At 47.7% G+C, this 57671-nt stretch carries 45 protein-coding genes and 1 other RNA gene (1 of these 46 running past the window's edge); 17 read left to right on the forward strand and 29 right to left on the reverse strand.

All coding sequences use genetic code 11. The features are described from left to right. Positions 1-169: 169 nt before the first annotated feature. The 3 genes from BLA28_RS21735 to BLA28_RS21745 are packed head-to-tail and all read right to left on the reverse strand — an operon-like array spanning position 170 to position 5908. Entirely contained in the window at positions 170-2680 is a 2511-nt protein-coding gene (locus BLA28_RS21735; RefSeq protein ID WP_071699451.1) for an alpha-L-rhamnosidase, read from the reverse strand. Next, positions 2677-4104, reverse strand: coding sequence for a response regulator (locus BLA28_RS21740; protein WP_071699452.1), 1428 nt, complete (start codon positions 4102-4104; stop codon positions 2677-2679). Before BLA28_RS21740 ends, BLA28_RS21735 begins: the two co-directional genes overlap by 4 nt. Then, positions 4085-5908 (reverse strand): cache domain-containing sensor histidine kinase, encoded by a 1824-nt coding sequence (locus BLA28_RS21745; RefSeq protein WP_071699453.1) that lies wholly within the window; start codon positions 5906-5908, stop codon positions 4085-4087. Before BLA28_RS21745 ends, BLA28_RS21740 begins: the two co-directional genes overlap by 20 nt. A 358-nt stretch (positions 5909-6266) precedes the next feature. Between BLA28_RS21745 and BLA28_RS21750 the strand changes: the two genes are divergently transcribed. The 3 genes from BLA28_RS21750 (at position 6267) to BLA28_RS21760 (ending at position 9457) form a co-directional block, all read left to right on the forward strand. Next, entirely contained in the window at positions 6267-7622 is a 1356-nt protein-coding gene (locus tag BLA28_RS21750) for an ABC transporter substrate-binding protein (RefSeq protein WP_071699454.1), read from the forward strand. 120 nt (positions 7623-7742) lie between these two features. Beyond that, positions 7743-8630 (forward strand): carbohydrate ABC transporter permease, encoded by an 888-nt coding sequence (locus BLA28_RS21755; protein ID WP_044965288.1) that lies wholly within the window; start codon positions 7743-7745, stop codon positions 8628-8630. Further along, positions 8627-9457, forward strand: coding sequence for a carbohydrate ABC transporter permease (locus BLA28_RS21760; RefSeq protein ID WP_069155009.1), 831 nt, complete (start codon positions 8627-8629; stop codon positions 9455-9457). Before BLA28_RS21755 ends, BLA28_RS21760 begins: the two co-directional genes overlap by 4 nt. A gap of 194 nt (positions 9458-9651) precedes the next feature. Here the strand turns inward: BLA28_RS21760 and BLA28_RS21765 are convergent, their stop codons facing one another. Further along, a complete protein-coding gene (locus BLA28_RS21765) occupies positions 9652-10599 on the reverse strand; it encodes a hypothetical protein (protein WP_071699455.1) in 948 nt (315 codons plus the stop codon). A gap of 215 nt (positions 10600-10814) precedes the next feature. On the opposite strand from BLA28_RS21765, the gene BLA28_RS21770 reads away from it, so the two are divergent. The 7 genes from BLA28_RS21770 (at position 10815) to BLA28_RS21800 (ending at position 18576) form a co-directional block, all read left to right on the forward strand. Then, entirely contained in the window at positions 10815-11645 is an 831-nt protein-coding gene (locus BLA28_RS21770; protein WP_071699456.1) for a P-loop NTPase family protein, read from the forward strand. A 211-nt stretch (positions 11646-11856) separates the two neighbouring features. Then, on the forward strand, positions 11857-14235 hold the full coding sequence (locus BLA28_RS21775; RefSeq protein WP_069423674.1) for an endonuclease MutS2: 2379 nt from the start codon (positions 11857-11859) through the stop codon (positions 14233-14235). Between the two features lie 74 nt (positions 14236-14309). Beyond that, positions 14310-15011, forward strand: a complete 702-nt coding sequence (locus tag BLA28_RS21780) for a response regulator transcription factor (protein WP_044970570.1) — start codon at positions 14310-14312, stop codon at positions 15009-15011. A gap of 14 nt (positions 15012-15025) precedes the next feature. Next, entirely contained in the window at positions 15026-16447 is a 1422-nt protein-coding gene (locus BLA28_RS21785; RefSeq protein ID WP_009254750.1) for a sensor histidine kinase, read from the forward strand. Between the two features lie 204 nt (positions 16448-16651). Further along, positions 16652-17032, forward strand: coding sequence for a GntR family transcriptional regulator (locus BLA28_RS21790; RefSeq protein WP_009254751.1), 381 nt, complete (start codon positions 16652-16654; stop codon positions 17030-17032). Between the two features lie 33 nt (positions 17033-17065). Then, positions 17066-17929, forward strand: coding sequence for an ABC transporter ATP-binding protein (locus BLA28_RS21795; RefSeq protein ID WP_071699491.1), 864 nt, complete (start codon positions 17066-17068; stop codon positions 17927-17929). Beyond that, positions 17926-18576, forward strand: coding sequence for an ABC-2 transporter permease (locus tag BLA28_RS21800; protein ID WP_044972488.1), 651 nt, complete (start codon positions 17926-17928; stop codon positions 18574-18576). Before BLA28_RS21795 ends, BLA28_RS21800 begins: the two co-directional genes overlap by 4 nt. A gap of 169 nt (positions 18577-18745) precedes the next feature. Here BLA28_RS21800 and BLA28_RS21805 read toward each other — a convergent pair whose 3' ends face one another. From BLA28_RS21805 to BLA28_RS21880, 16 genes are all read right to left on the reverse strand, one after another. After that, on the reverse strand, positions 18746-21052 hold the full coding sequence (locus tag BLA28_RS21805; RefSeq protein WP_071699457.1) for a pectate lyase-like adhesive domain-containing protein: 2307 nt from the start codon (positions 21050-21052) through the stop codon (positions 18746-18748). Between the two features lie 22 nt (positions 21053-21074). Then, the gene (locus tag BLA28_RS21810; RefSeq protein WP_071699458.1) at positions 21075-22235 is read right to left on the reverse strand and encodes a DUF916 and DUF3324 domain-containing protein; all 1161 of its coding nucleotides are present in this window, start codon (positions 22233-22235) and stop codon (positions 21075-21077) included. Positions 22236-22260: 25 nt separating this feature from the next. Then, on the reverse strand, positions 22261-22869 hold the full coding sequence (locus BLA28_RS21815) for a WxL domain-containing protein (RefSeq protein WP_071699459.1): 609 nt from the start codon (positions 22867-22869) through the stop codon (positions 22261-22263). Positions 22870-23064: 195 nt separating this feature from the next. Next, positions 23065-25581 (reverse strand): helix-turn-helix transcriptional regulator, encoded by a 2517-nt coding sequence (locus BLA28_RS21820; RefSeq protein ID WP_071699460.1) that lies wholly within the window; start codon positions 25579-25581, stop codon positions 23065-23067. A gap of 346 nt (positions 25582-25927) precedes the next feature. Beyond that, complete coding sequence (locus tag BLA28_RS21825) at positions 25928-26776, reverse strand: AraC family transcriptional regulator (protein ID WP_071699461.1); 849 nt, start codon at positions 26774-26776, stop codon at positions 25928-25930. Between the two features lie 139 nt (positions 26777-26915). Further along, positions 26916-28226: an MFS transporter gene (locus BLA28_RS21830; protein ID WP_071699462.1), complete on the reverse strand. Its 1311-nt coding sequence runs from the start codon at positions 28224-28226 to the stop codon at positions 26916-26918. A gap of 173 nt (positions 28227-28399) precedes the next feature. Further along, entirely contained in the window at positions 28400-29854 is a 1455-nt protein-coding gene (locus BLA28_RS21835; protein ID WP_071699463.1) for an IS1096 element passenger TnpR family protein, read from the reverse strand. Positions 29855-30004: 150 nt separating this feature from the next. Then, positions 30005-30928, reverse strand: coding sequence for a radical SAM protein (locus tag BLA28_RS21840; RefSeq protein ID WP_242955507.1), 924 nt, complete (start codon positions 30926-30928; stop codon positions 30005-30007). Positions 30929-31010: 82 nt separating this feature from the next. Continuing rightward, complete coding sequence (locus BLA28_RS21845; RefSeq protein ID WP_071699464.1) at positions 31011-32174, reverse strand: glycoside hydrolase family 18 protein; 1164 nt, start codon at positions 32172-32174, stop codon at positions 31011-31013. A gap of 121 nt (positions 32175-32295) precedes the next feature. Then, positions 32296-33141: a carbohydrate ABC transporter permease gene (locus BLA28_RS21850; protein ID WP_071699465.1), complete on the reverse strand. Its 846-nt coding sequence runs from the start codon at positions 33139-33141 to the stop codon at positions 32296-32298. A gap of 25 nt (positions 33142-33166) precedes the next feature. After that, complete coding sequence (locus tag BLA28_RS21855; RefSeq protein ID WP_242955509.1) at positions 33167-34048, reverse strand: carbohydrate ABC transporter permease; 882 nt, start codon at positions 34046-34048, stop codon at positions 33167-33169. Positions 34049-34153: 105 nt separating this feature from the next. Then, positions 34154-35479, reverse strand: a complete 1326-nt coding sequence (locus BLA28_RS21860) for an extracellular solute-binding protein (protein WP_071699466.1) — start codon at positions 35477-35479, stop codon at positions 34154-34156. Further along, on the reverse strand, positions 35469-37292 hold the full coding sequence (locus BLA28_RS21865) for a glycoside hydrolase family 13 protein (RefSeq protein ID WP_071699467.1): 1824 nt from the start codon (positions 37290-37292) through the stop codon (positions 35469-35471). Before BLA28_RS21865 ends, BLA28_RS21860 begins: the two co-directional genes overlap by 11 nt. Continuing rightward, positions 37285-38310, reverse strand: coding sequence for a LacI family DNA-binding transcriptional regulator (locus BLA28_RS21870; RefSeq protein WP_169897285.1), 1026 nt, complete (start codon positions 38308-38310; stop codon positions 37285-37287). The genes BLA28_RS21865 and BLA28_RS21870 overlap by 8 nt, the downstream gene beginning before the upstream one ends. 324 nt (positions 38311-38634) lie before the next feature. Further along, positions 38635-38896: signal recognition particle sRNA large type (gene ffs, locus BLA28_RS21875), an RNA gene on the reverse strand. An 89-nt stretch (positions 38897-38985) separates the two neighbouring features. Then, complete coding sequence (locus BLA28_RS21880; RefSeq protein ID WP_044972507.1) at positions 38986-39831, reverse strand: Rpn family recombination-promoting nuclease/putative transposase; 846 nt, start codon at positions 39829-39831, stop codon at positions 38986-38988. Positions 39832-40307: 476 nt separating this feature from the next. Here BLA28_RS21880 and BLA28_RS21885 point away from each other — a divergent pair, with 476 nt between their 5' ends. Next, on the forward strand, positions 40308-40604 hold the full coding sequence (locus BLA28_RS21885; RefSeq protein ID WP_069158727.1) for a DUF3795 domain-containing protein: 297 nt from the start codon (positions 40308-40310) through the stop codon (positions 40602-40604). A 1-nt stretch (position 40605) separates the two neighbouring features. Here BLA28_RS21885 and BLA28_RS21890 read toward each other — a convergent pair whose 3' ends face one another. Both BLA28_RS21890 and BLA28_RS21895 read right to left on the reverse strand, forming a co-directional pair. Beyond that, on the reverse strand, positions 40606-41415 hold the full coding sequence (locus tag BLA28_RS21890; RefSeq protein WP_081330155.1) for a polysaccharide deacetylase family protein: 810 nt from the start codon (positions 41413-41415) through the stop codon (positions 40606-40608). 87 nt (positions 41416-41502) lie between these two features. Continuing rightward, positions 41503-43287 carry a rhamnogalacturonan acetylesterase gene (locus BLA28_RS21895; RefSeq protein ID WP_069158726.1) on the reverse strand — a complete coding sequence of 595 codons (1785 nt, stop codon included), beginning with the start codon at positions 43285-43287 and terminating at the stop codon, positions 41503-41505. A gap of 200 nt (positions 43288-43487) precedes the next feature. Between BLA28_RS21895 and BLA28_RS21900 the strand changes: the two genes are divergently transcribed. Further along, entirely contained in the window at positions 43488-44321 is an 834-nt protein-coding gene (locus tag BLA28_RS21900; RefSeq protein ID WP_069155026.1) for a helix-turn-helix domain-containing protein, read from the forward strand. A gap of 6 nt (positions 44322-44327) precedes the next feature. Here BLA28_RS21900 and BLA28_RS21905 read toward each other — a convergent pair whose 3' ends face one another. The 3 genes from BLA28_RS21905 to BLA28_RS21915 form a co-directional block, all read right to left on the reverse strand. Further along, complete coding sequence (locus BLA28_RS21905; protein WP_009254776.1) at positions 44328-44801, reverse strand: methylglyoxal synthase; 474 nt, start codon at positions 44799-44801, stop codon at positions 44328-44330. A gap of 107 nt (positions 44802-44908) precedes the next feature. After that, a complete protein-coding gene (locus BLA28_RS21910) occupies positions 44909-46642 on the reverse strand; it encodes a sensor histidine kinase (protein ID WP_069158725.1) in 1734 nt (577 codons plus the stop codon). After that, complete coding sequence (locus BLA28_RS21915; protein WP_069158724.1) at positions 46639-48237, reverse strand: helix-turn-helix domain-containing protein; 1599 nt, start codon at positions 48235-48237, stop codon at positions 46639-46641. Before BLA28_RS21915 ends, BLA28_RS21910 begins: the two co-directional genes overlap by 4 nt. A 199-nt stretch (positions 48238-48436) precedes the next feature. On the opposite strand from BLA28_RS21915, the gene BLA28_RS21920 reads away from it, so the two are divergent. From BLA28_RS21920 to BLA28_RS21935, 4 genes are read left to right on the forward strand one after another with little or no spacing between them, the layout of a single operon-like run. After that, positions 48437-49405 carry an ABC transporter permease gene (locus BLA28_RS21920; RefSeq protein ID WP_143131513.1) on the forward strand — a complete coding sequence of 323 codons (969 nt, stop codon included), beginning with the start codon at positions 48437-48439 and terminating at the stop codon, positions 49403-49405. Positions 49406-49446: 41 nt separating this feature from the next. Next, a complete protein-coding gene (locus BLA28_RS21925; RefSeq protein WP_071699470.1) occupies positions 49447-50367 on the forward strand; it encodes a carbohydrate ABC transporter permease in 921 nt (306 codons plus the stop codon). A gap of 40 nt (positions 50368-50407) precedes the next feature. Then, positions 50408-51703: an alpha-glucosidase/alpha-galactosidase gene (gene melA / locus BLA28_RS21930; protein ID WP_071699471.1), complete on the forward strand. Its 1296-nt coding sequence runs from the start codon at positions 50408-50410 to the stop codon at positions 51701-51703. Between the two features lie 20 nt (positions 51704-51723). Further along, positions 51724-53370 carry an extracellular solute-binding protein gene (locus tag BLA28_RS21935; protein WP_071699472.1) on the forward strand — a complete coding sequence of 549 codons (1647 nt, stop codon included), beginning with the start codon at positions 51724-51726 and terminating at the stop codon, positions 53368-53370. A 69-nt stretch (positions 53371-53439) separates the two neighbouring features. On the opposite strand, the gene tadA is transcribed toward BLA28_RS21935, so the two are convergent. Beyond that, a complete protein-coding gene (gene tadA, locus BLA28_RS21940) occupies positions 53440-53955 on the reverse strand; it encodes a tRNA adenosine(34) deaminase TadA (RefSeq protein WP_081332511.1) in 516 nt (171 codons plus the stop codon). 271 nt (positions 53956-54226) lie between these two features. Here tadA and BLA28_RS21945 point away from each other — a divergent pair, with 271 nt between their 5' ends. Next, positions 54227-54922, forward strand: a complete 696-nt coding sequence (locus BLA28_RS21945) for an anaerobic ribonucleoside-triphosphate reductase activating protein (RefSeq protein ID WP_071699473.1) — start codon at positions 54227-54229, stop codon at positions 54920-54922. 70 nt (positions 54923-54992) lie between these two features. On the opposite strand, the gene BLA28_RS21950 is transcribed toward BLA28_RS21945, so the two are convergent. The 3 genes from BLA28_RS21950 to BLA28_RS21960 form a co-directional block, all read right to left on the reverse strand. Further along, entirely contained in the window at positions 54993-56096 is a 1104-nt protein-coding gene (locus BLA28_RS21950; RefSeq protein ID WP_143131514.1) for a DUF6128 domain-containing protein, read from the reverse strand. A 131-nt stretch (positions 56097-56227) separates the two neighbouring features. Then, entirely contained in the window at positions 56228-57316 is a 1089-nt protein-coding gene (locus tag BLA28_RS21955) for a PucR family transcriptional regulator (RefSeq protein WP_009254788.1), read from the reverse strand. Between the two features lie 103 nt (positions 57317-57419). Next, a protein-coding gene (locus tag BLA28_RS21960) for an ABC transporter ATP-binding protein (RefSeq protein ID WP_009254789.1) crosses the window boundary here: on the reverse strand, positions 57420-57671 show its end. It continues 858 nt past the right edge of the window; the window shows 252 of its 1110 coding nt (coding positions 859-1110); its start codon lies beyond the right edge, outside the window; the stop codon is at positions 57420-57422.

Below are 57671 nucleotides of genomic sequence, written 5' to 3' on the forward strand. Positions count from 1 at the left end.
CCCTTGCTTTCGGCTATATCCTTCCCACTACCGGGCGGATTCCGGACTTGCACCGGTTAGAAACGTGCGCCGCCGGGCGCACTGCAAAAGGCCATCCGGGCGTTTTGCCGTATGGCCTTAATATGGAGCCTCTGCTCATCTTATGCTATTAATCTGCTGAATGGTACATTTAGGAACGTTCTTTGTCATACTCCCACATAAACACTTTTTCCCCCGCACAAACCTCTGTTTCCTCTCCGCCGGGAAGCACCACGGTTCCACGGATTCTCTCAGGCAGCTTCACAAGATATTCCACTTTTCGGTCCTTTTTAACCCATTCCAGCCGTATCACTCCCCAATGCGTCCGGAATTCCATTCCTGCATTTTCCATGTCCTCCGGTATAAAAGGCCGGAGCTTCACTTCCGCCGTCCCGTCTTTCATTGGCCGTATCTGCCGCAGTCCGCAAAGGGACTTGAAAAACCATGCTCCCAGGGAACACAGGGCCGGATGGTTATGGGAATTCATTTCATTTCCCACCAGATACTGCCATCTTTCCCAAATGGTCGTGGCCCCATGGGAAAGCATGAAGCGCAGCGACGGGTAATCTTCTCTGTCAAGGAGCCGGTAAGCCACCTCATCATGTCCTCTGTGCGCCAGGCAGTCCACCAGAATCCCTGACGTCAGAATTCCTGTAGGAAACTGTATGCTTCCCCTGGATTTGGTCAGCTGCCACAAAAGCACATCCTCCACCTTTTCCTGAAGCTTCTCCGGAACAATCCCATATTCCAGCGCCATGGCCTCCGGAGCTGCTGCCATGGTATCACAGGTTCCGTAATATCCGGTTCCCAGAGGGCTGTCCAGGCACCAGCCATAAAATTTCTCATTCATTTTATCAACAAGCTCCTCTCTGCGTTTCTGAAACAGAGAAAGACCTTCCTCATCACCGGCCACTTCTGCAAATAAAATCATGGCGTTATAAAAATCCACAAAATAAGAGTTGGCGATCATAAGGTTATCAGCAAATTCAATGGCGAGCCAGTCATTATAAAAATCATACGGAATCAATCCGTCCACTAGCGTGGAATGCATATAAGACTCATATTTTTTCAATGCTCCGTAATTATCCGTAACCGTACGTCTGTCTCCGGTATACAAATACAGACTGCGCAGTGTCATATGGTAACCGATTTTCCAGATAAAAGTATCTCTCGGCCATCCCGGCGCACCCGCAAGGGGCAGGGAACCGTCGGACAGCTGTGTATCCCGGATATCCTGAAACCACTTCCGGTAAAAATGCTGCAAATCAAAATTCAGGACGCCGAATTCCGAAGAAACACCTGCATCCGCAAGCCATCCCTGCCGTTCATCCCTCTGACAGCAGTCGGTGGGGATGGAATGCATATTGCTGCGCATAGTCCAGACCATGGCCCGGTAAATCCTGTTAAAATCCTCATTGGAGCAGGAAAAGCCTGCAATGCGCGTGTTATCGGTATGTACTGCCCGGCCGGTCACATCCTCTGCCGTAAGCTCTGACAGACCGGAGATCTGTACAAACCGGAAACCGTGATAGGTAAAGCGCGGTTCATAGCATTCCCTTCCGTTTCCTTTACAGATATACACATCCGTCGCTTTGGCATTCCGCAGATTCTCCGTGTTCACGGTACCATCCTCATACAGCGTTTCCCCATACCGGATCCGGATTTCCCTGCCCGATTCTTCCTCTGCCCACAGCCGGATCCAGCCCGCAAAGTTCTGTCCGAAATCCAGGATATAATCCCCGTCTTTTTCACACACAGTTTTTACGGAAATCTCCTCTGTCACGCGGATGGGGGGAATATAGGAGTAACGCAGAGTTCCCGTTCCCGGACTGCATACCGAAGCCCGGCTCCAGCCGGAATCGTCGAATTCTGCCGTACACCATCCCGGCTGTTCCAGCCTGGCATCATAATGCTCTCCGTCAAACACACTGGAAAAGGTAATTGGAGAACGGGAAACCTGCCAGGATGCATCACTTCCCACAACCGTCCTGCTGCCGTCTCCCATTTCCAGATCCAGCTGACATATTCCCATACACTGACCGCGATAGAAAGCCTGACTGTATACATCCTTTGCATGAAGCTTTTCGTCCAGATCCCAATGCCCTCCCAGCATGAGGCCTATCACATTCCGTCCTTTTTTCAGCATGGCGGTAACATCCTTCACGGTATATTCCACCGTTTTTTCATAAACCGTATAGGAAGGGAACAGAACATCCCGTCCCACCCGCCTGCCGTTCACATAAGCTTCACAGTAGCCCAGACCGGTAAACGACAGGAAAGCAGAAGCAATATCCCCATCGATTTCCACTTCTTTCCTCAGTAAGGTTCCTCCGGTAATAAAGGATGCATCCCATCGTCCCCCTTCAAAGATTCCTGTAGAAAAAGCCGCCTCTTCACTGCTTTCCTCCTCCCCATTCCCTTTTTTCACGGTAACCTGCCAGCTATAGCCGCATTTTTCTTCCAGATCGGCCGAAAGCTGATACCGGGAATCCGCCGTATCCAGCCATCCGCTGTCCCAGGAGGGAATCCCCTTCTTCCACAGCCGGATTCTGCAGGCGGTCTGGCCGATTCCCTCCTCCGGGCCATACCAGCTCAGCTCCGGTGTGGGCGTGTCGATTCCAGCCGGGTTTTCAAGCCCTTCACATAACAATTTCCATTTCATGATGATTCCTCCATTTTTCTGTATTCATTGGGTGTGACGCCATAATACTTCTTAAATACATTGCTGAAATAGCTGGTTTCTTCAAAACCGGTTTTATGGGCTATTTCATATAATTTGCAGGAAGTGGCAGTCAGAAGAAGCGCCGCATTCTCCATCCTTACCTTCAGAATATAATCACTGTAGTTAATTTCAAATTTTTTCTTAAAAATACGGCTGATCTGGTATTTTCCGATAAAAAAGTGCTTTGACATGGTTTCCAGAGAAAGATCCTGATTATAATGCAGGTCAATATATTGCTTTATCCGGCAGACCACATCAGAATCCGTACTGGCCTCCTCCGGTTCAAAATCACATTGCATATTGATGATCATACGCAATAAGGCGTTTTTCAGGCTGGCAGCGTCATAATAGTTGAATTCCGAGGTAAAGGAACTCCCCTTCAGCTGCTTAAAGGTGGTAATAAAGTCCTTGTTCAGATGAAGCAGAAAGCTGTAGCAGAACTCCTGTACATACTGAGGCGGTGTCTTCGTTCTCCTGAACAAAGTGAAGAGACGTTCCACAAGAAGCTTCACGTTCTGCACATCCCCGTTCAGATAGGCATCCTGGATCCGTCCGGCAAGTTCCATCTCCAGCTGGGAAGAGGTTTGAGAAAAAACATCCGGCTCATACCGATAGGTTCCCGGTTCATAAAAGCCCTGTTTTAATGCCTCTATCGACTGCCGCATGGCTTCCGGAGCCTGTTCCGGCCTTTCCTGATAAAGACTGAAGCCAATGAAAAGCGCGTCCTCCCTGCAGAAATGTTCCCGCAGCGCATCCCAGACACCGCTGTCTTCCGTCCGGATAAGGCTCATATTCAGATCCTCTGATGAACAGGCGCATATCATTTGGGCGGGAATTTCATCAGGAAGCTTTATTCCTTCCCCGGAACGGGAGCAGAGGAAACCATAGCCTTTTATATCCAGCTTTTCAAAAGATAAAGCAAAATCCCGGGATGCTACTTTTTGCCCGTTCAGATAATCCCCGACCCTTTCCTGTATGGCAGAGACAGCATCCTCCCGGGCCTGGCAGATAAGCATCCTTAGTTTATCCGACAATTCCTCCCAGTCAATGGGCTTGAGCAGATAATCCTTCACGTGAAAAAGAAGGGCCTTTCTTGCATATTCAAACTCATTATATGCGCTGAGGATTATTGTCCTCACCTGTATTCCTGCGGCATTGATCTGCCTCAGTGTTTCCAGGCCGTCCATAACCGGCATCTTCACATCCAGCAGCATAATGTCCGGCTTCTCCCGTTCCAGCAGCACTAATGCTTCTTTGCCGTTATACGCATGAAAAACACCCGATATTCCCACCGTATGGCTTTCCAGCATTTTATCCAGAAACATATGCACGGAATTCTGGTCATCAACTATGAGCAGTTTCATCGATACTCCCCTCCCTGATCAAAGGTATTGTCATGGAAATCCGGCATCCGTTACCGTCTTCACTGCTGATCTCCACCCCATAATCCCCTCCGTAGCAGCTTCGGATCCTCTGATGGATATTCCGTATTCCAATGTCCGCATCATCAATATCCGCCTTGGACAGATTCGCTGTCACCTGGGCCATTTCCTCCGTGGTCATCCCTGCCCCGTTATCAGAAACCGTAAAGCGGATACGGTCTCCCTCCAGAACGGCGCTTATGACGATCATTCCGTCGGAGGGATTATTGGAAAAACCATGTTCGATACAATTCTCCACCACCGGCTGAAGAAGGAGCTTTGGCATATAATAATCCTCTGCCTTTTCATCCACTTCATACCGGACCGAAAGCGCTCCGTCAAATTTACGGATAAAGAGAGACAGATATTCCCTGATATATTTCAGTTCCTCCGTAACCCGTACTTCCTTTTCATAATTGTAAAGGGTATAGCGGAGCAGTCTGCTCAGGGAAACCACAATTCCATTGGATACCTCAATATTTCCATAGACGATCTCAGTCTGCAGCAGCTGCAGGGTATTCATCAGAAAATGGGGATTGATCTGGGAGCGGAGAGAATACAGCCGGAACTTATTCAGCATGATCTGGGATTTATAATCATTCTTAATCAGTTGTTCAAGCCTTATCAGCAGATCATCGAATTTTTCCGCTATCTGATTCAGTTCGGAATATTGATAATCTGTATTTGCCAGCTTCAAATCATCAAAATCCACGTTTCGCACATCATCCGTCAGTTTTTTCACCGGACGGTGGATGGAACGGGATATGCTGACAGAGATCATCACGTTCACAACAAGGCATACAATCAGCGCAATGATAAACAGCCGGGAAACCGGCCAGGTATGGGAACGGATTTCCCTCAGCGGAACATAGGAGAGCAGCTTCCAGCCTACAGAGGTTGTCTGGAAATTTATGAGGTACATTTCCTCCCCGATGTAATCTTTAAAGGAACCCATCTCGCTTTCCTCCAGGATTCTGCGGGTATCCTCCGTCAGGGGAAGGAAGGAGCCGATATCCGAGTTATCGCTCTGGCTCACAATCTGGTTTTCCTTATCCAGCAGGGCAATTTTCCCGCTCTTTTCATAATTGCTGGACATGAGAGTTTTTCCCAGCTCCTTTATATTAATATTGCAGATAACCGCGCCCACCACATTTCGTTTGGAATTGGTGATAGCCAGGGACATGGAAAAAGTATCCACCCCTGACGCATAGGGAGCGACTCTGGGATTATAATAATCCTGGGCATGAAGGCCTATGGTATGCATATAAATATTTCCGCTCACGTCTATGGCCTGTTGGTACCATTCCTGCTCCATATAGGGATAGTCGCTGATCAGATCGGAACGATCCGCTATGTTGCAGACATAGCCGTTTGTTCCGATGATGAAAACATCCTGGACAATGCTGTTAAACATATCCGTGCGCTTCAGAAGGGAGCTTAAGGTACGATCCAGTTTCAGCCTGTCCGCAATCGTCATATCCGGATTACTCAGCGCCGTCGCAATTTCTTTATTATAGGAAACAAAAGATACGATACGGGTGGTAATATCATTTATATTGGTATTCATAGATAAAGCCGCCTGCTCCAGAATCTTTTCCGTATAATGAATGACCTCCCGTTCCACAATCTGAGTGGAATACAGGGTGATGAATCCGCCGAACACCACCATGAGTACGGCATTAAAGACGAGATATAAAACAAGAATCCGGGCGGACAGGGACTTTTTTAACTTTGCAAATGTATTCATTGGTTAGCCTTCCCCTCTGGCACTTCCTGGCTTACAGACATGGAAAATCAAGTTTTCCATACCCGGGCTGTATTGGATATATCAAAGTGTAACAAAACAAATCTGTCCCATCAATGAATTTTGGTAATAGTGCAACAGATTACAATAATTTGGCAACAGATTATATTTCAGGAGTGTTTTGCTCCTGCTATGATTGAAATACAAACAGCGGGGCCAAAATATTTTCGCAGGTTATGAGAAGGAGGAAAATTCCTCTGCTCACCAGAGGGTTCACATTTTGCTCCGCAAAACAAGGAGGAAAATTCCTCTGTTCACCAGAGGGCTCACATTTTGCTCCGCAAAACAAGGAGGAAGAGGTATGAAGAAAAAATTAGTATCGCTGGTTTTGACTGCTGCCATGATGGGCAGCGTACTGGCAGGATGTGGGGGAAGTTCATCCGCAGACAATACCCCGGCAGCAGGAGATGCCGGTACGGCACAGACGGAACCGTCCGCGGCTGTTGAATCGGCAGATGCATCAGAAGCAGCCGGCGCAGATCAGGGGACAGAGGACCTTTCCGGAACCCTTTCCATTTTGTCCTGGTACGATGAGACAAAGGCGGCCCCCGTCATTGAAGCGTTTAATGCCAAGTATCCTAATGTGACCATTGATTTCCAGTATTCGCCCCCGGTTGCTGATTATGTGGAGAAGCTTTCCACACTGCTTTATTCCGGCGCAGGCCCGGATATTTTTTACATGGCTCTGGAAAACAGAGAAGATTTGATTAAGGGAATTTATGTGGAAGATCTTTCCAATGAACCTTACATGACGGACGGCACCATTCCCGATTCCGTAAAAACCACCTATGGTGCGGATGGAAAAGCCTATTCCCTCGCTGTTGACTGCTGGGTAGGCGGTATTTTCTATAATAAAGATCTGTTCGACCAGGCCGGTATCACGGAAGAACCCAAAACCTGGGAAGAGCTTCTGGAAGTATGCCAGACCCTGAAGGATGCCGGCATCCAGCCCATCATGGACAACTGCCAGGATGCGGCTGTCAACTTCACGGCTCCTCTTTACGGTTCCGAAGTGAAATCCAAGAACCCGAATATTGTACAGGATATTTTTGACGGAAAGGCAACCTTCAAGGATACCTGGACCACTCCTATTGCCATGTGGAAAGAAGGCCTCATCGATAACGGTTATCTGACGGCGGACATGGTAGGGGCTACCAGCGATGAAATAGTTACCGCCTTCGCTACCGGCCAGGTGGCTATGATTCTCAGCGGCTCCTGGAACCTGAATACCATTGATACCATCAATCCGGATATGAATTATAAATGTATGGGTGTTCCCGGCACGGAAGAAACCTATTACTGCGGCGCTGTTAACGTAGGGCTTTGTATCAATTCCGCCAGCCAGAATAAAGAACTGGCAAAGGCATTCCTGGAATTTGCCGCTTCTCCCGAAGGACTGGAAGCACAGTACAAAGGCTACGGCGGATTTACCATCGCCAATGGCTACAGCCCTGAATTCCCGGAAGAAATCGCGGAAGCCGTTACCCAGGTAAAGGACGGCAAATATTATATCCCTATGGCCGACTGGCTTTCCTATACGGAATCCCTGAGACTTACCTATATCCAGTCTCTTCAGGACTGCATGGTGGGCACCATCACACCTGAAGAAGCCGCATCCAAACTGGACGCCAAGCTGGCCGAGGTTTCCGCAGAATAAAGTGCTATAAATTGTTCATCGCCGGGTCAAAAGCCCGGCGATAAAATAAGGCGCTCCCTTTTGCGGAAATGTGAGCATGTTTTAACCATGCTCAGGAAGAACAGGAGAACCGAGACGGATATGAAAAAGAAAAAACTGGTCAGACAATTCCAATATGAAATATTTTTTTTACCTGCACTGATAGCCTTCACCACGTTTACCATCATTCCGCTGCTGAAAACAATCATGTACAGCGTGACGGATTTCAATGGTGTCAATCACGAATACCGCTTCGTGGGACTCAAAAATTTTATCGGTGTCTTTCAGGATGAAGTAATGCGGCAGGCTCTGTTCAACACCCTGTTTTATACCTTCTGCACCATGATCCTCATTAACGTGCTTTCCATACCGCTTGCCGTTTTTCTGGACAAAAAAACCAAGCTGAAATCTGCAGAAAGAGCCATTTTTTTCTTTCCATCCATCGTCAGCGCTCTTCTGCTGGGTTATATCTGGGGCTATATCCTGTCTCCTCTGCCTACCGGGGCGGCCAATTCCCTTCTGGGAAGCCTGGGCCTGTCGCCCATTGGCTGGACCTCCACAAGCTGGGGTGCGCGGCTGTGTATTATTGCCGTAGCTGTCTGGACCAGCACCGGCTGGCATGCCACCGTCTATCTTGCCTATCTGCAGGCTATATCCCAGGAATATTACGAAGCGGCAAGTATCGACGGAGCGAGCAAATGGAAACAGTTTACCAAAATCACCATTCCCATGCTGGCGCCGGGCTTTACCGTGAATACCCTGCTGCTTCTCACCAACGGCCTTAAGGTCTATGATCTGCCCTATGCCCTTACAAAAGGCGGGCCGGGCTTTTCCAATTATACGGTAACCCAGGTTATCATACAGCGCGGAATATCGGAAAAACAATACGGCGCATCCACGGCGCTTGCAACCATTTTTATCATTCTCGTTATGATTATTTCCTGCATACAGTTTATGGCCATGCGCAAAAGGGAGGAGGATCTTTCATGAAAAAGAAAAAAGAGGGAAAAAAACTGTTTCTTTCGGATCTTGTATTGATCCCGATATGCCTGATTTTCCTGTATCCCTTTTACTACCTGGTCATTAATACCTTTAAGCCCATGACCGAAATGAGCTTTAATCCCGTAGCCTTTCCCAAAACCTTGTTTCTCGATAACTATAAAGATATTTTTTCCCAGGCTCAGATTTACCGGGCATTTGGCAACACCTTAATCATTACGGTCTGCTCCGTACTCCTTATTGTAGTGATCGGAGAAATGGCGGCTTATCCCATTGTTTTTAATGCCAACAAGCTCAATAATGCTTTTATGGTCTATCTGATGATAGGCTTTCTGGTGCCTTTCCAGGCGATTTTGCTGTCCCTGTTTGAGGTAATGCAGGCCCTGAAACTGATCGACACCATCCATGGCATGATTTTATTTTACTGCAATGGCTCGGCACTGACGGTCTTCCTCGCGGTGGGTTATATGCGAACCATACCCAAAGAGCTGACGGAAGCGGCCATTGTGGACGGCTGCAGCGTAGGCGGGGTATTTTTCCGCATCGTATTCCCCCTGATGAAGCCCATCACCGCCACATCCATCATTTTCAACACCATGTGGATATGGAATGACTTCATTGCCCCCAACATTTTCCTGAATTCCAGAATGAAAGGTACCGTAGTGCTTGAGGTATTCCGGGCGAAAGGCCAATTCAGCGTGGACTGGCCCCGGTTCATGACATTATCCGTGGTTTCCATTTTGCCTATTGTCATCTTTTATTTGTGTATGCAGAAGCATATCATAAAAGGACTTACTGCAGGCGCGGTAAAAGGCTGACGTTCCCAGACCTTCGAAAAGCACCTGACGTAATCCACATAATATGCTTTCCGATGCGGACAGCCGTCTTATAACATAAGATGGCTGTTTTATGCATAAAAAAGCCGGAAAGCGGGAAATTCTCCCCCCCAAAATCATGTTACTTCGGCAAAGGAACGGCAGAAGGAAGAGCTGGAATATAAGCTTTCAAAGGTTTATTCAGTATAAGTATCACTCAGAAGTCTCTGCGTAAAAAACACACTGCCCTTATAAATATCCCCGTCTATTCCTGCTTTTCTGATACAAATAGCCGTAATTTCGTGTGGATTACTATCTTTACTTATACATTCCAAATACTTATCCAAAGATATCATTATTTCTTTTCCGTGCTCCAGACTCACAAGATCATAGGGATAGCTCTGTGTATTCAGAAGGTTTATCTGCTCAAAATTATCCATAAAAATAATAGCACTGCTCTCCGTCTCTCCATCGAGATTTCCTGCTTCTATGAAGTATTCATTTCCGTTAAATTTGTTAATTACTATACCATTTGTCCGCGCTTCTATCATATCAAATTCCTGATATGTAAACTTATTAGGGAAAGCTTCCTTACCACCAACAACAGCCAGACACCTTAACGCAGTACCCCCTGTCTGTAATCGCTCCTCATCTGTCAATTCCATATATGTATCCAGGAAAACAGCAAATACAAGATCGTGTTTCCCCTCTTCTAATGAAGATATTGTAATGGGAATATTTATATCTGATTTATTTTTAATATTCACAGTACATTGCCTCATTAATTTTCCATCAACCTCAAAATCAATCTGCTTATAATTATCAAAAATAACTAAAGTAAAATTAAACTGTTTTCCCATATTATTCGTGAAAGACATAAAAGTACGCAGCTTATTATTTTCCAAATAAACAGTAGTATCATGCATGTACTCAGAGTTTTCTCCCCATAAGCCATAACTATAATACGTTTTGCCCTCAAATCCGTCCATCATTTTTACTTCGCCATTATACGTTTCACTAAATTCCGTATATATTTCCGGAACATTCGTTTCTTTATTGCTGTTTATACTCTGGTTTCCACAGCCCGATAAAGTCAGAAATAAAAACAAGAATAGAAATGGAATATTTTTTGTAACATTATTCATCACACCACCACCTTTTTATAATAATAACAAATTTTGCTTCCCCTGGCTTAGTTTGTCCTTAAATGGCACAATTTGGGGTGTAAATGATTACCGGAAAGCCATAATCTTATTTTTTTGTATGATGGAAAGCAGTACAATTAATATGTTATAATAACTGTGAACCCCTGAACGGGAAGCCACGGGCATCCCTCCCTATAAACAGGAAAGGATTTTTTATGCACTCCAAACTCATATTAGTGGAAGGAATTCCCGGTTCGGGAAAATCCACCTTCGCTCAGAAAATTGCCGACTGCTACAGCACCCGCGGCCAAAAAACGAATTTATACACGGAAGGCGATTATCATCCCGCCGACCTTGCCTGGAATGCCCGTCTTCCCCTGGAAGAACTGGACAATATCCTCGCCCCTTACTCTGCATTCCGTGCCGACATTGATAAAAACACCCATATAGAAGACGGATATGCCATCATATCCTATACCCACGTCACTACCGGCACCCCTGAATTTTATAAAGCCATGGAAGACAGAGAGGTATATGACAGCCGGATCCCCTTTCCCGAATTCCGTGAGCTAATCCACAAAAGATGGCTCGCCTTCGGCACACAGGCAAAAGCAAAGGATGAACTCACCATATTCGAATGCGCTTTCCTTCAGAACCAGGTCACAGAGCTTATGCTCATACAGCTTGCCGATACAGAAACAATGATACAATATTTCAATGAGCTCATCAGCACGGTTCTGCCGCTTTCCCCTGTTCTGTTTTACCTTTCCCAGGCCAACGTAAGGGAAACCATTACGCGCGTCGCCAAACAAAGAGTCTCCGAATACGGCTCCTGGATAGACGCCCTCATCCAATACATGGAAAATACACCTTACGGCAGAAAACACGGCATCAATGGCTTCGATGACGTGATCCGGACCCTGGAAATACGGCAGCAAACCGAATTGGAAATCATCCGTGCCCTTCCCATCCGCACCCACATCCTTGAAAATTCCAGCTATGACTGGGACGCGCTGTGGAAAAAAGCAGAATCCTGCTTACCCTGACAGTCTTAGCGTCACATTTCATACCGGTCCCGCACTTTTTCTGCTATTGGATATCTTCTCTTTGCATGTTATAATGTCGATAGCCTGATAAATGCCGTATCCATCAATTGTAAACCTTTTACCGGATCCAAAGGACCATGTTTTATTTACCCGGCAGCCTTTCACCGCCGCTGCCCCTGTTTATCGCAAAAAGGAGTATCAAACCCGAAAAATGAATGCAAAAGTATTAAACACTCTTGAATATAACAAAATCATAAACCGCCTCACCGAACATGCCACCTCCGATCCCGGGCGCAAACTGTGCCGGGAACTGGTGCCCATGACGGATTTGGAGGAAATACAGACCGCCCAGATGGAGACCAGGGACGCCCTCACCCGCCTGTTTAAAAAAGGAAGCATATCCTTCGGCAGCAACCGTGAGCTGGGCATGAGCCTGAAATCCCTGGAAATCGGCAGCACCCTTTCCGCGCCGGAACTTCTTAGAATCGCCGGCCTTCTGGAAAACGCCGCCCGTGTTAAAAATTACGGAAGACAGGATCGGGAAGACACGCCTGAGGACTCCCTTACCGCCCTTTTCCAGGGCATCGAGCCTCTTACGCTCCTTTCCAATGAAATTTACCGCTGTATCCTTTCCGAGGAAGAAATCGCGGACGACGCAAGCCCCGGGCTGAAGCATGTCCGCCGCAGCATGTCCATAACCACCGACCGCATCCATTCCCAGCTTTCCGGCATGGTGAACGGCTCCCTGCATTCCTATCTGCAGGACGCTCTCATCACTTCCCGGAACGGCCGTTACTGTATTCCGGTTAAAGCAGAGTACCGCAGCCAGGTACCCGGCATGATCCACGATCAGTCCTCCACGGGAAGCACGCTGTTTATCGAGCCTGCCGCTGTCGTAAATCTGAATAACCAGATGCGGGAACTGGAAATCAAGGAACAGGAAGAAATCGAAAAAGTACTTGCCTCCCTCAGCGCACAGGTAGCTGAGCATACCGAGGATATCGCGGAAAACCAGAGAATCCTCACTCTTCTTGACTTTATTTTCGCCAAGGCGTCCCTCGCCCTGGAGCAGAACGCAACGGAACCGATTTTCAACGAGGATCACATCCTAAATATCCGCGGGGCAAGACACCCGCTTCTGGATAAGAAAAAAACCGTTCCCATCGACATCCGGCTGGGAAAGGATTATGACCTGCTGATAATCACCGGCCCCAATACCGGCGGTAAAACAGTATCCTTAAAAACCACCGGCCTTTTCTGCCTTATGGGTCAGGCAGGCCTTCATATTCCCGCCCTGGATCGTTCGGAGCTGTCCATCTTCCGTGAAGTTTATGCAGATATCGGCGATGAACAGAGCATTGAGCAGAGCCTGAGTACCTTCTCTTCTCACATGACCTCCATCGTTTCCATCCTCAAAAATGCGGACGCCGATTCCCTCTGTCTTTTCGACGAGCTCGGCGCGGGCACGGATCCCACGGAAGGCGCAGCCCTGGCTATCGCCATCCTCAACTTCCTGCACGACAGAGGAATCCGTACCATGGCCACCACCCATTACAGCGAGCTGAAGGTATATGCCCTCTCCACCTCCTTTGTGGAAAATGCCTGCTGCGAATTTGATGTGGAATCCCTCCGCCCCACCTACCGCCTGCTCATCGGCATTCCCGGGAAGAGCAACGCCTTTGCCATTTCATCAAGGCTGGGCCTTTCCGATGATATTATCAATTCCGCCCGCACCCAGATCAGTGCGGAGGCTAAAAGCTTTGAAGATTTGCTTACCGATTTGGAGCAGAGTCGTGTTACAATAGAGAAAGAACAGCTGGAGATCGCTTCTTACAAAAGAGAAGTGGAAGCCCTCAAAAAGCAGCTGGAAGCCAAACAGGAAAAAATTGACCAGGCAAAAGAACGCATTCTGCGGGAGGCCAATGAACAGGCCCGTGAAATCCTTCAGGATGCCAAAAATACAGCCGATGAGACTATTCGTGCCTTCCAGAAGGCCGGCCCCGGCGCATCCATGAAGGATCTGGAAAAAGCCAGGGAAAACCTTCGCGGTAAAATTTCCGATAAAAACGAAAAGCTGGCCGTTAAGAACCAGCAGCCCGCACAGTCCGGCGTGAAGCCCTCCCAGCTGAAGCTGGGTGAATCCGTCCGTATTGTTTCCATGGGACTGAAAGGCACCGTAAGCACCATGCCCGACAACAAGGGCAACCTGTTCGTACAATGCGGCATCATCCGTACCCAGACCAACATCCGGGATCTGGTGCTTATCCAGGAAAAAGATGCGTCCGCCACCGCCAAAGCCGGCCGTACCGGCTCCGGAAAGATACGTATGTCCAAATCCCTTTCCATTTCTTCAGAAATCAACCTGCTGGGGAAAACGGTGGATGAAGCCATGTCGGTGCTGGACAAATACCTGGATGACGCCTATCTGGCCCATCTTTCCACCGTGCGCATTGTGCACGGAAAGGGAACCGGCGCCCTTCGTAATGCAGTACAGAACCATCTGCGCAAAGTAAAATATGTAAAATCCTACCGCCTTGGGGAATACGGCGAAGGGGACGCAGGTGTCACCATAGTGGAATTCAAATCCTGAGCCTGATATGGCGGGAGCCCCGCTGCGCAGTATTTCAGGCATGCTCTTTCCTCATTGTAAAGGAGACAACTTACATGGTAAATAAACAGAAAATTTTGATTGTGGACGATGATAACAACATCGCAGAACTGATTTCCCTGTATCTGACAAAGGAATGCTTCGAAACCATGATCGTAGGGGACGGGGAATCTGCTCTCTCCGCGGTGGACAGCTTTTCTCCCAACCTGATCCTGCTGGATCTGATGCTTCCCGGCATAGACGGCTATCAGGTATGCCGCGAGGTCCGCAGCAAGTCCAACATTCCTATCATCATGCTTTCCGCCAAGGGAGAAATCTTTGACAAGGTGCTGGGCCTTGAGCTGGGCGCCGATGACTACATGGAAAAGCCCTTTGATTCCAAGGAACTTGTGGCCCGTGTAAAAGCGGTGCTGCGCCGTTATAAAACAGCCCCAGCCGCTCCGGAGCCTTCCAATATCAAATGCGTGGAATATCCGGATCTCACTGTCAACCAGACCAACTATTCGGTTGTCTATATGGGAAAATCGGTGGAAATGCCGCCAAAGGAGCTGGAATTGCTTTATTTCCTGGCCTCTTCTCCCAACCATGTCTTCACCAGAGAACAGCTTCTGGATCAGATTTGGGGATATGAGTATATTGGCGATACCCGTACCGTTGACGTGCATATCAAGCGTCTGCGGGAAAAAATCAAGGATCATGAATCCTGGAGGATTGCTACGATCTGGGGCATTGGTTATAAATTTGAAGTAAGGCAATAAACTGAGGTGAAACAATGAGGAAAACCCTCTATTTAAAATTCCTGCTGGCCTACCTGATATTTGGATTTTTCGGCTTCATCGTAGTTGCCACCTTTGGTTCCAGCATGACTCTGGAACATATGAAAAGAGAAAAAGCAGATACCCTATATAAGGAAGCGACTCTCATCGCCAATACTTATGCATCGGATCTGTATAATAACGAAGCTTCCCTGGAAACGGTAAAAATTCAGCTGGATTCCCTGGCTGTTTATCTGGATTCCACCATATGGATCATCAACCCTTCCGGCCGTATGATAATGGACACCAACACCCCTGTGGATTTGGATCATCCCCGTATCGTGGAGGGCTTTAACGCTACGGAAACAGTCGGATCTTATTATACAATCGGTAACTTTTTCGACAGCTTTGATAAGGAAATGTTAAGCGTCTACGCCCCCATTACTTCTGATTTCAAGGTACGGGGATATGTTGTCATACACACGGCTATGGCGTCCCTGCGCTCCACCAGTGAAAGCCTGCTCAGCATTTCCTATATTATCCTGGTAATCCTTTTCCTGCTGTCCCTTATCATCCTCATCTTTTTTACGGAGATGGTTTATCTTCCCCTGCGTAAAATTACCGAGGCCACGGAACAGTATGCGGCGGGCAACCTGCATTATGAATTCCAGGTGGACAGCGAAGATGAGATCGGTTATCTCGCTGCATCCCTGTCCTATATGGCCAGTGAAATTGCCCGCGGAGAGGACAACCAGAAGAAATTTATTGCCAATGTTTCCCATGACTTCCGTTCACCCCTGACCTCCATCAAGGGCTATCTGGAAGCCATGCTGGACGGCACCATCCCCCCTGAACTGCATGAAAAATACCTGAAAATCGTCCTGAACGAAACGGAGCGCCTCACCAAGCTCACCAACAGCCTGCTTACCCTGAATAACCTGAATACCAGGGGCATGGTACTGGAAAAGACGGATTTTGACATCAACTCCATCATCCGCAATACCGCCGCTTCTTTTGAAGGCACCTGCCAGCAAAAGCACATTGCCATTGAGCTTGTGCTCACCGGCGAACAGCTTTTTGTAAACGGCGATATGGGAAAAATCCAACAGGTGCTGTATAACCTGCTGGACAACGCAATTAAATTTTCCCACTCTGATTCGGTTATTAAAATAGAAACTACGGAAAAAAGGAATAAGGTTTTTGTCTCCATTAAAGACAGCGGAATCGGCATCCCCAAGGAAAGCCTGAAGCTGATCTGGGATCGCTTTTATAAAACGGACCTCTCACGAGGCAAGGATAAAAAGGGTACCGGCCTGGGCCTGTCCATTACCAGAGAAATCATTCAGGCCCACAATGAAAATATTAATGTTATCAGCACCGAAGGTGTAGGCACTGAATTTATCTTCAGCCTGCCTGTCACAGATGATGAAGACGAATAAATAAATGCCGGGCGGAATTGTATTTTTTCCCGCCCCACGCTTTTTAAGGCCGGACTGCCGGGAACAAGCTTTTGTTTCCGGCAGTCCTTTTTATTTCCAGATATTGTTTTTCAAAAAATTTAAACGGGGTATTGACAACATTATCATAGTGTTCTATAGTGTACTTATACAACAAGTACACTATAGAACACTCCGGAGGGTTTTGTGGAAATTATAATCAGTAATAATTCAAGCAAGCCTATATACGAACAGATAACCTCGCAGATGAAGTCAATGATTATGAACGGGCAGCTGCAGGCAGGAGATGCTATCCCTTCCATGCGCGCCCTGGCGAAATCACTGCATATCAGCGTTATCACTGTCCAAAAGGCTTATGAGGATCTGCAGAGAGACGGATTTATCGAAACAACTGTCGGACGCGGCAGCTTCGTATCCGCAAGAAACAGAGATTTTTATCAGGAAGAGCAGCAGCGAAAGGTAGAGGAATTTTTGCAGGAGGCTGTGGAAACGGCCCGTGCCTGCGGTATTCCGCTGGAAAAGCTCCAGGAAATACTGGCACTGTTCTATGAAGAATCAGAAGAATAATATGGCGTGCCCTGCGCGCAGATGGGAGAAAATATGGTATCCGCATTACAGATAACTGACTTGACAAAAGAATATCCCGGCTTCAAGCTGGATCATGTTTCCTTTACTCTTCCCCAGGGAACCATCATGGGGTTAATTGGAGAAAATGGCGCAGGCAAGAGCACCACTATCAACGCCATATTGGATTTAATTAAGCGGGATGAAGGCTCCGTTACCTTCTGGGGAGAAGAGCTTTCCAAAAATCCCAGACAGCTGAAGGAAAATATCGGCGTTGTTTTCGATGGAATTAATTTTTACGAAACGCTTACTCCCGTCAAAGTGGGAAAGATTTCCGCAGCGGCCTACCGTCAATGGAATCCGGTTGTTTACAAAGACTATCTGGATAAATTCCAGCTGCCCTCCGACCAGGAAATCAAAACCTTTTCCAAAGGTATGAAAATGAAGCTGTGCATCGCCAACGCTCTTTCCCATGATTCCAAGCTTCTCATTCTGGATGAGGCCACCAGCGGGCTGGATCCGGTTATGAGAGATGATATCCTGGATATATTTCTGGATTATATCCAGGATGAAAATCATTCCATTCTGATGTCCTCTCATATCACAACGGATTTGGAAAAGATTGCAGACTACGTCACTTTTATCCATGAAGGCAAAATTGTTTTTTCCAAAACCAAGGATGAGCTGATTTATAATTATGGCATTCTGCGCTGCAGCAAGGATGATTTTGACAGAATTGATCCGGGAGACATCCTGGCTTACCGCAAAGAGGATTATCAGTGGAATGTTCTTGTGGCAGACAGGGATAAGGCAATGGCCCGTTATCGGAATGTTATTGTGGATCATCCCACCATCGATGATATACTTCTGCTGTATGTAAAGGGGGAGGCTGCGAAATGAAAAGCTTAATACTTAAAGACATCTATAACATACTCCATAATATGCGATCCATGGCTGTACTTCTGCTGTTTTTTATCATATTTATGATACCCCAGGGCGGAACGGCGGCTTATCAGGTTACCTGCTGCCTGCTGTGCAGTATGATGATAATGACAACTTTTTCTTTTGACAATATTTCCAAGTGGGAAAAATACGCATTGGTTATGCCCATCACCAAAAAAGATCTGGTAACTGCAAAATTTCTTACCTTAATTATATTTTCTGTCTTTGGTGCGGTAACCGGTTTTGTACTGGGTATTGCAGGAGGAGTTGTGTTCAAGAGTTTCCATATCAATTCCCCGGAAGAATGGATTACACTCCTGGCAGTGGCCGGTATAGGCATGGTCATCGGTATTTTCTTCGGAAGCCTGGTAATTCCTTTGCTCTTTAAATTCGGTGCGGAAAAAGCAAGAATGCTTTCCATTGCCGCTTTTGCAGCCCCTGCCGCTATTGGCATGGCTCTGTATAAACTGCTCGATATGTTTGGTATTCCTCTTTCCGAGAAGTTTATTACCAATCTGCTGTATCTCTCTCCCCTGCTTGTTATTGTATGGGTATATGCCATGTACCTTATCAGCTGCCATATCTTCCAAAAGCAGGATATCTGAATCCGGCAGCGGATGATATACACTCCGACGCCCCATTAAAGTACGCAAAAATCAGGAAAGAAACCTACAAAACGAGTTTCTTTCCTGATTTTTCATTTACATAGAGTGAAGGTGCCGCTCAATCATCTAAAATGATGATTTTGCGACACCCCCTTGTATTGATGTTATATTATGGCGCATCTACTAGTTCCCAATGAATGGTAGTGGTATAATTTACGCCGCTGTATATTTCCCCGGGAAAGAGGTTAAGCAGAATGCCCTCCCCGTCGCTCCACTGTACCGTGTGTTCTCCCGGCGTGCCGCCAGTTTGGCGGTAAATTGTCATAGGCGCTTCATTTAAAGGGAATGGAGCACTGCCGGCCCTCCGGAACACCACGGCATTGTCGAGCCGCCTGGGAAGTCCGTCCACCTGTGCCGTCAATGGCTGTATAAGGCTGGCGTCTATGCGCCAACCGGTTGGCTTGGGGCGGGTGTCGCCTACAGTAAGGGCGAATTCATCCCCTTGCGGGTCCGCCAGGGTGTGGATTTCGGGAACCGGTATACTGCCGAATTGCAGCTGCTCCGGCACAGATAAAAAGGAAAGCCTGAATTGTCCCGAATCCTGCACAACAGCTGTTTTTCGCACGGCTATGCCCTTGGCGCTTGCTGTAATGGTTACCACGCTGTCCGCCTTCAGCGTTCCGCCTGTCACGGGAAGCAAATACTGTCCGTAGGCGCCGGCAATTCCGTCTGTTGTCCCATCCTTGCCGTCATTCAGGGTATAGGCGGCTGACAATGCCGCACCGGAGGAAGTATGGCCGGAAAGGGCAAGGCTTTGGCTGTCAGGCGTATCGATATCCAGCGTCATGGAACCCAAGGCGACAAGCTGATTTTTTTCCAGGTTAAAGTTTTGGGTATCCAGGGCGGAAACCACCGGATCATCGCCGGTCAGGTTGGAAGTAAGGCTCTTAATTGTAGTGTCGTAGGCAGCTGTCATAACCAGCGTTTCGCCGTCGGATTTGTTCCATATATGGTCGGGCAAATCATCTGTGCCGCCGGAAACAGGCCAGCCTGTGGACTGCCAAAGGTTCAGAGCCGATGTGCGGATGGAAAGCGTGCCCGCACCGGTAAAGCGCAGCGGAACCCCGGCTGAGCTGTAAAGGAAAACCCGCTCGGGCTGGTTCCATATCACCTGGGCATTGGAATTGGTCATCCGCAGGGGAATGCCATCCGTACCGGTGCGCACAATGGTGGCTGAGCTTCCCGGTTCCATTTGAAACAGGCTGGATATGCGCAGGGCCGCCAGGCTTTCCCTGGTGTCCTGACAGATGTTGAGAGCCGCATCGGATTCCACAAGGAAGCGTCGAACCCGGTAATCGCCGGCAGTAAAGCCATAGCGGCTGCTGGTAAGATGGAAGGCAGAGCCGGAGCACAGCGTGACGTCGGGGGTCTGGCCGTTTGTGCCCAAAAATCCGTAATCAGTGTTGACAGTCACCTCTGCGCCGTCAAGAACAGTCAGCGTGGAAACACTGCTTGTCAGCTGAAGGACGGGATGGTTTGTGCCAGCGGCGCTGATATGAATCGTACCGGAAAATTCCGCGTACATGGTTTCGGCAATTTCGCCGCTCATGCCGCTGACAGGACGAAGGGTATAAGTGCTGTCGGCCAGGCGGGTAGTGCCGCTGCGGTTGTAAACCGGCTGGGGACCGGTATAGTCCACATTTTCATGGATTATGGCGATACCGGAAATGGAATCCGCCACCCAGACGACACCATAATAATTGGCACCATGAATATCCAGGTTTCGCAGAGTGACTGATTGGATTCCCGCACTGCGTACCCGGATCGAGGTGCTGTCATTGGCAGAGGCATATTGGGTAAAGCGGTAACGCCCGCCCTCCGGCGGGGCGCCGTCGATGAGCACATCAGTCTTATTGGGATGAATGTCAATGCCGGTTCCGTCTGCGGTAATGTTGTCGCCCAGGTAGATAGTGGTGTAACCGTTGTCGCCGGACAAAGCCTGTTTCAGTTCGTCATAAGTATAAACTTCAATGGTGGTTTCGTTAAGGATCCGTCCAAAAGTCAGGGCTTCCCCGTCGGATTCCGTCTCTGATTCGACGGTTTCCAGATTTGCTTCGGTGAGTTCTTCCTCTGATTCACCGGACTCTCCATCTGTTTCCGTCGGCAGTAAATTGTCGTCAGCAGGCGCTTCGGTTGAATTTTCCGCAGGAAATTCGCTCTCGGAGGATTCCGGCGGCGGGAGCATCTCCTCTTCAGGAGGGGCTTCACCCGGCATTTCGCCTGAAGGCGGTGAATCACTGTTCCCAGGTTCCTCCTCAGCCGGGTTGCTGTTCTCAGGCAGCACATTCCCCTCCGGGAGCTGTACGACGTTGAAATCTCCCGGAAGGTTCGTGGCAGAAGCAGGCAGCCCCGCACGAAAAACGAGGGCCAGCACTGTCAGGATCATCAGCAGTATTTGCAAGGTTTTATTGCGCATGGGGCTCCTTTCGGTCTGTTTGTTATGGGGCCGGGGGATAAATTTGCCGGTCTTTTTCGCGGCGTACCAGCAGCAGGATGATCATAAGCAGGATCAAGACGAGGATACTCGTGCCGATTAAAAGAGCCATCATCCAGGAACCTTCCGAGGAAGGATGTGCGGCTGTGCCGGGCAAAGCCGTGTTGAGTTCGTCGGCCTGTACACTGCCTACCGTGAATGGTTGGAGAAAAGACCAGCTCTCCCCTTCGTAGTCCAGCGTAATCTCACTCTCATAATTGCCGGGCTTAAGCTGGGGAATGTCTCCCCCGGCGTTTTCCGTTCCGTGTGTAAATGGGGCAATATTCTCCGAGGCGTTATCCGTTCCGGAATTGCCCGATATTGGCGTTACGCCCAGAGGCATCACCGAGTTTGGAGCCATATCCACGCCCCGACGGGTAAATTCGCCTGCTATCCTGCCGCTCTCGTCCCGTACAACTATGTGCAAATCCACACCTTTCGCAATGGCAGCCTCTTTGTTGCGGATGAAGTGGATCATGGCAGGACGGTAGTTGACGGTTCCGGCCTCCACACTTACCAGTTCAAAACCTGGCTGTACATCCACATCCGTTTCACTCAGTTTTACACCCAGCACATAGCTATATATGTTTTGCAGGGTCACCCCTTCGGCGGGGGCGTTGTCTTCAGGCCGCTGGGTAAACACCAGACCGCCCAAAACCACGCCGTCATATGCTTCGGCGGGCATGTCGATAGTGATGCGTGCCATGGCAGCGCTATGCGCCTCAATGACTATGCTGGTATCCTCGGGCGCTGCAATCTCGGAGAAAGGTATTTTCAGTGTCTCATCCCGGATGTCCGGCGTTTTGTAGTCAATGATACCGTTGCGGTTGGTGGATGCGCTGACAGCGGCCAGATCCACTGTGATAACCTTGTCACTTTCATTTACGACCTCCACCTCCAGTGTTTGGGACTGTCCTGGCTGCATACGCAGGTCAAAGTAACTCAGGTTATTACTAATCTGGTTGTCCGGCAGCACGGCGCGCACATAATAGCCAATACCATCTGTCTGGCCGGCAGCCGCCTGCGCCCGAAGAGCTGGGATAATTCCCAGCGGCATCAGGACGATCATAACCATGATGAACAGAAGTTGGGCCAGTATTTTTTTCTGCAGCTTCTTTAAAAACATAATCTCTCCTTTTGTTCAGGCTCCATCAGGGCGTACTTTGCAGATTCCAGGTAAGGACAGCCTCGCTGTCGCCTTCCTCTGCAGTTCCGGGATACACAGTCAGTGTGGTATTTCCGGCGATCCATTCCAACTCCCATACACCCATGCCGGATTTTTCTTCGGCATTCCAAACACGGGTAACCGTTCCGTCGGAAGTCAATTCAATTTCGGTAACCTGCACCGGCGGCTTACCGAGGTTTTCGGCGTTGGTTTTCACGGTTGGAGCGGACGTATTAATCACGGCTCCGGCAAGGGTATCGCCCCCGTCTTCCTTCAGCTGGAATTTGGACAGAGCCACCGTCAGGCTCCAGCCTTCACCGCTGCCGCGTAAATCGCTGATACGCACGGGATCGCCAACACTTTCGGCGGTGTAGACCTGTACGGCAGCGGAAATTTCATGTTGCCCAAAGTCCAGGGCGGGCGCGGCCTGCAGCTTCAGGTCACCGGCTTTGAAGCTCACGACGGCCTGGGTATCTCCTGTGGTACTATCTCCGACTGCGGCGGCCTGCACCGGCTGATTTGTCATGGTCAGAATCAGCGCTGCCAAAAGTGCAAGCAGCGTAATCTTTTTTCCAATTTGTTTTGTCTTATCCATTCTAAGTTTTCTCCTTTGTATTCAATTTCGCAAATCTATACAAGCAAAATTTAGATTTACCTTGAAACCAAGTATACCAAATGCGAAATCGCGTACAACACCCTTTTGAATATAAAAAAAAGCGGCGCTGATACACCGCTGTTTCTTACTCTCGTTTGGGTATTCCCTGCCGCTTTCCCGTAACATAACAGAAGGTCATATAATTTGATTTGCCATGGCGATGCGCACCGCATCCGCACTGTTAATGGCTCCCAGTTTAGCAAATACCTGTTTGGTCATGCTTTTCACGGTATTCAGACTGATTTCCATACTGGCGCTGATTTCTTCCCGCGTAAGACCCTGGCTCAGATTCTCCAGCAGGTGGATTTCCCGTTTGCTGAGTCCGAAATTCTGTCGGAGATTCTGCTGCTGGTGATAGCGGCCTGTAAGGAAGGCGTGGCGTTTGGCGAAGGTAGAGGCTCGTGCGTGTACCTCTTCCAGCCAGCCGGAGGGAATACCCGGTATTCCAGTTTCACGGGCGCGCTGCAGCAGCGAGCGCGTGCGGTTGCCATATTCGATAAAAGGCATTACAATCCCATTTCCGCTGGCCAGTTTGTAGGCAGCCTTTAGCGCTGTGTCAGCGGAGGTGTGCTGCCTCAGATAATGATATGTTACCGCGCGGGATAACTGCACATATATTTGGGTAATCACAGCGCTTTTGCTTTTGGCCACTGCTTCAAACTGGTTCAGCAGAGCCAGTGCCTCGTGGTAATGACCATCAGCGATCAGGCAGCGCAGGCGTACCAGGAGCGCCCGCTCAATGCCTACCGGGGCGTGCCCATACTGCACGGCATTGCGCACCCAGCCGGCTACGCGGTTTGTTTCGCCCAGCTCGGAATAAAACCATCCAAAGGTAATGTCCCAGATACCAAAGCCTGCGGCAGCATCCATTTTTTTGTATTCGTGCACATGCTTCAGCGTGTCCTGGATATTTTGGTACTCCCCCAGCACCGTGTAAATACGCAGCAGCATAAACAGCGCGTTGCCCGCAATGTCATACTGGGACTTCGTTTGTGCCGTGTACAAAGCCTGATAGGCAGGTTCAATTGCTTTTCTGGCGTTTCCCGTCAAAAATTCAAACTCGCATTCGCACAGGTGATCCAGCCCATAGCCTGCCCCGTGCAGTACCCGTGTCATTGGGGGTACTCCTGCGGCGAAGCAGGCCAGGCTTTTCTTCAGTTCACCTGCACGGGCACTCTGCAGGTTCAGGCCAGGGCCGAGATCCACCAGCCGCAGCTTGTTGTTCCAGCGGCTGCTGCCATTCGGCAGCAGATCGTCAGCCTTTTGAAACCACACATCAAAATTGTTTTCTTCCCGCCCCAGCATGATAAGCCCCCGGGCGGCATAGCATTCCCCCAGCATGGCGGAACCCGGCGGCGTCTTTTCCAATTCCGTCTGTACCGCATCCAGGACGGCAGCCGCTTCCTCAAATCTCAGGTTGTTAGTCAGCATCACCGCCAGCAAAATACGGGTCATGGGGGTTTTACTGCGGAAGTGATCCGGCAGCCATTTGATTTGTTCAATAAGAAATTCCGCCTCTGTCTGGGTGTGCCGGGAAGCCTCAAAAAGCAGCAAAATATCCCATACCTCCTGGTGGCTGCCGATCCTGCGGTAATAATTTATTGCGTCATAGTAGTGGCCGTTTTCCCGGCACCATTCCGCTGCCCTTCGATAGGTTATAGTCACGTACTCTTCGTCGAGGGTGTGGCGCTTTTCCCGCAGGAATTCCAGGTACAGCGGGTGAAAATAAAACCGCCTGACACTCGCGTTGTACCGTATAAAGAGATTGCCGCCCATCAGCTGATCCAGATCCCGTCCTTTTTCCCCGCTTACGGCCTGTACCATACCCCGGGGGAACGACTCCAGCCCGGACAGAAGGATAAGCAGGGTTTGCTCTCTCGGCGTGTACTGGGAGAAAATCTCACGTTCAAACATGGCAAACAAACGTGGTTTGGAGACGGACAAGGCATCCATGGCGGCCTGTGTGCCTTCCCGCCGCATTACCATTTTCAGAAGGGACAGGGCGATAGGCCAGCCCGAGACATAACGATTGACGGCTGTGGCCTCTTCAAGGCTGACCTGCATATTGGATGATGCAAACAAAGCCTGTGCCTCTTCATCGGTGAAGCACAAATCATCCGCACCTACCAGCTGCATCGGCATGGCCGCCTCGATGCCGGCAACCGGCCAGGAACGTGCAAGCAGAAGCAAACAGCTGTTTTCCAGCCGCGCGGCAATCAGGTTTGATAAAAAAGTCCTTACCTGGATGTCATCCACAAGGAAAAGGTCGTCAAACACAAACACAACCGCCTGTCTGTCGGTGTACAGATTCTCTGTCAGATCAGTAAGAAACACACTGAAGGCTTGCGAACTGTCCGGAAAGCCGAGCAGTTTCATTTTTTCCGCCAAGGCAGGGTGGTGCAGGGCAAAGGCAGCGGTCACGCTTTCCCAAAAACGGGAGGGGTTGTTATCCAGGGTCGTAAAATTGTACCAGACGGTGCGGTATTCAGATCGGGCCAGATAATCTGCGGCAGCTCGGGTTTTACCAAAGCCGGCACCGCCTTGCAGTACAGCCAGTGGTTTTTGCAGAGCCGACGCCAAAATGGATTCCACCCGCGGACGCCTGATTCCGTTTTCATTGCCTGATTGCTCATCCGGGACAGTATTCGCCATTTCTTCACCTCCAGTCAATTCGGCCAGCACTACAGCGTATGTGCCGGAATTTATTCATAGTATGTCCCTTTATCATGCATGTATTGCTGATCGTCAGCATTTTTTAAATGTTTTACGGTATTCTATACATATACAACAACGGTTAAAAGAGTATTATCGCACAAAAGACTGATAAACTGTGGCTTTTATGATTTAGCCACAGCCTATCAGCCTGTGTATGTCAACTATTGAAAGTACCGTGTAACAAATGGCATATACGGTGCTGTGAGAGGACGGGAGTTAATCACTCCCTCCTGCTCGATTATATCATTTTTCTATTTTACCTTTTTCCTTTGAATCCACGGCTTTAGCCCTTCTCTATCGGTATCCATATTTCCACAATAGATCCGCTCTCTTCGCCGCTGAAGCGTTCATCATAATACTCCACACAATAATTTATCCCATTCAGGAGTTTTTCAGAATAACCTTCTTCATTCGAGGCCAGCCATTCATCCATGGCGTTATTTTCACTCTCATAACCATTCGATACATAAACCTCAAAAGAAGCATAACGGCAGGGCGGCAGCTCCAATAATGTGTATGCGCTGTCCACTTTCCTGTCAGATACCACGTTTCCTGCATAAACGGTACAACGTTCCCCTTCATACATGCGGACTTCATAGCCATGCCCTGATAAAGAGTTGCCCAAAGGTTTCTCTGCGCTCAGTTTTTCAAAAGCATTCCATACATCCCATGTTTTACTGCCGTCCCCGCAGGTACCGGCAATGAGGATCCGATCACGTTTAATAATATTCGGATTAAGAAGAATTCCGCCTCTCAGCCTGTTGGTAAACCTCATAACCAGCTCATCCGCACTTATTATATCAGGCTGATATCCCTGTTTCCGGTATTCACTGGGAGAAATTCCCTGTAAATCACTGAAAGTTCTTGAAAATGCCTGTGCGGAATGAAAACCGCAGTTAAGGGCAATCTCCAAAATAGTATTATCCGTAGTGCCAAGCTGTCTGCAGGCAAAGAGAATTCTTCTGTCCCGAATATATGCCGCCAGAGATTTCCCTACCACAGCTGTAAATAACCGGTGAAAATAATAGGGTGAAAAATAAAATTTCTCCGAAAGGCTTTCCAGATTTATCTTTTCATCCAGATGTCCGTCAATATACTTCAATGCCTCGCCAATTTTTGTGAAGTTGTTCAATACACCACCTCCGCGCTTCTTATGTAATAGCTACATGAATAGTATAAAAAACAAACTCCTTCCTGTCTTAACATTTTTTGCCACATTTTAAGCAATGGCTCCGGCTGTTTCCGATACCCTTTTTCGGTAATTTTACCAGCTACTCTTCCTCCTTCCCATCCAGCGCCCTTATATCCTTATTCCCATACCAATAAATACTGGCAGCCGCCCCGAGCACTGCCGTACATGAAAACATCAGGGCCATGCCGCTTCCGCTCCCTGTTCCCGTCAGCCTTCCCAGAAAAGCTGCGGCAGGAGAACCGCCCTTCATAAACGGTTCGAACACATAATCCGCCAGCCAGCCTCCCAAAAGAATCCCCAGCGGAATGCTGGAATACTGCAGCGCATTTCTCACCGCAAAAATCCTGCCCTGGATTTCTCTCGGAATCCGGTTATACAGAATCATCCGCTGCCCTGCGGCTACAAAGGGAATCGGGACACTGGCGGCAAGCCCCGCCAGGCTCCATATCCACACATTTCGTCCAAAACTAATCCCCAGATCCCCGAACAGGAATGAAAAGGCCGCAGACAGATAAATCATTTTTACCGGACTGCCTTTTATCCGGCCGGAAGCCACAAGCAGGCCGCCCGCGATCCCCCCGATTCCAAGCACGCTGCTCACGATACCCATGATCTGCTCATTTCCGCCGGTTCTTGCCAGAAGCATGGGAGACATGATATTTTCATAGGTCAGCCTGGAAAAGAAATTGATGAGGAACATACTTAGAATCATGTAAGCCAGTCCCTTCCTTTTCCTAAGGAAATCAATCCCTTCCTTCAGGCCGGAAAACAGCGCTTCTTTCTTTTTCTCCCCTGTCGGTTTCTCAGGGATATGGATAAAAATAAGGAGCACACAAAAAGCAAATACAAAGCTGCATAGATCAAGGAGTATCACTCCTTCCAGTCCCCGGAAAGCGCTGACAGAAGCCGCCAGCACCGGTGTCACAACCGTCAGCAGGTTATTGGAAAAGGAATCCATGCCGCTGGCCCTTGCGTACAGCTCCTTCGGCACAAGGATTCCTATCGCCACTGACTGGGCGGGCTGCTGAAAAGCATTCATAAAACCCGTTATCACATTCACCACATAAATATGCCATATTTCCAGTCTTCCTCCCGCCAGCATTGCCCAGATAAAAACAGTGCACAGAGCGGCTGCCGAATCGGACACCAGCATAATTTTCTTTTTGCTGTGTTTGTCTATAAAGGAACCTGCCAGCAGGCTGACAAGGATGTAAGGCATATAAGAACAAAAAGTCATAAGAGATACCGTCATCGCGGAATCCGTCTGCTTATATGTCCAAATCATGAGGGCAAAGCCTGTCATGGCGCTCCCCAGCTGGGAAACGGACTGGCTGAGCCAGAAAATAATATAACCTGTAAATCCGTTCTTTTTATTTTTATTAAAATTCATTGGTTTTCTCCTTATAGTTTTTTTATTTCCTATAAGTACAAAATCCAATGCGGGCGGTATTTACTGCTCTGTAGCTGCAAACCTCTGTACAAGTTCCGCCCATACACTGAACCTTGTACAGAGTAATACATCCATGATGATTTTTTCGTGTCTTTCCATGGTTTCACCTCTTCTTATATACCCAACAGTTTTTTATACTCCTCTATGGAATACCCCATCAAAAGGGCGGACGGAGCTTCTCCGGCAACCAGCTTCAGCAGTTCTTCCACATTATCATCCGGCTCAATCCCCCAGTCCTCCAGCAGTTCCCTTCCCATCGCCAAAGCAGCCTCAGGAGCGGGGTTCAGGGACACCTCCTGGACAAAACTCATCGCCAGCATCATACTTGCATCATAATCTAATCCGCCTGACGTCTGCAGACAATCCAGCAACCTCCTGACAGAAGGTATCAGTACCGAAACCCCATTTTCCAGGATGGCCTCCATTTTTTCCCTGCAGAATGGTTTATAGCCTTTCACGCCGATTCTTTTTCTTTGCTTAAGGACATAGGCGATTTCTTCCCGGTCAAGGATGCTCAGATAAGTCTGGCCGCTGTCCTCATCCCTGAACTCTGTATAATCATTCCATAAAGCAGCAAGAGCAGCGATCCCTTCGTAAAATTCATCGGGGTCAAGCGTATCCTCCTGATACATGTTCAGCATAGAGTACAGATATCCCACCTCTGCCGCCCCATATATGTCAACGAGAAGAGACAGCAGTTTTTCCAGCCTTTCTTTTTCTTCCAGACAGGCCTTCCATTTTTCCTGCCCGCAGAGCGCTGCATATTCCCTTCCTTCCTTTGTCAGCCCGATTACCGCATCACCGATGTTCTCCAAATCCACCAGCCCGCATGCATGGTACATATCCATCTCATTCATATGCATCATGCAGTCTCCCAGGGTTACCGTCCGCTCCCCCGCCAGCCCGGCAAGGAATCGGCCTCCTCTTCCTGTAAACAGCTTCATCATGAGCTCTTTGTCCCCTTCCAGGACATCAATAAGAGCGGCGGCATAAACATCCGCTTTCTTTTTTCTGTTTTCCGCCTCAGGGATTTCCATCCCCAGCTTTTTCAGAAGCTTTTTCAGTTCTTCTTCATCTCTCTGCCCCATAATGGACTTCATGCTCTTCCTGCTGCATACGACCTCCACAGGTTTGTCAAACTCCGATTCTTCCTCCCAATCCTCCTCTGAATCCGGGTATTTCTCCAGTTCCCTTTTTTTCCTCACTGCCTGATTGCTGCCCTGATCCTGTCCGCCCTCTGTTTTCATCAATGTCACATCAAACATCCATTCATTGTCGAAATCATAAAGATACAGCCAGGTCTCCTTCAGCTCCCAGCCCAATTTCTCAAGACATACATCATTCTCTGTTTTTCCGCTGCCGTTATCAGATGCGGCACAGCCTTTGGGATCATAAAAAACCTGATTCCGGCTGAATATATATGAATGCTCCGGGGTAAAATCAAACGCCTCAAGTATGGCATAATGCAGATCCTCCAGGCTTTTTCCGCCGTCGATCTGTATCATCCGGAATACCTGGGGCTTATCCCGGAACCTTACCATAAAAGTATACACTTTTGTTCCTTCCATAGATTCCTCCTGCTAGTAGACAAATACTGGAAAACTCTTTCTTTTATCATAGACTACAAATAGGAATCCCACAATATTTTTTCTAAAAAAGGCCTGCAAAGGTCCCTCTCCCATCCGGCACCGGCAGCGCCTGAATGGAAGACAGAACTTTCACAGCCCCTCTCCGTCAAATTCCGGTATAAAACTTTCCTCTGCCGTATTCCCTTCCTGGATAAACCCGTTTTCCACTCCGATATCCAGGGCGTAATCCACAATCTTTTCATATTCCCGGGCAGTTATCCTCCGATTCAGTTCCGGAAAGGAGGATAAATCACACACCGGTGTAAACTGGTTCATAATACTGATGTAAATCCTGTCACCATAGGTATGGTAAAGATAGGATATTACCTTTTTGGAATCTGCCGTACAGCCCGGAAGAACCAGATGCCGTACAATGACTCCTTTTTTCATAAGACCGCTTTTATCATCAAAATCCGGTCCGCCCGTCTGCCTTACCATTTCCGCAATAGCGGCCGATGCGGTTTCAAAATAATCATCCGCATGGGAATACCTCTCTCCCAGCCGGGAAGACATGTATTTCAGATCCGGCAGATAAATATCCACCAGGCCTTCCATCCGTTTCAAGGTCTCCACCCGCTCATAGCTTCCGGTATTATATACTACAGGTATGTGCAGTCCCCCAAGCTTTGCCCGTTCCAATGCCAGCGCAATCTGCGGGACAAAGTGAGTTGGCGTTACCAGATTAATATTATTCGCTTTTTTATCCTGAAGTTCCAGAAATATTTCAGACAGCCGTTCCCAGCCGATTATCCTGCCGGCTCTGCTCTCCGCAATATTATGGTTCTGACAGTATACGCACCGCAGCACACAGCCGCTGAAAAACACGGTGCCTGATCCGGTTTCCCCGGAAATGCAGGGCTCCTCCCAAAAATGGAGTGCCGCCCTTGCCGCCATGATCTCCGCCCCCTGTCCACAGTAGCCCCTTCTTCCGCCAAGCCTGTCAGCATGGCAGTTTCTGGGGCACAGTGTACAATCCTTCATCATCTGTTCAAATTCCGTAACTCGATTTTCCATTGCCTGTCCCTATCCGGATGATTTTTCTTATCATTTCCTATGTCATTTACTATACGCAATGGAATCCTTTTTTGCAAGACTGCTATGCTCCGATCAACCCGGCCCGGGCACTTTCCAGAAGTTCTCCTGCGCTGTCATGTGACAGCTCCCATATTCCTACCCCTGCCAGACCGAGATTCCTGGCGAATGCCGCCTTAGTCCCGATGGAACGGGGATTTTCATAAGAAATGAAGATGCCGTTTCCGTACAGATAGGGTACCGCAGCCCCTTCATGGTAAAAGGAAGAGAATGCCGGGTTATTCAGGTAGGTTCCTTTAATACTATTATAGCTGATAGAGCGTGCGGATGAAAAAGTACTGTATCTTCCTTCCTGAGCCGCTCCCACCCCTTCATAAATATAGCCATAAAAGGGCATTCCGAGAACAAGCTTGTCTGCCGGCACACCTGCATTCAGATAGGCCTGAACGCCGTCATGCACGCTGTTTTTATATTGAGGGCTTCTCTCCTGGGGATTGTATAACGGCGCTCCAAAATCCGAATAGGTATCCCAGGATCCATGCATATCATAGGCCATGACGAAAATATGATCCACCAGCCCCACTACCTGCTGTGCTTCTATCTTATTCAGATAATTAGAATTGGCAGCGCCTGCTATGGTGAGATAATATTTTTTGCCGTCCCGCTGGGTCTGCACATTCAGCTGGTTCCTGATGGCGGACAGCAGAAGGGTGAAATTACGTTTGTCCTCCGGACTGTTGATATTCCCCGCCGGCCCTCCGGACACAGGATATTCCCAGTCCAGATCCACTCCGTCAAATCCATGGGTGAGTATAAAATCCACACATCCTGCCGCAAACTGGTTCCTGCTTTCCTCTGTTGCCGCCACGACGCTGAAATATGTAGAATAATCCCAGCCTCCTACGGAAATCAGCGTTTTTAATCCCGGATATTTCTTTTTCATATTTCTGAGCTGTTCAAAATTTTTCAAATCTTTTTCCGGATTAGCCACAGCTATTGTGTTCACTGCAGGATCTATCTTAGCGAAAGCATAATTCAGATGAGTCAGCTTCCCTGCCGGAATATCCGCCGGATTGTAGCCTTTATCGGAAGACCAGTTGGTATAATACCCAACCACCGTATCTCCTTTATTTAACTTTGCCGGAGCAGCTTCTGCTCTCAGGCCTGTACCTGCAAGAAACAAAACGGCTGCCGCTATCAGGGAATGTGCAATATTTTTTTTCTTCATATGCTTCCTTTCTTAAAAACAATAATATGCCCGGGGGTCTGTCTTTCCGGCACGGACCCTCAGGCATAAGTATATAGTCAGCATATAAACGATACAACACACAATATTTGGCAATAACCAATTAACCCTTAACACTTCCCGCCGTCAGACCGGCAACAAAGAACTTTTGACAAAAAATAAAAATTATCAGAATCGGCAGCAGACTCAGTACCGAAAGGGCGAATACGTAGCCCCACTGGGTAAACTGGTGCTGTCCGAAAAATCCGGATATGGCTATGGGCAGGGTTCTTTTCAGGTTGTCATTTATTACCGTATTGGCCCAGGGAAATTCTTCCCAGGCCGTCAGGAAATTGAAAATAGATACCGAAGCGATTCCCGGCTTCGCCAGAGGAAACACAATCCGGAAAAATACGGTAAACACACCCCCTCCGTCCATATATATGGCTTCATCCAGTTCCTTTGGCACGTTTTCCACAAAACCTTTAATCATAAAAGTGGAATACGGGATGACCCAGGCCACGTAAAAGGGAATCAGTCCCCACAGGTTATTGATTACCTTCAGCTTTACTGCCAGCTCGTACTGAGGAACGATCAGCGTGGTGCCGGGAATAATCATAGTGAGCATAATAAATAAAAAGAGAAAGCTCCTTCCCGGAAAACGGAAGCGGGCAATACAAAAGCCCAGAGCGGCGGCCACAAATGCAGCGATGGTCACAGTGATACCGGATACCAGCACACTGTTGAGAAAATTCATATAAAATTTCCCCTGATGCAATATGTAATCATAATTCTCCAGTGTAATTTCCTTAAGCGACGGGAAAAAATGCGGCGGAAATTCATAGAGCGCCCCATTGGGCTTCAGTGAGGTGCTTATCATGTAGCAGAAAGGCATTACCACAATCACCAGGCCCGCCGTCAGAAGCAGATATAACAGAAATTGTACGGCATTTCTTTTTGTCAGTTTCATTTTCAATCCTCCCGGCTTTTTATGCCTAATTCCTGCTGCGCATCAGCCGGAACTGAAACAGGGCCAGTATGCCCAGCACCACCGCCGTTATAAAGGACAGAGCCGCAGAATAACCGAACTTGCCTGTGCTGAAGGCTTTATAGTACATCCAGGTCAATATCGTATCCGTCTGATGTCCCGGCGCGCCGTCGGTAATCATTTTAATAGAAGTAAATACATTGAAGCCACCGATGGTGAGCATGACCAGCGCAAACAGGACTGTCCCCCGGATAGAGGGGAGGGTTACGGAGAAAAACTTTCTCACGCTCCCCGCCCCGTCCAGAGAGGCCACCTCATACAGCTCCTGAGGCACTGTCTGCAGCGCGGCCAGAAATACCACCATATTCCAGCCGATTCCTTTCCATATGCCAAGAAGCATGGCTATGGTCAGCCCTCCCCACCGGGTATCCAGCCACCGGATATTCCGGCTGGTCACATGAATGATATCGGTAAGGAAATAATTCAGCATTCCTTCTGTATTAAACACATATTTGAAAACCAGGGAGGCAATGACCCAGGACGTGATAACCGGCAGATAATACAGCACACGGAATCCAATCCGGAAGTGGCTGATGCTGTTGATAAACAGCGCTGTAAGCAGGCCGAGCAGCATCTGGGCCGGAACCGTCACCAGCGTATACACGATGGAATTCACAAATACTGTATGGAAATACGGATCCCGGAATACTTCCCCATAGTTGGCGAAACCGATAAATTCCTGATTCAGTATGGAGCCAAAATCCCACTTGAAAAAGCTCATAATTAATAATTTTGCTATAGGATACAGAGTAAATATTCCGAAAATCAATACTCCCGGCAGCAAAAGGAGTCCGATCTGCATCCTGCTGCCCCATGTTTTTCTCATCATCCATGTCTCCTTTGCGCATTGCCGCAGTACAGTCCGCGCTCCGTACCATTGACGAAGCGGACAGACCTGGTCTATAATAAATGAAAGCAGCTTTGTCCGGTTATATCATTCAGCCAGAAGCGCATCCATTTTAACCGCCAGCTCATCCATGGCCTCCCGGGCGGTCTTATCCCCGTTCATTACGGCTGTTACGGCTGTGGCAAGCTCGCTGTCAATTTCCGACCAGCTGGCTACGGTAGGACGGCTTTTCGCTGTTTTTATAGCATCGATGAAGGGCGCGAAATCAGCCTCTTTTACCGTATCGCTTTCCAGAGCCTCTTCGTTTACGGGGATCTGGCCGCATTTTGCCATCTCTTCCTGAGCGTAGGGCGACGTCATAAACTGCATAAATTTCCAGGCGGCTTCCTTATTGGCGGACTGGAACATGGAAATATCCTCTCCTCCGAGAACGGAAACCGAACCGCCCTTTCCTGCGGGCATAGGCGCTGTCCCATAAGCAAAATCCGGATATGCTCCCTGCATTTCCGCTATTTTCCAGGGACCTTCCAGCAGAAGCATGTAACGGCCTGTCCCAAAACCATCTGTCATAGGAATATCACCGCTGTTCCAGCCGGTAATCGCTCCCTGGGCGTATAAATCTGCCAGCATCTGAATGGCTCCTACGGTTTCAGGGCTGTTAATATAGCCTGAAGCTTTCGTCTGGCCGGGATCGGTAAGCTCCCCGCCGCAGCTCCAGATAAAAGGACACAGGTTCCAGCCTGCCAGGGCCGGTTCGTTATATCCCCATACCTGCTGCCCGTTTTCATTGGTACCCGAAAGAGCCTTTACGGTATCCACAAATTCATCCATGTCGGCCGGAACGGGAAGTCCCGCGTCCTCCAGGGCCTTTTGGTTATAAAAAAGAATTTTGGTATTGGTGTTCAACGCCAGGCCGTAGAAATGTCCTCCTATCTGCGCGGTGCTCATGGCACTGTCCAGAAGGCCGCCGGATACGGCGTCAAAATCAGCCATTTCTTCATCCAGCGGAAGCAAAATCCCCATCTTCTGGAATTCCGGAATCCAGGCGCTGTCCAGACGCGCCACATCCGGCAGGGTATCCGCTTTGGCATTAATCAGAATCTTATCGTGCAGATCCGCCCATTCATGGGAAACTGCATTTACTTTGATACCGGGGTTTTCCTTTTCAAATTCGGGAATGAGCACATTCATCAGTGTTTCATTTTCCGCAGACTGCGCACTGTAATGGTGCCAGAAATTGATTGTGACCTCATCCTGTTTTTGTGTTGCTGACTCGCTGCTCTCAGTACTGTTTTGCGGACCGTCCTGTGAGCTGCTTTCAGAATTTACTGGCGATTTACCACAGCCTGTCAGAGCCCCCAAGCTTAATGCAGCTGTCAGTACAATTGCCAGTATTTTTTTGTTATTCTTCATAACCTCTTTCCTCCTTTTCTTTTTCCATGACCAAAACGGACCACTCTCCGGCCATGAGCTCCAGCCTTCCCTGACAGTCCATCCGGTCACCGTTCACACCATTTTTCCCTCCGTCCTCCGCCCATCGGGCACGGATTGTTTTTCCTTCCTCTTCCTCTCTGTCTGAAAAAATAATCTTATATTTCCCCGGAGAAGCCACAGGAAGCACCGCTTCTTTTTTCTCTCCCGCGTTCAGAAGCACATAGAGCTCTTCCTCCCCCAGGCTTCTCATAAAACCATAGGTTCTGCCTTCACATAAGACCGCCGTAAAGCTTCCCTTCCTCAGAACCTCCGATCCCTTCCGCAGTGCGGCCAGCCTGCGGTACCAGCGAAGCAGCTTTTCATCCTGTTTTTCCTTTTCCCAGATAAAAGCCCCCCTGCAGTCCGGATCATTAGCCCCCGTCATACCGATTTCATCCCCGTAATAGATAACCGGGGAACCGGGAAATACAAACTGGAAGGCCGCCGCCAGCCGAAGCCTGCGCTTATCTCCCCCGCACAGATACAGAAACCGTTCCGTATCATGACTGTCCAGCGGATTATACAGAGCCTGCTGCATCTCTTCCGGGTATTCCGCCAGCATATGGTTCAGCCGCCCGTCAAAATCCGCGGCATCTATGCTTTCCGCCGCGAAAAAATCCCTTACGCTGTCCCGGAAAATATAGTTCATGATACTGTCCATCTGGTTTCCCAGCATCAGCTTCCTGCCGCTCCCCCAGGTTTCCCCAAGCAGGAGGCAATCCGGATATTTTTCTTTAAGAAAGGTCCTGGCCTGCGTCCATACGCTGCCATCCACCTCATCCGACACATCCAGCCGCCAGCCGTCTATATGGAACTTATCTATCCAATAGTCCATAACGCTGAGGACAAAATCCCTCACCTCCCTGTTTGATGTATTCAGCTTCGGCATCCATTTATAAGCGCCCACACATTCATAGCTGTGGTGGGAAAGCGTAACCGGGAAATCCGTCACGATAAACCAGTCCTTGTACGGGGAAGCCTCCTGCTTCTCCAGCAGATCCTGAAAGGGCGGGAAATGGATTCCGCAGTGGTTGAAAACTCCGTCAAGTATGATACGGATTCCTTTTTTATGACAGGCATCCACCAGCTGCGCCAGTTCCTCTTTGGTACCGAAGGAAGGATCCACCTCAAAATAATCCGTAGTGGCATATTTGTGATTAAAATCTCCCCGAAAGATCGGTGTAAGGTACAGACACTGCACACCCAGATCCTCCAGGTAATCCAGCCGGGAACAGATTCCCCGCAGATCCCCTCCCATATAATGATCCCTATCCGGTGCGCTCCCCCAATCCACGCAGCCCTCCGGATCATTTTCCCTGTCTCCGTTGCAGAACCTCTCCGGAAATATCTGATAATAAACCTGGCCTTTGCTCCACTCAGGGATGGTGAGACAGTCCTTTTCATTGGCATAAAGAAATTCAAAAAAACCATCCTCTGGAACCTTTTCCTGAATACCCCAGGAAGTCAGATACAGCTTTTCGCCTCCCTTCCCCACCAATTCGAAATAGTATTTCTGGTATCTTGCCACTTTGGAAAACGGCACCTCCACCGTATAATAGTCCGCCTCCTTATCGCGGAGGCTGCAGGTCATACGGAATTTCCGTATCCTTTCCGGCGTTGTCCTGGCGTAAACAGCCAGGCTGCATTCCGCCGCATCCTCTCTTGCCGTCCGCAGCCGGAAGCTTAAAAGGCTTCTGTTTTTGGCATAAATGTCCGGCAGGATACAGGAATGCAGAATAGCTCCCCTATTCATTCACTTCTCCTCTCCGGGAGGATTCACGTACCAGCAGCCTGGTGGATATCAGGGTCTGCTGATTGCCGCTGTCCGCCCTCTTTATTTTATGAATCAGCTGGAAGGCCGCCTGTTCTCCTATCCCAAAGGTATCTACATCCACAGCGGTCAAAGGCGGATCCATATATTGAGCAAAAGGGTAATTATCAAAGGTGACAACCCCTGTTTCTCCGGGTACGGAAATATTCTTTCTTTTTAATGTCTGCAGCACATGATAAGCGATCACATTGTTGGAACATAAGAAGGCATCCGGCCGCTTTTTTCCCTCAAGCATATGCTCCGCTATGCTTCCTCCCTGCTCCGGCTGTCCGCATTCTCTTATGAAATCCGGATTTTCTTCCAGCCCGGCAGTCCTGATTCCTTCCAGATAACCGGCAAGACGTTTTTCCGCAAATACGGTATTCCTGTTTTCCAGCAAAAATGCGATCCGCTCAAAGCCCTCTTTGGCAAGATGGAGCACCGCCTCCTTTGCCCCTTCTTCATTATTGGCATCCACCCAGCATGCTTCCTTTTTCATAACCGCCGGTTCTCCCAAAACCACAAACGGACATTCATTCCTCAACAGCATCTCCACCAGGCCGGTACGCACACAATTGGAAGGCAGGATCAGCCCGTCCGCCTTTTTCTCCAGAACCAGCTTCTCCACGGCAGATACACCCATACTGCTGTCATCATTGGCAATCAGCAGATTATAACCGTTTGCCTGGGTCACTTTTTCAATGGCATATACACTTCTGTTAAAAAAGGTATTGGAAAAAGTACCTTCGTCCCTTGCATCCATAATCAAGCCTATACAAAAAGTGCTTCCATTCACCAGATTCCTGGCAAGGCTGTTCGGATGATAATTCATCTCCTCCATCACCTGCAGGATCCTGCTTTTTGTCTCTTCAGAAATCGATGCGCTCCCGTTTACCACCCTGGAAACGGTGGATGGGGCCACCCCCACCCTTTTGGCAATGTCCTTGATTGTTACGCTCATATGTACTCCTCTCATTAGTGCAAACGTTTGCACGAAAGAATAAAAAAAATATGATTATTTATTTTTAATATACAATTTTGTTTGCGCAATCGTTTGCATATATAAATCATATTCTATATCAATTTCCTTGTCAATAGGATCTGTAAATGATTTTTAATTTTGGTTAATTTCCATTAATCGATTTCTTTATTTTTGTGTATTTTTTCATTACGTACATTTTTATATAAATACATAAAAAAGCGCCGGTTCACTCCACTATTATGAAATGAACTGACGCAATCCTTTATTAAATCCCGGAAAAACCATCCTTATAAAATTCAAAGACCGTGCGTCCTGCTTCGAACATAAACCCATATGCGTTACCTTTACAGTTAACTCCGCCAGGCACCCTCACGGCACACGGAAAATTCTGCTTAGTGCTGCTTTGTTCCCAACCTGACACGGTTCGCAGACATCCGTTGCGTAAGACCCAAACTTCAACGCCACTTATAAAGGGCAGCCACACAGGCACAAGCCCTAAGCCGGACATCACCCCTGCTATAGCGGATTTCAGGTACAGGGGACCGCTAATCCCCCGGCTGCACGGTCTAATTAGTATACTTTTTTTTGAACGATTTGTCAATCCTTTTGGTTTTTGGCACAGATAAAATTTTGCCGTTCATGCCGATATTGCGGTTACTCCTCCAGCACTTCAGCCACCTCTTCTGCAGTAATTTGGCATATTTCCGCAATTTCTTCTTTTTTCTTTCCCTCGGCAGCAAGCTTCAGAACCCTTTTTGTTCTGCTTATACCTACTTTAAGGCCTTCCTTAAGGCCTTCTTCCCTACCATCTTCCCGTTCCTTCACTTTTTCTTCCCATGCCTGCATATACCTCACTCCCATCTCTTCACTGGCTTTCAATTTACAGATATGCTCATGGATTCTCCGGAGGACCTCACTTCCTGACTTCCTGACGGTTTCCTCATCCGTTTTCTCCGCATATTCCAGAAACCATGCCAACTCATCGCCAACTTCCTCACGGTTCTTTCCCCTTGTATTCAGGAAAATACGCACTGCCCCATCCGGCAAAATACAGGACAATTCCTCATCACATCTGGCCCGGAAGGTATACCTGTATTTCCCAAGGCCAAAAACATCATAAGGCGTTATAATTATAATATAAGAATCATTCAGCAAATCAAACCGGATGGATCCCGGCTCCAGCAGGGAAGAATCCAGCATTCCCTGATAATATCTGCTTCTCTTGGGCAAATCATACTTCAACTGTTTCTGCATTTCCGAATTATAAATAATCCCATCCTCATCCATTGCATACACATCCATACGGATGGAGCGCAACAGAGGACTGACCCGCAGCTCTTTCTCCGTTTCATTTTTGGTCAGGAAAGTGATTTCCTTTCCTAAAATAATCTGCAGGACACTCTTATGGAAATCCTTATCCTCCATAGCCGCATCAAATAAAAAGCGATCCAAAAGGGTCAACTGGCTAAGGGGGAGCATTTTACTTTTTCTCTCCGTCATTCCTATTCTCCTTTATTTTATCATATTTCCGGTAATTCCTTCAACCATTACAGCCAGAAATCATCCATAAGCATCCCTCCTCTTTTGTTCACCATTTCAAATCGGAATCTGTCGGCAGACCTGCCATGATATCTATAGATAAATAAGATAAAATAATTATAATACAAAACATAAATTTTTCCAACATTATCTGCAATCTGCTATTATATAAATTATTTAAGATAAAATATTTATCTGCACATCCAAAAATAAAGAAACAGGACAATCAGCTGTCATGTTAGTCATGCTAATCTTAAACAGAAGAAGATAATTTTTATGAAAATAAAGAACAGGACTGCGGAAACAGCCCTGAAGAAAAAACAAAGATGACGGTTCATGTTTCACATCCATGTACCCAAAGAACCGGCAGCAGATGAAGGAAAAACCAGCACCGCTGCCATAAGTAAAATTATACGCATTATTGAGGAGGCATAATTATGGCTAATACACTTATTTTCACAGATACCGTTGATTCCCGCTGCGGCCTGCACTGTACCGGCTGCACCTGGAAAGAATCCCATGGCTGCAGGGGCTGTATCCCCACAAACGGCAACCCCTTTCACGGGGAATGCCCGGTTGCCGTCTGCTGTCAGGAAAAGGGCCTTGTCCATTGCGGACAGTGTCCGGAAATCCCCTGTGATTTACTCACAAGCTATTCCTGTGATGAAGAAAATGGAGACTCTCCCGTGGGCGCACGCATAGAACAATGTAAAAGATGGGCCGGAAAAGCATAATTTACAGCCTGAGAAGCTGTCCCCCCTTTACTTCCCTTTTCCCGCCGTCCACTTCAATCCATAGAGAGGCTGCAGAAGGATTGTATACCATATCCCCACCTACCCCGAACTGCAGCCGGCCGGCGGCCTCCATATAATCCACGATTTCTATATTGGACGCATACCAGATATCCTCCCTGCCTCCCATACGCCGGCAGAAATTCTCCATAACCTCCCAGTTATCATGATCTGTAAATTCATAGCTGTGTCCCCATACATACATCATATAAAGATACTGGGTTTTATGCAGAGCCGCGAATTCATCTCCCAGCTTAATGAGATTATGGTTATAATGGCAGGTCGCCTTCCATTTCAGGAAATCCTCCGGCATGGCAAATCCGTTTGTCTCTTCAACCGTTCTGGAATAACGGATGCCAAGCGCCGGAAGAATTTTAACAATTTCCTCATTATAGGAACCGTTCGGATAAGAAAGCCCCCGTACCGGATATCCCACTGCCGCTTCCAGGTTTCTGCGATCCTCCAGAATCTGGCTCACCACCTGCTCCATGGGACACCTGGCTATCGTGGGATGAGTACAGGTATGACAGGACACCTCATGCCCCTTATACAGTTCCCGGTATTCGGAAACAGGCACCCTCTTTTCATCCCTGATTGCCGAATTTACGTGAAATGTCCCCTTGATTCCGTAACGGTTGAAAATATCCACCAGCCGTCTGTCCTCCAGCCTTCCATCATCAAAGCTCATGGTGAGCACCTTGTGCTTTCCCTCTGGAAAACAGATATAAATATTCTTCATTCCTTCCTTTACCATACCCTTCTCTCCTCTCTTCATCAGCCGCACTTACTCCCCGGATTTCATAATCCTCTTCTTCACGGGCAAATACTGCCGCATTTTCCATTAACAGCTCATCAGCCTTACAAGAGCCGCAGTACAGTCCGCACGGTTTACCTTGCTCTCCCTGCAGTATCCGTCCCACAGCAGTCCCAACCCTGCCGCCATCTCCTCACATGCCTCTATTTCCATATTCCGATCCGTTTCCGGCTGAAGGCTTCGGACCATAAAGCTCACCAGCTCCCCGCAGGTAAGGCCGTCATCCGGACGGAACCTGTCATCCGGCGTGGTTTTTTCATCAATCAGCCCCGCATCCCATGCGGCCTGGACATTTCCGGCGTCGAACTCATATTTATAAATGTCACAATACCGCCCCTGATAAGTTCTCCCGGCCGGAACCTTCACGGCTTTAAAGAACATATATAAAAACTGTCCTCTGGGCATCTCGTCAAAGGGATGGAAAAACAAGATACACGGATCCAGCAAACCTCCTGCCATGGCTTTCTTCAGATCCTGCTCCTGAGGGATTCCCAAACAGTCCGCATAGGGAAGCTCAGGCAAGTCCGTAGGAAGAACGGGCCGCTCCTCTTTCAGCTCTGCCAGGCGAGACGAATGCTCCCCCGGCATCTCTTCTTTCGGGTAAAGAGACACATCCGGCTCCCAGGCTTCGCCGGCATAATCATTCATACCCGTGCACAGCGGTTCTATCTCAAGCCTCCTGATTTCTTCACTGATAAATTTTGCCGCCAGCAGCGCTCCGTAATCGTTGGTATGGGTGGTATCCATAAAATAATCGGGATAGGTATCCGGCCCCATATCACACCAAAGCCGGAAGCTGTAAGAATGCAGATCAATGACCGGAACCTTCAGCTCCTTCCCCACCCTTCGGCAGCTTTCCGCATAATCCTCCAGCAAATCAAAAAATCCATTCTCATCTTTTCCCGGAACCCTGCTGAGAGAGGTAACGATTATAGGAAACGCTCCTTTTCTGCGTATCTGCAGAATATACCACCGCAGATTGGCGGCATATTGGTCAAAAGCCTTCAGATTCCTTCTCTTCTGGTCGTTATGCCCGAATTCCATCATGAAGATATCTCCCGGCTTTATATTTTCGGAAATAATATTCCAATGACCGTCATCCCGGAAACAATTCGTAGTCAGGCCGCCATGGGCCTGATCGCTGACCGCAATTCTGTTAAAGTACTGAAGCAGGTTCTGCCCCCAGCTTCCGAAATTGCGTATGGGATTATAAGGATATAACCCCTCATAATCGGTTACCAGAGAATCCCCTGCAATATAAAGAACAGGACATTCTGCGGGTTCTATATGAACACCCGTAAGACGCGCCCTTCCTCCTGCCCTATTCAATACCGTCACATATATGGAACGGTCTTCTTTCGGCCCTTTACCCACAATGGGGATATACGGACATACCTGTACATAATAGGTTACGGTGAATTCTTCTCCCGGCATAATTTCCAGATCCCGTTTCACCAGGTTCCGCCTTCCGGAATAAAGCATCAGGCCGCTGATTCCATCCCTTCCGCCCCGGATAATAACCGTGACCGCATAGGTTCCATTTTCAGGAACCGACGCCCGGAACCGCAGGGGTATTCCCGCTCCCAAAAGCTCTGCCCCATCTTCTGTATCGTATAGGGAGGCTGGAAAATCCTGCTTCCCTTCCGTCTCTTCCCTCAGATTCCAGCCCCCGGTTCCGGTAAACCGATCCGCAGATACCGAGGTCGTACTGCAGTCCAGAAAACCGTATCCTTTCTGTTCCTCATATAAATCATGGGATGTAACCCTCACCCCGTCCCCATTTTCGGTGAAAGAAAATAATCTGCCGGCCATAAAATCCTCCCCTGTCTCTCATGAAATAAATCCTGTTTCTTAATATAATAAGTCAATTATTCTTATTTTTCTTTTATTATATTGCTGTTTATGAGCTTATTTTGTATACTATTTTAGATATATTAACATTTCGTTCCTGATTTCCGGTTCATTGACGGACAGGGTATTTACCGGATAATCCGGCAAGGGAGGCCGCCCCCATGAATGCTAATCTTCATTCCCCGGAGCATATGCTGCAAATCGAATATATAAAACATCCTCAGGATTATGACATGGGAAGCTTTCACTATCATAACGCCTATGAGCTTCTGTTTCTCCAGGAGGGAGAATACACCCTGATAACCATGGATACTGCCTATACGATCTGCAAAAACCAGGTGTCCCTCATTCCTCCCTGCTGCATGCATAAATCCCTAGGCCGGGCGGGCAATGAACGTACGCTCATGTATTTTGACGACCGCTTTCTCAACCGGTATTTTACGGAAAAAAGCCGCGCCCTTCTTTTATCCTGTTTCCGGAGCGGACAGCTCCCTTTATCTCCCGAAGCCTTCTCAGAAGCTCTTGCCCTCCTTTTTCAAATCCGTGACTTCGTCCATAAAAATGATTATGATGCCGCTTATCCCGCCTTTGTGAGAATTCTGTCCCTGCTTGATGACTCCTGCCGGGAAAATATTCTTAAGACTTCTGATGCGGAAAAAAAGAGAGGTACGGAAAATCCCCCTCTCATTGCAGAAGTCATTACCTATATTAATCAGAATTACAGTACAATCCGGTGCCTTGATGATATTTCCTCTCATTTTTATATCACCAAATATCATCTGTGCCGCCTTTTCCGCAATGCCACCAGCAGTACGGTCATGGACCACCTGAACAGCATCCGGCTTTTCCAGGCCTGCCGCCTGCTGGAAAATACCAGCAAAAGCATTACGGATATCAGTTATGCCTGCGGTTTCCATTCCTCCGCCTACTTTTCCGATTTATTTAAAAAGGCCCTGGGCATGTCGCCCAGAGCCTATCGAAAGCTGAAATCCTGATATTTGTCACAGGGTATTGGCCCTGTGTTCAATGTTTCTTTTAAAGTTCACGATCTGATGATCATATTCCTGATCCATAAGAGTACTGGTTATTAAAAAATCAGCCGTGGCCCTGTTATTGGCAATCGGGATATCATAAACCTGGGAAATACGCAGAAGCGCCTTCACATCCGGGTCATGTGGCTGTGCAGTCAGGGGATCGGAAAAGAAAATCACAAAATCAATGCGTCCTTCCACAATTCTGGCCCCAATCTGCTGATCCCCGCCTAAGGGGCCGCTGTTATAGCCTTTTACAGGAAGCCCTGTTTTATCGGTAATCATCCTTGCCGTTGTGCCTGTACCGCACAGAAAATGATTTTTAAGTACATCCTTATGCTCTTCGCACCAGCTGATAAGCTCCGGCTTCTTGCTGTCGTGAGCAATGAGGGCAATATTTTTCTGCTTTCCAATTGTGAGTGTTAAAAACTCTTCATTCATCATAAACGTTTCCTCCTTTATGGACCTACCTGCCCATATACGTTTGTCTGTTTTTTCTTTCTTCCTACGTTTCCCACTATACAGGAAAGATCCGGAAATTGCAAGAGGTGTTAAAGGGGGATTGTAATTTTTACGTTTGTTCCCTTGCCCACGCAGCTATGTATGACCACTCCATAATCTGCACCATAGGCAAGCTGAATTCTTTCATTTACATTATATATCCCATACCCCGCCTCCGGCTGTCCGGAAAGCAGCCGCTCCATTTTCTCCTCCTCGATTCCCGCTCCGTCATCCTCCACTTCAAAGCATATCCTGTCTTCCTCACTATACAGGCGGATTATGATATGCAGCGGTTCCTCCCGTTCACATACGGCATGGTTGATGGCGTTTTCAATAAAGGGCTGAAGCACCAGCTTCAGGGTCCTGCATGGAAAAAGTGTTTCATCCACTTCGTAGCTCTCACGGAAATGATCCCGGAACCTCATATGCTGGATCGCAAGATAATGCCGGGTAATATCCAGTTCATTTTCCACAGTGATATAACGCATCCCTTTATTCAGTGAGGTCTTATAAAAAGAAGAAAGATGGTTGATGATCCCGCTGATTTCCTCATCTCCCTTCCGGATGGCCAGAGAGGATATTACGGACAGGGTATTATAAAGAAAATGAGGGTTAATCTGGCTCTGCAGCGCATACAGCTCCGTATCCCTGCGGGCGATTTCCTTTTTATAAAGCTCATTTATCAGGATGTTCAGTTTATCCGTCATCCGGCTAAAGGCCTGGGAAAGCCGTCCGATTTCGTCATTGCCCTTAATATCAATCTTCCGGCTGAAATCTTCCTTTTCAATCAGGGCAATCTGTCCTGTCAGATTTTTTATTCTTCCTGTGAAATAGCGGGATATAAAAAGAATCAGTATGAGGGCCAGAATAAAGCTGATCCCTGCTATGAGCAGGACCCTGCTGGACGCCAGCTTTGTTTCCCTCAGGATATCATCCAGCGGCACAATGGATACGGTTTTCCACCCCTGATCCATCTGATTGAAAACGACCAGAGAACGTTTCCCCCGCACATCCATCACCAGTCTTCCATCGGTATCCTCCATGGGGATTTCAACCTCCAGCACCTCCCCCAGCCCTTTCGAGATCAGGCTTTTATCCTTCGTGGAAAGAATGCTTCCCTTTTCATCTATCACAAAAATACTTTTCCCTTCTGATTCCTGGCGGATCATGGAGTAAAGATATTCCTCCTTCACGGAAAGGGTAAGCACCCCATAGGGATAATTCAGGCTGTTGAAGTTCATAATGCGGGCCAGTGAAAAAACCCGTTCCTTCTTATCATTTAAAGTAATACCTGTATAGACTACATTCCCGTAAGTCCTGTCAAGCTCCCTCACCCAGGCCGGTGCCGCCTTTTCGTCATACAGATATTTGATAAAAGTGCCGTCCGTAGGTATTGTGTCATTGAGTACATAAACCGTGATCCCATCCACATTGCTGTTTGCAGCCATGAGTCCGAAAAACAAATCATTAATGTAGCCGTAAGCCTCCACAAAATCAATATCCTTCTCATATGCCTGTGTCAAATAGGCCTTCAGTGTGGCGTTGGTATAAAGCATCCCTGAGATCTGGTGAAAGTTCTCCAGCTGGCCGCTGATGTTATTGTTGATCTGCTGGTTCATATGATTCATGTTTTCATAGGCCTGTTCAAGAAGCTGGTTCCTGGCCGAGGTATAGGAATAAATGGATATTACCAGAAGAGGCACCAGGGAACAGGTGATGAGAAATATCAAAAGCTTCCCCATCATGGGCAGATTGTAAAAGAATAATTTCAGTCTGTTTTTCATAAGGCTCCCTTTCCTGTCAGCTTACTCCTGAACTGGTTGGGCGTCACTCCCATCTGCTTCCGGAATACGGCGCAGTAATGGGAGGGATTTTCATAGCCTACCTTTTTTGATATATCGTTCACCCGCATATTCGTTTCTTTCAGAAGTACCACCGAACGTTCCATACGGATTCTCGTAATATATTCCAGTATGGTTTCTCCGGTATAATCCTTAAACAGCGTCCTCAGATAATTAGGGGACATATATACCTTCTCCGCCAGATATTCCATTGTCAGAGGTTCACTGTACTCCTTTTCAATAATCTGTCTCACCCTGTTTACAATTTCCAGACGCCGGTCACCGGATAAACCGGACAGGATATCCGTTATTTTCTCCAGAAACTGCTCCAGAATTTCTCTGAGCAGGGATATTCCCTCCGCAGCAGAAAGGAGGCCGTACAGCTCCGCTTTATCCTCCATCTGCTCTTCTACGGCGGAATTCACCGCGATCACGGAGGAATATATTTTCTCTGTCAGTTCAAAAGCGCCTTTCCCGATTCCGCCTTCCCTTTCCGACCATTCCAAAAAATAATTGTCCAGCCATTTTTTGATTTCTTCTTTTTCCCCGTTCTGCAGGCAGGCAATCAATGTCCCGTATTCCGCCGGTTTTTCCTTTTCCTGAGACTTCCTTGCTTCTTTCTGCCCGTCACAGAGGATTATATGCCCGGAACCATACATCTTTACATGCCATTGCCGGAATCGGCTCATTTCCTGGCATAAAACCGGCATTTGCTCCAATGGCCGGCGGTTTTCATACAGACAGACCGTAATCCATCTCGCCGCTTCCTTTTGCTGTTCCAACAGGCGTGACGCCGCCCGGTTCAATTCTGTGCCGGATAGCAGCAAATAGCTGTAATCATTGATATGCAGGGGAAGTATCCTGTCATTTGACAGCCTGCGGATCGCAGTATCAATAGTATTCAGAATATCCTGTCCGTTGGATTCGTAGCCTGATAAAAAACGATATTCATCTATTGTTATCATTCCCACATAAAAAGACCGGTTTTCCTGTCCGCAGTGCAGAATCGTGTTACAGGAACGGCAGATATCTTCCCACAATACCTCTTTTTCTCCCGCACTGAAGCCGAGAAGATTTCGAAAATTCTCCGCCGTAACCACAGCCTGGGATTTTTTCTCCCGGAAGGATCGGAAACATTTTTCCCTTACCTTTTCCATCGTGCCTTTCAGTTCCTCCGTATTTAAAGGCTTCAATATATACCCACAGGCCTCCACAGCCAATGCGGAACGCACATATTCAAAATCGTTGTAGCCGCTTAGAAAAACGATTTGTATATCCGGATATCTGTCATGCAGTATTTTGCTGAAAGCAAGGCCGTCCATAACCGGCATTTTCACATCTGTGAGTACCACATCAGGAAGCTTCCTGTCATTCTCCTCTTCGTTTTCAGAGCCTTCCAATCTCTCCAGAAGCTGTAAGGCCTCTTTCCCGTTTTCCGCTGTTCCAGCCACCTGAAATCCCATTTCCTCCCACGGGATATACTTTTCCAGGGTATCCAGCTCCAGCCATTCATCATCCACCAATAAAATACGATACATAACATTCCCCTCCCTCAAAGCCTTCTTTCACACATGAATCATATAACATAATTTATATTATTTCAATTATTAAGCCCCCAAATTCGTACGTTTCCGTTATGAATCGGTGATATCCGTTATAGATCTGTTGTGTATTATTCCCTATAATCAAGGCATAAAGCAGGAAACAAAATACATCTTAACCAAGGAGGGGGTTTTATTGATTCAACAAATGGCAGTAAAAACCAATAACAGAAGGGAGCAAAGAAAAGTCCAGGGCCGGCTTATGAAACGCCAGCGTACCCTGTACCTGATGCTGATACCTGGTATTCTCTGGGCCTTACTATTTGCTTATGGGCCCATGGCCGGCCTGTATATGGCATTTATCGATTATCAGCCCTCCCTCGGCAATTTCTGGTCCAATTTCTTCGGGAGTGAATTTGTGGGCCTCCGGTGGTTCCGTTATTTTTTCTCCGGCCAGGATTTCTTAATTGTACTTCGCAACACGCTTTGTTCCAGTATCCTCACCCTGAGCATCGGCTTTGTGATTCCCATATTCATAGCCCTTGCGCTGAATGAAGTAAGGGGGCGCTTTTTCAAACGGATAGTACAAACAGTTTCCTATCTGCCTTATTTTATATCTTGGGTAATTGCCGCCAATATTATCGTAACCCTTCTGTCTTCAGAAGGCCTTATCAATCAGATTCTGATAGCCTGCGGTTTCATTGATGAAGGGATTTTCTTTTTGCAGGAGGGAAAACGCTTCTGGCTGATTGTGGCGTTATCCAATACCTGGAAGGACATGGGCTATAACTCCATCATGTACCTGGCTGCCATTTCCGCCATTAATCCTGAGCTGTTCGAAGCCGCCCAGGTGGACGGAGCCGGAAGGCTGAAACAGATATGGTACATCCTTCTTCCCATGCTCAGGCCCACTATACTGATACTGCTCATACTTTCCATAGGGAGCCTGCTGAATACCGGTTTTGATCAGTATTTCCTTCTGGGCAATTCCCTGAACCGGCAGTATTCTGACGTTATTGACACCTATACCTTCCGTTATGGTATCCAGAATGGCATGTTTTCTTACGCCTCTGCGGTAAGTATGTTTAAATCCGTTATCGCCTTCCTGCTGGTACTCACGGTAAACACTATTTCCAAGAAGCTGGAAGGCAGCCACCTTTTCTGAAGCAGGCTTTCTTAGAAGGATTACGAAAGGAGTTCCTTATCATGCAGAAACAAAGATCGAAAAAAGCCGGGCTGCCACATCTGACGCCAGGTCAGATAGCCGGAAAGGCAGTTGTTTACGGATTTCTGATTTTTATATTTATCATCACCTTTTTCCCCTTCTGGCAGATTTTTGTACTTTCCATTAACGATGCGGGAGATTCCCTGCGGGGAGGGCTTCTGCTGTGGCCCCGGCAGCTGAACCTGAGCAGCTATAAAGCCGTATTTCAGAATGAAGAAATCCTTTCTTCCCTGGGCGTTACCGTGGCCCGTACAGTAATCGGCGTACCTCTCACCGTATTCTGTGTCGCCATGCTGGCTTATGTCCTCTCCAAGCAGGAGCTGGTTCACAGACGGGCTATCAATTTTTTCTTCGTGTTTACCATGTATTTTTCAGGCGGATTAATACCCACCTACATGGTAATCAAAGCCCTGGGGCTGATAGATAACTTTTTTGTTTTTATTTTTCCGGGTATGATCAATATCTACTGGATGATTCTGGTCCGGACCTATATCGAAGGTCTTCCGAAAGAGCTGTTTGAAGCGGCCTCCAGCGAAGGGGCCGGAGAATTTACCATATTTTTAAAGGTGGTGCTTCCTCTCAGTATGCCGGTGCTGGCGACCATCCTGCTGTTTTCCGCTATCTCCCACTGGAACGCCTGGTATGATTCCTATATTTATACCTATAAGCCTCAGCTGAAAACCCTGCAGGCGGTGCTTGTAAAAATACTGAACCAGTATCAGACAGGCGCTATGGTTTCCCAGGCCCAGCAAATGGCAAATGAAGCGAAAAAAATGCCGGTCAGCAGCGAAAGTATCCGGATGACGGTAACCATGGTAGCCACGCTCCCCATCATTCTGGTATATCCGTTCCTGCAGAAATACTTTATCAAAGGAATGCTTATAGGAGCAGTAAAAGACTAATTTAATATAAAAAGGCGCTCAGCGCCGGAAAGAGGTAATTATGCCAAAAATCACATTTATCGGTGCCGGCAGTTCCATTTTTGTCAAAAATGTTTTAGGGGACTGCATGTGCACACCAGCCCTTGCCGAATCCAGGCTCGCTTTGTTCGATATCGATGAAAAGAGGCTCCGCCAGTCGGAAACCATGCTTCGGTGCCTGAACCAGAACCTGGGAAACCACGCCAGCGTGGAGGTTTACCACGACAGAAAGGAAGCGCTGCGCGATGCGGATTATGTTATCAACGCTATCGCCGTAGGGGAATATGATCCGTATATTGTATCGGATTTCCAGATACCTGAAAAATACGGCCTGTATCAGACCGTCGCTGACACGCTGGGAATGGGCGGCCTGTTCCGCGGCCTGCGCACCATTCCTGTCATGCTGGATATCGCACGTGATATGGAGGAGGTATGTCCCGATGCATGGCTGCTGAATTATACTAATCCCATGTGTATTGTTACCGGCGCCGTACAGCAGGCGGCAAATATCAAATGTGTGGGCCTCTGCCACAGTGTGCAGGTCTGTGCAAAAGAATTGCTGGAAGGGCTGGGAATGCCTTCTGATGATATCATTTACCGGATCGGCGGAATCAACCACCAGGCATGGCTTCTGGAAATTTCCCGGCACGGAAAGGATCTTTACCCGGAAATCCGGCAGAAGGCCCTGGCACGGACAGACGATCATAATGATAAGGTCAGGTATGAATTTCTGAAAATGTTTGGCTATTATGTGACGGAATCCAGTTCCCATGGCTCCGAATATGTGCCATACTATCATAAGCACAGATATCCGGAATTGAAGGAACAGTATCATCTTCCAACCGACGGATATAAAAACTGGGCCAACGGGAAGGCTCAATACTGGAAAGAGGTCAATGATCTGATCGAAAACCAAGGCCTCACTCATGAAAGAAGCCGGGAATATGCTTCGTATATTATGGAAGCCATTGAAACTAACCATCCTTATGAAATCGCGGGAAATGTATTAAATACAGGCTTCCTGATTGGCAATCTGCCTGAAAAGGCCTGTGTGGAGGTTCCCTGCCTGGTAGACGGCAATGGAATAACGCCGACTCATTTCGGGCCGCTTCCTGAACAGTGTGCCGCTTTAAACCGTACAAATATCAATATGCAGCTGCTCACCATCCAGGCGGCTCTTACAGGCAAAAAAGAACATGTATATCAGGCGGCCATGATGGATCCTCATACCTCTTCAGAGCTTTCCATCGGGGATATTGTAAAAATGTGTGACGAAATGCTGGAATTCAATAAAATATATTTACCGAACTTTAATTAAGCAGGGAAAAGGGGGATATTATGTTTAAGAAAAATTTAAGTCTGCTGCTCGCTGGTATACTGACAATTTCCTGTCTCACGGCTGGATGCGGGAATAATTCCGGAAACGGGGGAGAATCCCCGTCAGCAGGAAATGGGGATTCCCAGGCGGCAGCCACGGAAACGGGAAAAGCGGACGAGGCCGCTTCCGGGGAAGTCATTACTCTTACATTTTTTGATAAAAATACGGGAGATGCCTTCGATAACCCGGTGGCTCAGGCCATTACGGAAAAAACAGGAATCAAGATTGAAGTCCAGCAGCCTACCGGCAATCCGGAAGAAAAACTGAATCTGATGCTGGCCAGCGGTGATCTTCCGGATATTGTCCTTATGGACAGGCGAAGTGATATCGTAAATAAGTACATCGCTGCTGGTGCACTGGTGCCGCTGAATGATTTGATTGATCAGTATGGAGCCGATATCCAGGAAATGTATGGGGATATCCTGAATAAAAGCCGGTATGAGGACGGCAAAAATTATTATCTGAATAACTGGTATGGGTTGGATCCCGATCCGGATCGGGCTTTCTGTATCCGTATGGATGTGCTGAAGGAACTGGGATATGGAGAAAAGGCGGAAAAAGGGGAGGCCTTCACTCAGGATGAGTTCCGGGATATACTGAACCGTTTTAAAGAGACTTATAAGGACGCTGACGGGCAGTCTGCTATTCCTCTTACTTCCAACGCGGATTATATGCCTTCTGTTTTAAGTACTTTTAAAGCGATGTATGGAATGAAGAATTATTATGAAAAGGATGGAAAGCTGTATTTTGATGTCAGGGATCCTGATTACCTGGAGATGGTAAAATATATGAACGGTCTGTACAGGGATGGGCTTCTTGATAAGGAATGGGCGGTAAATAAGGAGCAGATCTTTACTCAGAAAGCAGGAAGCGGACGTGTTGCCGCCACGGTAGGGCTTTCCAGCGACGGAAACCGGCTTCTTAAGGAGGATAACGGAGAGGATACGGATAAGCAGTTTTATATGTTCAAGGTTGTGGCAGACGGTGTGGACCCGGATAAGACTACTTTCAGCCCCAGAAGCTCCCTGGGCTGGGATGCGATCGGAATAACCGTAAAAAATGAGCATCCGGTAGAAACCATTAAATTTATGAATTTTCTTGCGAGTGAAGAAGGACAGTATCTGTTGATGTGGGGAATTGAAGGTAAGGATTGGGATATGGAAGACGGCAAGCATGTGCCTCGTCCGGAAACGCTTCAGGGCTTTAAGGATGACTGGAACACTTTTGCAAAGGAGACCGGAATAAGAAAGTGGACATGGTTTATTAAAAACGGATATGGCAGCGACGGAACACCTTATGATCTTGCCACGAAGTATGAGCGGGACGCTGTGAGCACGCATGCGCTTACATCCATGGCTAATTCCACATGGGATACGGCCCCTTATGATTATATAGGGCCTGCGGCAGGTACGCCGGAAGCCTTGTCGGAACAGAAAATAAAGGATATTATTGACACTGCTTTCACCAATATGGTTTATGCGGATTCTGAGGAACAGGTGGTATCACTTTATGATGCCATGATCAGTGAAATTGACGCGAACCAGGCTTCCGCTATTGAGGCTGTTTATACGGAGAAGTATAATGAGCAGCTGGCTTTGTGGAAATAAAGGGATGATGAAATAGAAGGATGGGATGAAGGAAGGGTACTCCGGATCGGGGTGCCCTTCTTTTTGCGTTTACTGGTTTTGGCTGTTTTTCTGCTTGCGTTCCCTGCGTTCTTCTTTTACCCGTACGCGCAGTTCTTTGAAGAACTGGGTGAGCATGTCGCTGCATTGTTGTTCGAGAATCCCTCTGGTTACTTTTACCTGGTGGTTGAAGGCGGGGTTTTCCAGGATGTTGAGGATGGATCCGGCACAGCCGGCTTTGGGGTTCATGCAGCCTATAACTACCTCCGGGATGCGGGCCTGGACGATGGCGCCGGAACACATCTGGCAGGGTTCCAGTGTGACGTACATGGTGCAGTCTTCCAGGCGCCAGTCGCCTATTTTTTTGCTGGCTTTGTTGATGGCTGTTATTTCGGCGTGGGACAGGGTGTTTTTGTCTGTGTTGCGGCGGTTGTAGCCCCGGCCTATGATTTTGTCCTGGTGGACGATGACGCAGCCTATGGGGACTTCTCCCAGGGCGTAGGCTTTCTTTGCCTGGGCGAGGGCGGCTTTCATGTATTTTTCTTGTGGGGTGATGGGTGGAGTCATGGGGGGTGGGGGTCCTTTCTTTGGGTTGTGCTGGGTGGGTGGGTGGGGGTATAATGGGTGGGGAATATAGAGCTTGGCGGGCTTTAGGGTGGATTCCCGGGAGTCCGCCGGGTACAGCTTTGGAATGCTTCGCATGCCAAAGCTTTGCGGCTGTCGCCGCATGTCGGTAAGAATATGGAAAATCGTTGGTGAGCAAGCTCCCCAGCGGTTTTCCATATTCTTACCGCCGCCCGGCTCTTAGATAGTAAATGATATCAGGAAAGAGGATAAAATGCAAATATTTGGGTTTAATAAGACTACTTTGTTGGATTTTCCGGAGCATGTGGCTTGTACGGTGTTTACGGGTGGGTGTAATTTTAGGTGTCCTTTTTGTCAGAATGGGGATTTGGTTCTTCATGGGGGGAGTCTGCCTGTTTTGGATGAGGAGGAGGTTTTTGGGGTTCTGCGTAAGCGGAAGGGGATTTTGACAGGTGTCTGTGTGACCGGGGGGGAGCCGACTCTGCAGAGGGATCTGGATGTGTTTCTTTCACGGGTTAAGGAGCTTGGGTATCTGGTGAAGCTGGATTCTAACGGGTATCGGCCGGAGGTTCTGCAGTCGCTTCGTGAGAGGGGGCTTGTGGATTATTTTGCTATGGATATTAAGTCTTCTCCGGAGAATTATGCCAGGACTGCAGGGGTAAAGGAGCTGGATATGGGTCTTATCCGGGAATCTGTGGATTTTATCCGTTCGTGCGGACTGGATTATGAATTCAGGACTACGGTAGTCAGGGAGCTGCATTCCTCCGGGGATTTTCTGTCCATCGGGGAATGGCTGAAAGGCTGTAAGGCTTATTTTCTGCAGTCTTATGTGGAGAGTGAAGGGGTTATCTGTAAAGAGTTCTCTTCCTATTCAAAGGAAGAACTGGAAGAATTCGTAACTCTTTTGAAGCCTTATATCGACAATGTTTCTCTGCGTGGTGTGGATTGACACAGCTTATGGGGATACTGTTTCCTTTCCGCAGCTTCTGCGTGAAAAAGAAACGGTATCCCCGATGTTTTCATATACGGACACTTTTCATATAATAGCCGAAGCTTCCGGGTTCGGCAGGGGTCTGTTTCCCTTCAAAGGCTTCGAAGCCGAACATTTCTGCTGCCATTTTTTCCCTATCATAGTATACTCCCGGTACGCCCAGATAATATCTATCCTCATCCCCTGTCTTGAATTTTCCCAGAATTATGTGGCGGTAATTGTAGTAGCCATGGAGAAGAAAGCTGTTATGTACCATTTTCTGATGTTCCGAGGCCAGGATCACAAAATCTCTGGGGGTTATGGACAGGTATTCTCTTTCATCCCCAAAAGGATGGATTGTGGAATATATATGGCACAGCTGCTCCCATTTATCCTCGAAAAATTCCTCCTGCATGGGATCCTTTATTTCTTCCTTCTGTGCTTTGTCCGTCGTTACGATGGAAGCAGGAATATGCGGAGTTTCCTTTTTTTCTTCTTTTTCCAAAGGCACGTATTTCCTGTGTATACATCTCCTGCACAGCTTTTCTGCGGAAAGGGAGCCATTTTCCGGCACCGGCATTTGGGAACGGCTATCCTCACTGTAGGGAATCGGATTCTCCGGCGCTGTCCATACCGGCATGGGTTTCTGCGAAATTTCCGGCTTTTCCTCCTGTACCAGTTCTCTGAGAACAGGTTCTTCCGGTTTTCTTTCCTTTTCCTTGGGAGTTTGTCTTTCCATCCGGGGCAGCTCCGGTACTGCCCTGGACACAGGGATTTCTTTGACCGGAAAGTTGGCGGCGCTTAATATTTCTCCGCTTCCCTGCCATCTTCCCACCACTTCCCTCCCGGCAAAAAGACGTATACAAATCCCGCATATTTCATTGTATTTTCTTCCGCCCCGGCTGATTCCGTCCGGCGTAAACTGCCTGGTATAAGAACCTGTCCCCCTTTTCAGAAGAATTTTGTCAATAATCGCTCCTGTTTCGTCCCGTAAGTCAAAGAAACCTGTGTCTGTCTCATACAGGCCCTTTATCTGCATATTCCAGGTTATGGTATCTTCTGTTTCTTCCCGCTTCAGAAATCCTGCATTTTTTATTTTATTTCCGGCTTCCATATGGTCTAAGTAAATAATCTGCCTGTTATAATACAACACCGTGTCCCTCCTTTATAGTCTCTATTGTATTCGGAAGGATTCATATATATGACTAAATTTAAAAACCGGAAAACAGCATGTCCTGTTTTCCGGTTCCTTCATTTTCTTTAGCCTGACTCTGTACTCACAAATTAATAATCAATGCTTTCCAGATATTTCATATAATTAACTACCATCAGCGCAATCTTAAAGGTAAGCGCATCATCAAATACACGGATATCAAGTCCGGTACTCTTCTGCAGCTTCTCAATACGATATACCAGCGTGTTTCTGTGAATAAACAGCTGTCTGGAGGTTTCTGATACATTCAGGTTATTCTCAAAAAATTTATTGATTGTGGTCAGAGTTTCCTCGTCCATGTCATAAGGTACATTATCTCCAAAGATCTCTTCAATAAAGATTTTGCAGAGGTTAACAGGCAGCTGATAAATCAGACGTCCGATACCCAGCTTCGCATAGGAGATCACACATTTCTCGGCATAGAAAATCTTGCCTACATCCATAGCCATTGTAGCTTCCTTATAAGACTTGGAAACCTCTCTCAGTTCGCTTACAACCGTACCATAAGCCACGCGTACATTCATCATGGCTTCGCTGTTCATCATGTCAACAATCATGTCAGCTGTTTTCTCGATAGTATCCAGATCATCTTCTCTTTCCAGAGCTTTAATCAGAATGATATTCTTCTCATCAACAGCAGTGATATAATCACCATTCTGGCTGGAGAAAAGACTCTTAAGCATTTCCATGGCGCTGTTGTCTTTTTCAATCTTAGTCTCAATTAAATAGATAATCCTGGGGCATTCCACTTCGATATGAAGCTTCTGTGCGCGGTTATAAATATCCACGAGAAGCAGGTTGTCCAATAACAGATTCTGAAAGAAGTTATTGCGATCAAAGCGTTCTTTGTATGCCACTATAAGATTCTGAATAGAGCTTACTGCGATCTTACCTACCATGTAGACATCATCACTGGGACCCTGGGCTACAAGAATGTATGCCGGTTCCCCATCATCAAGAATTTTGAGAAGGTGGCGTCCTCCCACTACCTGACTGTCTGCTGGTGAAGAAGCGAAATTTTCAATTATGTCCCTGGAAATATCAATCTCGTCTACTGTTGTCGCAACTTTCAGGCCTTCCACGTCAAATACCCCAAGGTCAACCTTTGTAATTGCACGTAATTCGTCAATACTGTTTTGTATTACTTGATTGGAAATCATCTCTCTTCACGTCCTTTCCTTGTTACAATTAACTATATAGCAAAATCTCCAAATATGCAAGAAAAAAGGGAAGATGCATCGCATCTCCCCTCCCATTTTTTTATTAGTTGGTGATAACCTGCTCTGTTTCTTTGTCGAAAATATGAATCTTTTCAACGTCGAATGCAAATTTAACAGTATCGCCAGGTCTTGCTGTTGTACGGGAATCTACTCTTGCTGTAATCGGGTAATCTGCAAGATCAAAATACAGATAAACTTCAGCACCAAGCAATTCATAAACCTTGATGGTAGATTCAAATGTACATTTAGCTGTTTCAATAAACATCTGGGAATCATATACGTCTTCAGGACGAAT

It is taken from the genome of Eisenbergiella tayi (assembly GCF_001881565.1).
Lineage (GTDB): Bacteria > Bacillota > Clostridia > Lachnospirales > Lachnospiraceae > Eisenbergiella > Eisenbergiella tayi.

What these genes read in the sequence shown, in the direction of transcription:
- BLA28_RS21815 (WP_071699459.1), bottom strand. Translation starts at nt 22,869, where the DNA reads ATGGATAAGACAAAACAAATTGGAAAAAAGATTACGCTGCTTGCACTT.
- BLA28_RS21735 (WP_071699451.1), bottom strand. Translation starts at nt 2,680, where the DNA reads ATGAAATGGAAATTGTTATGTGAAGGGCTTGAAAACCCGGCTGGAATC.
- melA (WP_071699471.1), top strand. Translation starts at nt 50,408, where the DNA reads ATGCCAAAAATCACATTTATCGGTGCCGGCAGTTCCATTTTTGTCAAA.
- BLA28_RS21885 (WP_069158727.1), top strand. Translation starts at nt 40,308, where the DNA reads ATGGCTAATACACTTATTTTCACAGATACCGTTGATTCCCGCTGCGGC.
- BLA28_RS21865 (WP_071699467.1), bottom strand. Translation starts at nt 37,292, where the DNA reads ATGAATAGGGGAGCTATTCTGCATTCCTGTATCCTGCCGGACATTTAT.
- BLA28_RS21955 (WP_009254788.1), bottom strand. Translation starts at nt 57,316, where the DNA reads ATGATTTCCAATCAAGTAATACAAAACAGTATTGACGAATTACGTGCA.
- BLA28_RS21855 (WP_242955509.1), bottom strand. Translation starts at nt 34,048, where the DNA reads ATGATGAGAAAAACATGGGGCAGCAGGATGCAGATCGGACTCCTTTTG.
- BLA28_RS21810 (WP_071699458.1), bottom strand. Translation starts at nt 22,235, where the DNA reads ATGTTTTTAAAGAAGCTGCAGAAAAAAATACTGGCCCAACTTCTGTTC.
- BLA28_RS21755 (WP_044965288.1), top strand. Translation starts at nt 7,743, where the DNA reads ATGAAAAAGAAAAAACTGGTCAGACAATTCCAATATGAAATATTTTTT.
- BLA28_RS21775 (WP_069423674.1), top strand. Translation starts at nt 11,857, where the DNA reads ATGAATGCAAAAGTATTAAACACTCTTGAATATAACAAAATCATAAAC.
- BLA28_RS21895 (WP_069158726.1), bottom strand. Translation starts at nt 43,287, where the DNA reads ATGGCCGGCAGATTATTTTCTTTCACCGAAAATGGGGACGGGGTGAGG.
- BLA28_RS21760 (WP_069155009.1), top strand. Translation starts at nt 8,627, where the DNA reads ATGAAAAAGAAAAAAGAGGGAAAAAAACTGTTTCTTTCGGATCTTGTA.
- BLA28_RS21795 (WP_071699491.1), top strand. Translation starts at nt 17,066, where the DNA reads ATGGTATCCGCATTACAGATAACTGACTTGACAAAAGAATATCCCGGC.
- BLA28_RS21905 (WP_009254776.1), bottom strand. Translation starts at nt 44,801, where the DNA reads ATGATGAATGAAGAGTTTTTAACACTCACAATTGGAAAGCAGAAAAAT.
- BLA28_RS21785 (WP_009254750.1), top strand. Translation starts at nt 15,026, where the DNA reads ATGAGGAAAACCCTCTATTTAAAATTCCTGCTGGCCTACCTGATATTT.
- BLA28_RS21910 (WP_069158725.1), bottom strand. Translation starts at nt 46,642, where the DNA reads ATGAAAAACAGACTGAAATTATTCTTTTACAATCTGCCCATGATGGGG.
- BLA28_RS21860 (WP_071699466.1), bottom strand. Translation starts at nt 35,479, where the DNA reads ATGAAGAATAACAAAAAAATACTGGCAATTGTACTGACAGCTGCATTA.
- BLA28_RS21935 (WP_071699472.1), top strand. Translation starts at nt 51,724, where the DNA reads ATGTTTAAGAAAAATTTAAGTCTGCTGCTCGCTGGTATACTGACAATT.
- BLA28_RS21765 (WP_071699455.1), bottom strand. Translation starts at nt 10,599, where the DNA reads ATGAATAATGTTACAAAAAATATTCCATTTCTATTCTTGTTTTTATTT.
- BLA28_RS21780 (WP_044970570.1), top strand. Translation starts at nt 14,310, where the DNA reads ATGGTAAATAAACAGAAAATTTTGATTGTGGACGATGATAACAACATC.
- BLA28_RS21805 (WP_071699457.1), bottom strand. Translation starts at nt 21,052, where the DNA reads ATGCGCAATAAAACCTTGCAAATACTGCTGATGATCCTGACAGTGCTG.
- BLA28_RS21750 (WP_071699454.1), top strand. Translation starts at nt 6,267, where the DNA reads ATGAAGAAAAAATTAGTATCGCTGGTTTTGACTGCTGCCATGATGGGC.
- BLA28_RS21845 (WP_071699464.1), bottom strand. Translation starts at nt 32,174, where the DNA reads ATGAAGAAAAAAAATATTGCACATTCCCTGATAGCGGCAGCCGTTTTG.
- BLA28_RS21915 (WP_069158724.1), bottom strand. Translation starts at nt 48,237, where the DNA reads ATGTATCGTATTTTATTGGTGGATGATGAATGGCTGGAGCTGGATACC.
- BLA28_RS21890 (WP_081330155.1), bottom strand. Translation starts at nt 41,415, where the DNA reads ATGGTAAAGGAAGGAATGAAGAATATTTATATCTGTTTTCCAGAGGGA.
- tadA (WP_081332511.1), bottom strand. Translation starts at nt 53,955, where the DNA reads ATGACTCCACCCATCACCCCACAAGAAAAATACATGAAAGCCGCCCTC.
- BLA28_RS21880 (WP_044972507.1), bottom strand. Translation starts at nt 39,831, where the DNA reads ATGACGGAGAGAAAAAGTAAAATGCTCCCCCTTAGCCAGTTGACCCTT.
- BLA28_RS21820 (WP_071699460.1), bottom strand. Translation starts at nt 25,581, where the DNA reads ATGGCGAATACTGTCCCGGATGAGCAATCAGGCAATGAAAACGGAATC.
- BLA28_RS21830 (WP_071699462.1), bottom strand. Translation starts at nt 28,226, where the DNA reads ATGAATTTTAATAAAAATAAAAAGAACGGATTTACAGGTTATATTATT.
- BLA28_RS21900 (WP_069155026.1), top strand. Translation starts at nt 43,488, where the DNA reads ATGAATGCTAATCTTCATTCCCCGGAGCATATGCTGCAAATCGAATAT.
- BLA28_RS21840 (WP_242955507.1), bottom strand. Translation starts at nt 30,928, where the DNA reads ATGGAAAATCGAGTTACGGAATTTGAACAGATGATGAAGGATTGTACA.
- BLA28_RS21745 (WP_071699453.1), bottom strand. Translation starts at nt 5,908, where the DNA reads ATGAATACATTTGCAAAGTTAAAAAAGTCCCTGTCCGCCCGGATTCTT.
- BLA28_RS21945 (WP_071699473.1), top strand. Translation starts at nt 54,227, where the DNA reads ATGCAAATATTTGGGTTTAATAAGACTACTTTGTTGGATTTTCCGGAG.
- BLA28_RS21770 (WP_071699456.1), top strand. Translation starts at nt 10,815, where the DNA reads ATGCACTCCAAACTCATATTAGTGGAAGGAATTCCCGGTTCGGGAAAA.
- BLA28_RS21800 (WP_044972488.1), top strand. Translation starts at nt 17,926, where the DNA reads ATGAAAAGCTTAATACTTAAAGACATCTATAACATACTCCATAATATG.
- BLA28_RS21835 (WP_071699463.1), bottom strand. Translation starts at nt 29,854, where the DNA reads ATGGAAGGAACAAAAGTGTATACTTTTATGGTAAGGTTCCGGGATAAG.
- BLA28_RS21850 (WP_071699465.1), bottom strand. Translation starts at nt 33,141, where the DNA reads ATGAAACTGACAAAAAGAAATGCCGTACAATTTCTGTTATATCTGCTT.
- BLA28_RS21925 (WP_071699470.1), top strand. Translation starts at nt 49,447, where the DNA reads ATGCAGAAACAAAGATCGAAAAAAGCCGGGCTGCCACATCTGACGCCA.
- BLA28_RS21870 (WP_169897285.1), bottom strand. Translation starts at nt 38,310, where the DNA reads ATGAGCGTAACAATCAAGGACATTGCCAAAAGGGTGGGGGTGGCCCCA.
- BLA28_RS21740 (WP_071699452.1), bottom strand. Translation starts at nt 4,104, where the DNA reads ATGAAACTGCTCATAGTTGATGACCAGAATTCCGTGCATATGTTTCTG.